This is a genomic window from uncultured Desulfovibrio sp. (assembly GCF_902477725.1).
GTDB lineage: Bacteria > Desulfobacterota > Desulfovibrionia > Desulfovibrionales > Desulfovibrionaceae > Desulfovibrio.
In genome coordinates, this window is sequence record NZ_CABSIF010000015.1 from 1 (window position 1) to 57,671 (window position 57,671).

Here is a 57,671-nt window from a genome sequence, read left to right on the forward strand (position 1 = left end):
TGTACAAAATATGGCGGGCGAACTGCGCCGTGAACTGTTTTCACTTGACCCGCTGTTAGCAGTTCCAACCACTGCAAATTCCATCATCAGCCTTGAATCAACATTGGCAAGCCTGCTTCAACCCGGTGACGATATTGTGCAGGGGATGCTACGGGCTGGCGCTGTGGGCGTGCTTTTCCACTACATTGCCTGTTATTATCTGGGACGCCGTCTTTTTGACACGCCGCTGATTGCCGCCCTGTTTGCCATGCTGACAGGTGTGACCGTATGGGTCAGTTTTGGTACGTACTGGGGCTTTGGCTCGGGCGACATTACGCCGCGTGTTTATTATGCGGCTCTGTTTCCCCTGCTATTGGCAGCGACACTCTCGGCCCTCGACAAACCCCAGCTACGCCCTCTTGTCCTCTTTGTTTCGGGCTGCGGCATGTACCTGCACAGCATCAGTTCGCTGGTGGCGAGTTGCATGCTGTTTACCGTATTTTTCTTTCACAGGGCCAAGGGCGACAGCCTGTTGCGGCACGGGGCATGGCTTCTGCTCAGCTTCGTTGCATGGTGCCTCCCCACACTGCTCTATCTTACAAGCTCAATCAAATCCGCCACGCTTTTTTCTCCGCAGGATCTAGCCATTCTCCAGCAGGTTTTTGACCGCCGCTTTCTTGAAGACGAAGGCGGACTCTGGCGTAGGCTGATCGGGCACCTGCACTATCGAAGCGACAGTTTTTTTCTCATCCTTGGGGGTATTGCCGGATTATTTGTTGTGCGCCGTTATGGCACACCACCCATGAAGCGCCTGGCATCCATCGTACCCACCCTGTTTTTGGGCTTGTGCATAGCCCTGCTCATTTCGGTAGCGGAAACTCACATCGCTCAGGCCCTCGGCAGAATGCCCATGGGAGCGGAGCTTCCCCGAGGGATCCGCTTTGTTATCTTTTTGTGCTGGCTCATGATCGTCTGCGGCTTTGCCTGCTTTTGGCAACGCGCCCCCAAGTGGGCGAGCCTTGTTGCCCTTGCTGCGGTTATCGTTGTTCTTATGTGCGATCAAGGCCGCTGGGCCTATGGGGTGCGGTTCGCTTTCAGGCATGTGCTGGAGTTGCCGCAGCCAGCACGGGTACAGAATCGCTTGAGCCGGGGGGCCGCCTATGCGGAGGCCCTGCAAGCCGTGCAACGGATCGTTCCGCAAGACGCCCCCATTTTTGCAGAACCCGACGCCATGGCCGTGCGCTATCGCCTGTATCGGCCCCTGGCCTACGCTTTTAAAGACGGATCTTCCTATCTGTACAGCCAGGACGCGCAAGGGGCTGCCCGCTGGCTTGACCTGACCGCCATTCGGGATAAACAAGGATTGACCGCAGCATGGATTGCCTCTGGCACTCAGTGGATTTTGTGCGGCACCATGTCCGAACGGCAGAACATCGAGCAGCTGGGAACTGTTCTCTGGAGCAATGACCGCTGGTTTATCGCCAAACGCGGCATTGCGGCTGAACACGTCACGCAATGAGGCTTTGCATGCGCCAAACCACTCTCTCGGTTGTTGCCCCCGTTTACTGCGAGGGCGGCCATCTGCACAAATTTGTGGCTTCACTCACCGGGGTGCTGACCGCGCTGAGAGCTGATACCGGCCTCGACTACGAAGTCGTGCTGGTTGACGATGGCTCCACAGATGACACGTGGGCCTCAATGCGCACGCTGACCGAGCAATACGCCAACCTGCGCTGCCTGCGCCTGAGCCGCAATTTCGGCAAGGATGCCGCCCTTTCCGCTGGTCTGGCGGCCGCGCACGGAGATGCCGTCGTCACGATGGACAGCGACATGCAGCACCCCGCCGCGCTTATACCAGAAATGGTGGCCTTATGGCGTACCGGTGCTGTAGATGTGGTTGATGTGCGCAAGCAGGAGCGCCAGGTAGAATCATTTTTGAGCAGAATCTGCGCCGTTTCATTTTACCGCATTTTTCAGATGCTGACCTCATATGACCTCAAAGGCTCGGGCGACTTCAAGCTGCTTGACCGTAAGGTGGTTGAGGCCTGGAAAAATCTTGGCGAACGCAAGCTCTTTTACCGGGGGCTGACCTCGTGGATGGGATTTCGACACGAGGAAATACTGTTTAGGCCATGCGCACGTTGCGGCGGCACCAGCAAATGGAGCTTGGCCCGCAGAGTCACCCTGGCCGTTGATTCCATGACGTCTTTCAGCGGTAAACCCTTGCTGATCATTGGCATTATTACCCTGCTGTTCTATGGTTTTTCGTTTATTGTGGGCTGCGAGGCGCTGTGGAGCTATGCCACAGGGCAAGCGGAATCGGGCTTTACCACGGTCATTCTGCTGATGCTGCTGACCGGCAGCGCCATCCTCACAGGCCTGTGCATTCTGTCGGCTTACCTGCACCATGCCTTTGTCGAGCTTAAGGGCAGGCCCCGCTATCTTCTGGCCGAAACGCTGGAAAGCGACAAGACGGACGCCTGATTCATGCGCCAGCAAAGCGATGTCGAAAAACAGCCTTCCATGCGTTTTATCGTCCATGCGGACGACTGCGGCCTGACCCGGCAGATCAGCGAAGATATCTTTGCCTGCCTTGCCCATGGGGCGCTCAACTCCGTTTCCGTCATTATGGGCGGCTCGCACACGACAGAAAGTCTGCAACAACTGGCCGTCATGCCCCATGTTCGCGTGTGCCTGCACCTGAATATTCTTGAAGGGCGCTGCACCGCGCCTGTGTCACAGGTTCGCCCGCTGGCTGATGCACAGGGCGTCTTTCGATACGGGCTGGGGCAGATGCTCTGCAACCTTGCCACGGCCGCAGGCGCCCGCAAAAAAGCCCTGCTTTCAGCCATTCGGAATGAATTTGAAGCGCAGATAGATGCCTTTGCCAGCGGTTTTTCACAGTTGAGGCAAAGGGGAGGACTGCATCTGGACGGGCATCTGCACGTGCACGCCATCCCCGCCCTGCGCGGAATCATGCGAGACCTCATGCGGGAGCACCCGCCTGCCTATGTGCGTCTACCCAAAGAACCCGCTCACCTGCCCCCGCTGCCATTGGCGCAGCTGCTTGTGGGATGCGCGCGGCGCACCCTGCTCGCGCACTGGTCGAAGGGGTTTGCTGCCGTGCTGGATCAGGCGGGCATTGCCCACAACAGCTTTTTGTGCGGGCTTGTAAGCGGCGGCAACCTTACTGCTGCGCGGGCCGAGGATTCCCTTGCGGCCATACAGCGCCAAAAGGAGCGCGCCCCGCTGGTTGAAATCATGAGTCACCCCGGCGGAGGACATGACGCCAGCGAGGCCTATGTGCGACATAGTGATTTTTACCAAAGCAGCGCACGCCTGACAGAAAAGACCATGCTGCTTGATGGCAGCCTGAACGCAGTGCTGGCGCGCTACGGATCCTTGCAGACCTTTGCGGAAACACAGTAATAGCGCCCCATCCAACAAACCCGGCAGGTACCGGATTGTTCCTGCATTTCACTCAAAAAATCCCGCACGGCAAACAACAAACGGCCCAAAAGCATAATGCCTTTGGGCCGTTTACATACTTTTGCGGCAGGCGCTCTCGCCTGCATAAGCGCTATTGACCGCGAATCCAGTAGGTTTCAAAGCCGTCTTCAAGCCAGCCGTCCTTCACCCGGGTGAAGCCAGCCTCCTTGAAAAGATCACGGTACTCATCCTGCGTGCGCCGCCAGCCCCAAAACTGTTGCCGACGAATACCCATATAGTGCAGGGCCGCGCGGATGCCGATCTTGATGGCGTTCACAAAACTGCCGATAAAGGAATCTTCTTCCAGCAATGACGCAGAAAGCAGCACCAGTTCCCCGCCGGGGGCAAGCTGCGCCCGCAGTTCCCAGAGCAGATGCTGGAACTCGCGCGTAGGAATGCCGTAGTCGACAGTAGACAGGTAGATCATGTCGTACTGCACATCAGAGGGCAGACACATGGGCGGCAGCCCGATATAGATGCGGTCGCTGGGTATGTATTCCCGCAGCCACTTCATACCTACGGTGCTGGGTTCGTTGACATGCAGCTCAAGCTCCGGCATTTCTTCCAGCAAAATTTTTTCCATATAGCCCACGCCGCTGCCAATGGACAGCACGCGCACCGGTTCCATGCGCCCTGCGGGGTCTTGCGCCAGCTTTGCACGCAACTGACCGATAAGCCACTTTGCGTCTGTGCGTTTGTTTTCGCGCCAGACAGATGGCAAATCTTCCCAGTTCTTGTAGCGGCGGAACAGCTCTTCATAAAAAACCGCATAAAACTTTGGTTCCGCCAGATGAAAGAATGAAATATGTGAAAAGGACGTGAAGGGTATGCCCTGCCAGCTTTCCTGATAAAAACGCCGCACGTTGAAGCCTCCGAGACATGGCCGCAAAAGCTCGCCTCGCGCAGGATTGCGCCCCAGGCAAACTTTCGATGCGCAAAATCATAACCCAACCGCCAGCAAGGCGCAATGCGCGTAAACCGGGCGGCGGCAACTTGCGCAAGAACGTGATCAGGCCGCAACGTTACTGCAATACTTAAAAAATATCTGGCAGGCACACGCAGCAACCTGCCAGATATCATGCAGCAGCAAGCGCAAACAAATCATAAAAATCCGCAAGGGGAGGATCTTTCCCGATCCTCCCCTTGCCCATAGCTGCTAACCAGGCTGAAACTCAGCAAAAAAGCATATTGCGACCACTGTCACCTAGAGACGCTTTTTGCTTTCTTCTTTTTTCTGCTCTCAAACCTGGATACGGCGTTCCGTTAGCCAGCCTTCATTTCCTGAATAAGCCGCCGCAGCACCTGGGCCTGCTGGGCCATTTCGCCCATAGCCTGATTGGCCCTTCCCATGGCTTGCGCGGTTTCCGCCGAAATAGTTGCGACCTGCTCCACAGAACGGCTGATTTCCTCACTGGATGCCGACTGCTGCTCGCTGGCTGCGGCGATGGAGCGCACCTGATCGCTTGCCTGTTCCACAAGGCTGACAATCTGTGTAAGCGCCTCGCCAGAAAGCGAAGCCCGGTGCGTGGCGCTTTCAATGGTGGCAACAGACTTGTCCACGCCGTCAATGCTTTTACGGGTTCCTTCCTGAATACCACGGATAACGCCGCCCACTTCCTGCGTGGCAGTCATGGTCTTTTCCGCCAGTTTGCGCACTTCATCGGCCACCACGGCAAAGCCGCGCCCGGCATCGCCAGCGCGGGCCGCCTCAATGGCGGCATTCAGGGCCAGAAGGTTGGTCTGATCTGCGATATCGGAAATAACGCTCATGATCTGCCCAATGCCATCGGCCTGTTTGCCGAGCGTGGCCATATCGGCCTTGACTTCAAGCGACTGCTTTTGCACCGCAGTGATATCGCTCACCACATTGCGAACCAGTTGCGCACCTTCCTGCGCCTTGCTGCGCGCGGTATCGGAAGTATCAGAGGCCTTGGCGGCGTTTTCCGCAACTTCGCCCACGGTGACGTTCATCTCATCCATGGCAGAAGACGTAACTGAAACACGCCGAGACTGTTCCTCTGCCCCACGGCTCGATTGCGTAATCAATGCAGAAAGCTGCTCTGTGGCAGTTGATACCACCTCAACCACGCTTTCAAGCTGGTGCGCGGCCTGCAGCATACCCTCGGCCTTGGCGCGTTCGGCCTGCACCTTGGCAGCCTGCGCCTCTTGGGTGGCTATTTCCGCATGGTGGGCCTGCTCAGAAGCTTCGGCGCTTTTCTGCTCCGCCTCGGCGATCTTGTCCTTCATGGTTCCCACCATGTTTTGCAAGACATGATAAACGCCGCCGGGCTTCTTTTGCTGACGGAAGGTCACGTCCAGATCGCCGTCAGCAATCTTGCCCGCAACTTCGGCAAGATAGCCAGGATCCTCGCCAAGCTGCCGCATAACCTCACGCGTGAGCAACATGCCTTGCCCCACAGACAAGATAAAACCAATGGCAATGGCCGCAAAAATCATTTTTTTGGAAAAATCAGCCAGGTCGTCATTGGACTGGGCCAGCAGATGGCCCTGCTCTTCCTTGGATTCCACAAGGCGGTTGATGGCATCCTGATACTGATTGGCCAGCTTGTTTCCCTCACCATCAAGATAGGCTTCCGCTCCGGCGGAGTCACCATCCTGCTTCAATTTGAGGACCTTGTCCGTCATGCCTCTAAATGCCGCGCGGTGTACCTTGTACTCTTCAATAATTTGCTTTGCCTTGGCAGAAATAAGAGTCTTCTCCACAGCTTTTGAGCTTTCGTCTATTTCTTTGCGCAGCGCTTCAATCTGGACAGTGCGCTTACTGACCTCCGCATCTGACGATGCGCCCACGATACCTTCCATGTTGACGCGAATGCGCTGAAAACCCACGGAAAGCTTCAGCAGATCCGCCATGGGAACCGTGGCGCGCTCATAAAGGATCGTGTCAGCATCATTGACCTTTTCCAGCTCAAAAACGGCAAAGACACCTACGGCCAAGGTCATCAGCGAAGACAAAACAAAACTCACAATCAACTTTGTTTGCAGTTGCGTATTTTTCAAAAGGCTCATGGTCGATTCTCCAGGGGAGGGGGATTTTATACTATTAGTATGCTACTTTCTTTATCGGCATAGTCTTTAAACATTTTAGGTTATCAGCAAAAGTAATTAAAAATATTTTCCATATAACATGTTACAATCCTTTGTTTAGCTACCCAACCAGATTCCTGTCATCGCGTCCAGCAGCGTCTGCACAGGCCACTCGGCAAATCAGAACTTATCCATCGGTCTGAGCGGAATGCAGATTTCCGTCAGCAGGTCTGCAGGAGGGGTTGTTTGCGGCGAATTCCAGTAGATTTCAAAGCCCGGATCATTATACGGCTCGCGTCCACTCTGCGGAAACCACATGCCAAACAGCGACCTGTAGGCCGGATGCAACAGGGAGTACGGCCCCTTGATGCGCAGTGCGGCATACTCCTGTTCCCCGCCAATATGGCGCAAAAAAATGCCCTCATTCTGTAGCAGAGGGCACAATTCGGCACTTGTTTCCAGTAATTCTGGCGACAGGCTGACGCAGGCATCCATGCGGCACTTTTGAGGCGCGGTGATGTCCGGATTGTCGTAGCTCACGCCGTAAGCCACCGAGGCATCAGAAAGCAGGCCGTTGGCCCCCAGCGCGCCGCACAGTTTTTCCCATGCAGGAAAACTCTCGTCATACGGCCCTGTATGCCGCACGGCAGCCACCAAGCGAGGCGCAAACTTTTCGACACGCACTTCCATGACCGGGAGGTCGGTCATTTCATGATAAAACAGGGGACGCGTCAGATCGCGTCTGCGGGCAACCTCCAGATGTCCCTTCCTGCGGCGGTATTCAGACGGCAGCATGCCCATATGCGCCCGAAAAGCGCGCGTAAAGGCGTCCACGCTATCGTAGCCAGCGCAAAGGGCTATCTGGGTGACAGATTCAGGGGAATGCCCAAGCTGCATGGCGGCGCGCTCCAGCAGCAGACGGCGCACGTATGCCGCAACGCTCTCACCCACCATGGATGAAAATACCCGGTGAAAGTGATAGGGCGAAAAACAGGCTATGCGCGCCAGTTCCTCCAGGTTTGGCCTGTCATCAAGGTGCTGCTCAATGTGGCGCAGCACAAGGCCTATACGCTGCTGGTAGGTAAGTGTTTCCATTTATTCTCCCATCTCGGTTCTGGCCGCAAGGGCCACGGTGGGCAGAAGCGCAAAAAAAGTCGAGCGAATTTTCGCCAGCAGGAACATGTTGACCCCACACAATATAGCCCCGCAAGGAGTACCTATGAACGGATTTGAAATAAAAGTCGTGGAATTTCCGACCAAGCAGCTTATGGGCATCAAGGTGCGTACCAACATGGCAAAAGCCAAGGAAGACTGCCAGGCCCTATGGCAGAACTTCTGCCCGCAAATGCCCAAAATTTATGGCAAGGAAAGCTACGGCGTTTCCATCATGCTCAATGCCCAGGATTTTGATTACTGGGCCGCCGTTGAGGCTGACGAACAGATTCCAGCAGGCATTGAAACCACCCGCATTCCGTCCGGCTCCTACGCCCGCTGCACTGTGCCGAATCTGGAAAGCATCGGTGCAGGATACATGTTCATGTACCAGACATGGCTTGGCGGGCAGCAGGAATGGAAACTGAACGAGCAGGCCCCCTGCTTTGAATTGTACCCTGCGGACTGGAGTCCGAGTATGCCGTTTGACCTGTTTATGCCGGTCAAGCGTTAGATTCCGCCGTCCGGCGGAGTTAGGACGCCTCCCCGGCGTGGTCGCGCCCGAGAGGCACTAAGTTTATCTTTTTTCTGCCCTTTGGGCACGGGATGCCGCCGTCCGGCGGAGTTGGGACGCCTGTGCGGCGCGCAGCAAGGCGGGGCCGGTTAGGGGCTATGCCCCCTTCTCGGCCCCCCTTGCATCCCCCCCCGAAGCACCCCCTGAGGCCTTCAGCTTCCCTCGCTCGCTACGCTCGCTCAGGTGATCTCCCTCCGCGCCGCGTTAATGCCAGAGTCCGCTTTCGCTTTGAATTTATGAGTCCGTTTCAGCCAACAATCTCAGTACCCGTCGAAGATTGAGCAACTACGGGTAAAAAAGAATTCCCCCCTCCATCAGGAGCTGGTCGTGAAGTTGCCTTCCTTAAACTCGCCGAAGCGGACGCGGAGGCGATGGCTGGTGTTGGACGAATTTGCAAAATACGCATTCAGGGCGCAAAAGTCAGGTTTGCGTAAATCAGCCTGACAGGCTCACCCACCCCGCCGCCAAGATATTCCTGCCTTTATCTACCCTGCGGCTTACGGCTCAGAATCAACGACATATAGGGCGGTGTTTCACCCGCAGCACAAGCCCCGCCAAGCCCCTGACAGACCTTCTCCGCGGGCTGCTCCACATGGCTCGCCAGGACGCACGACTCCAGTCTGTTGGTAGCGCCCAAGGCTTCCGCAATGGCAGGCAGGTTGCGATAGGCCTTGAGAATCACAGCAGTATCACTCTGTTGCAATGAATCTTCCAGACTCTCCCGGCTGTTGATGCCCGGTATAATGCGCAAGGTCTCGCCGTTTTCGCACAACACGGTGCGGGTGCGGGCGGCTGCTGCCTGAAAGGACGTAATGCCGGGGATGACCTCCACCGCCAGATGCGGCGCACATTCGCCAAGGGTGCGCATGAGGTAGCCAAACGTACTGTACACCAGCGGATCGCCAATGGTCAGAAAAGCGGCGCTCTGCCCGCTTTCCAGCACATCTCTGGTAGTCTGGGCCGCTACGCGCCACGCCTCACGCAGCACGGAACGGTCGCGCGTCATGGGAAATTCCAGCCGCAACACGCGCACATCGGCCCGCAGATGCGGGCGCGCCGTGTCCAGCGCCGCTGAAAAATCATTGCGGGGCGAGGCTGCCGCAAGGATAACATCCACCTCGCCCAACACCCTGACTGCCCGCAGGGTCAAAAGATCGGGCGCGCCGGGGCCGACGCCCACGCCGTAGAGAATTCCGTTCATTATCTGCTCTCTTTACAATGCTCTGAAATAGTTATGAGATCAGCGATGCAGCCAGCTGTCCAGCTCTTCCGCCGCATCCAGGGCGCGGGGGCCGGGGCGGGCAAACCGCTCTTCGTCAACTATAAGTACGCGCCCGGCGCGCTGGGCGCGCAAATCCCGGTAGTGATCGCGCCCGGCCAGGGGCGTTGGCTCAGGATTCATGGGGCCTTTCTGAATAATGTACGCATCCGGGTCTGCCGCAATCAGGGCTTCCTCGCTGTAGCGCACCAGCTTTTTGCTGTCGTTCACCACGTTTTCGCCCCCGGCAAGAGCCAGTATTTCGCTGCTGATGCCGCCGCGTCCGGCAGCCAGCAGATTGGGATAACGCACCTCGTAAAAAACACGCGCCACGGGCTTGCCCGCATTGCGGCTGTGCAATGCCTGCATTCGGATCTTCCAGTCGTTTACGAGAACCTGGGCTTTATCCTCGCGTCCGGCAAGCCGCCCCAGGGTTTCCGTAACTTCAAATAGCCGCTCAAAGGAATTTACTTCAAATGTCAGCACCTTGAGGCCCAAAGAACGCAAATTTTCGGTCTGGGTCTGGGCTTCGCTGCGGCCTTCAAGCTGCAAAACCACATCAGGCTGCTGCGCCAGCACAAGCTCGGCATTGGGGCGCATGTGCGTGCCAATGGCAGGCAGGGCCGCAAGCTCCGGCAGGTTGCCGTCCGCAGCGGTGCGCGCCACCAGCAGGTCGCCAGCGCCCATGGCCAGAAAAATCTCGTTAAACGCCCCGTACAGCGCGATCACCCTTTTGACGGGTTGGGCAAAGGTTACTATTGCGCCCGTGTCGTCCGTGATCACAATGGGGGCGGAATCACGACGCTCGCTGTTTTCAGAGTTAGCCGCCTGCGCTCCTGCCGGGAATAAAACCCGACTGAACATCAGGCACAGCAGCATCAACAGAGGCAGCCGAAGCAACAGCTTTCTCCCCGCTCCACGGGCCTGTTGCGCTGGCAAGCAGGGCCTGAGGCAGCCCCCACCGAGGGTGGGGCAACACGCAGATGGGTATGTTGTAAAGCGCACCGAGATTCTCCTCTGTAAAAACCTTTGCTACCGGCCCGTCAAAAACCAGATTTCCGTCCCGCAGCCCCATAAGGCGCGTGGCATAGAGGGCGGCCAGATTGCAGTCGTGCACGGCCATGAGCACGCAGGCTCCGGCGGCGCGACGGCGTTCAAGCAGGTCGAACAGATCAACCATGCGCGCCCAGTCCAGCCCTGCGGCCAGTTCGTCCAGCAGCAGGAGTGGGCTTTCCTGCGCAAGGGCGCGGGCAAGCAAGACCCTTTGCAGTTCGCCGCCCGAAAGTTCGGTGAGCCTGCGGTGCGCCAGCGGCGCTGCCCCGGTTTCTTCAAGCGCCCGGTCTGCCGCCGCATAGTCTTCCTGCCCATAAGCTCCAAGCCACGAAAGATGGGCAAAACGCCCGAGCAGCACCATCTGCCGTGCGGTAAGGCCCTGCGGCAACTGCCCCCGCTGCGGCACCACCGCCACCATGCGGGCGCGCTCTCGCGGCTTCAATGCCGCCAGCGGACGCCCCTGAATCTCAATGGTGCCAGCCTGCGGCATCAGCACCCCAGAAAGGGCGCGCAGCAGCGTTGTTTTGCCGCTGCCATTGGGGCCAAGCAGGGCAGCGCATTCCCCGGCGTGCAGGGTAAAGTCCGCATCGCGCAGCACGCTCTGCCCGCCGTATCCGGCGCGCACCCCGGCAATACGCAGCACAGGCGGTGCTGTGCGCCCCTCATGGCGAATATCTTGGTCAGGCCGCAGCATCAGCGCCTCCGCACCAGCAGGGCAAAAAACGGCCCGCCAAGCAAGGCCGTGACCACGCCCACGGGCAGTTCCTGTCCGCCGGAAAGAACGCAACGGGCCAGAACATCCGCCCAGACCAGCAGCACACCGCCGCCGAAAAAGGCCGCAGTCAGCAAGGGGCCGTGCCCCCAGCCCAACAGCAGACGCAGCACGTGCGGCACCACCAGCCCCACAAAGCCGATCACCCCGGCCACGGCCACGCAGCCAGCGGTCATACAGCTTGCTCCGGCCAGCAGCCACAGGCGGGCGCGGCCCACATCAAGGCCTGTCTGGGCGGCCTGTTCATCGCCAAGAGCAAGCACGTCCAGGGCGCGCCAGCCAAAGACTGTTGCCAACAATCCCGGTACAAGGGTTGCCAGCAAGAGGGGCAGACTGCTCCAGCCCCGGCCCTGAAAGGACCCCATGATCCAGAACACGATGCTGGTTACGGATTCCTCGTTGAGGGCCTTCACAAGGGCCACCAGCGCCCCCAAAAATGCGGCCACGGCAATGCCCGCAAGAATAACGCTCTCCCGGCTGAACGCGCCGTCGCCGCGCCCCAGCCACAATGCGCAGCCAAGGGCCGCCAGCGCGCCGACCAGAGCCGCAGGGGCCACCAGCCCGGCATGACTGAAGCCAGCCAGCCCCGGCACATTGCCCACCCACGGGATACTCCCCAGCATGACCACCAGCGGCCCGCCAAGGGCGATAGCCATGCTGGCCCCGCAGGCTGCTCCGGCGGAAATGCCCAGAGTGAAGGGATCAGCCAACGGATTGCGCAACACGCCCTGCAATGCCGCCCCGGCCATAGCCAGAGCGCCGCCGCACAGGGCGGCCAGACACACCCGGGCAAGCCGGATGCTCACCACAACCCCGGTCAGGGCCGGATCATCAGGCGCAGGCGCAAAGCCTGCCAATGCCGCCAAAGCGCGAAACACGCTCTGCGCGCTCAAGGGCACAGGCCCCGGCAAACAGGCCAGCGGCAGCGAAACAAGCCACACGACCACAAGACCGGTAAAAACCGGCCACAGCCTGCGGGATTGCGGGTAGGAGGAAGGAGAAGATTCGGTCGTTCTGGTCATGCCAGCCCTCTGGCCGTAGCCTGCGGGGGCGAACGCGGGCCAAAGCGTTGGCTGACCTCAGGGGTCAGACCCTTGCCCAGTGGCGGCCTGCGCCACGCGGGCATAAAAAAAGCCTCTTCCACTCGTGGTGGAAGAGGCCCGTATTTCCTCTGTCCTGCCGGCAAAAACCCGTTGCCGTGGGGCGGCCAATGCCGCACCGTGGTGCCGTCATTCCATGACTGCGCACCTTGGGGCATGGCAGGTCTTCCGGCTTGGTTCCCCTGCTCCGGCCTTCCCGTTTCCAGTGGCGCAAGATGGAGCAAGGTTAAGAACCTTACGGCGGCGGGTCCGCTCCCGTTTTTCACGGGATTCCCTTTTCAAGCCGGTCTACCCGGCTACCAATGCCGCCAACACTCTAGGCGCGGCCTTGCGGCCTGTCAATGGCTCAGGCTGCGATCCACACAAGGCTGGCCTGACGGCCCGAGCGTCTGGCGCAGCGGTAGGAAAAAAACTGTTCGTTGTTGCTGGCGGTGCAGATGTCCAGCCCATAGATGTTGCGTGACAAAAGGCCCGCGCGCTCAAGCTGGTGCCTCGTGAGACCCCACAAATCCATGGTTTTGCTGCTGGCGTCAAACCAGGGCAGGTAGGGATCGCCCCACTCCTTGTCAAAATTGACAAATTCCGCCTTGCCCGGCCCAAGGCTGGGGCCGCGCACAGCCAACAGATCGTGCGGTTCAAGGCCGTAACGCTCGCAGAAGCGGGCCACGCCCGTGATGGGGAAATCGCAGCGGTTGCCGCGCCAGCCCGCATGCATGGCGGCGATATATGCACCGCTTTTGTGGGCAATGAGGATGGGCTGGCAATCTGCCGTTTTGATGAGCAGACCAAGGCCGGGACGCGCTGTGGCCATACCATCGCCTTCCGCCGTAACGGCCGTTTCGCAGGGCACAGCCTCCGGCTCAAAAACAAAACCATCGCCGTGCACCTGCATCAGCTCGGCCCAGGCGGTCATGCCCTGCGGGCGCAGGTCTTCCAGCATGCTGCGGCGGTTGGCAATGACGTGCTCGGGGTTATCCTGCACGGTAAAAGCAATGTTGCCGCCGCCAAACTCGCCAAGGCTCACGCCTCCGGCGCGGGTCTGAAAGGCGCAACGCACCTGTGGAACACCGGGAAATACAAAGGGGATATAGCTTACAGACACAGCATACGCTCTTCAGTACATATATAGTTGACCCGCTGGTCCCAGGGGGCCAGGGGCAGGGATTCCACAAGCTGAAATTCAAAGCACAGGCCTACGCGGGGGCAGGCGAATCCTTTTTCCAGAAAGCGGTCGTAATAGCCGCCGCCATAGCCCAGGCGCCCGCCAGTGAGATCAAAGGCCACACCGGGCAGGAGCGCGAGGTCAGGGGCAAGGGGGGGGGAATCCACGGCGCTGCTGTCTCCAGCCGCTTCAGGCCCGAAACCGGGCAGGGAATCGTGCGGTTCAAGCAGACCAAGGGGGCCGGGGCGCAACTGCTCTGGGCCGCTGCACGCCACAAAATCCATAAATCCCGGCTTGCTGCGCCGCACACGTGGCAGCCATACGAGCATACCGGCCTGCCATGCCGCGCGCAGCAGGGCTTGCGTACCAAGCTCGCCCCTAACGCCCACATAGAGGGCCACGGAGCGTACATTCTTCCACAGGGCGGATTCCATGAGCCTGTTCTGCGCCCCCTCGCTGCGGATTTCGGCCAACCGGGGCGACTGCGCCGCCCGCAGACGGCGCATGGCTTTGCGCACATCATTTCTTGCTTGAGCCATAGAATCGGGCAGCTCGGCAGAAAGGACACCCGCCGGAATCTTCGGCGGATTATCTGACTGACTCACTGGCTGGCTGGGCGGCACAGGCGCGGGGGGCGTGGCATTGGAGGGCAAGCGGCTCTTTCCTTGTAGTGCAATGTGTGGCATTCTCAGCATCTGCGCCACTGTAACAAAGGAAGCAACACCATGCCAAGCGCCGACTCTCAGGATTTTCTCTGGATCGCCGTGGGCGACATCCACGACGAGCCTGAACGTTTTGCCCAGATACCGGAACTCTCGCAGGCTGACGGCATTATCGTTACCGGCGACCTGACCATCACCGGCGGCGTCAAGCAGGCAGAGCATGTCATGAACGCCCTGTGCGTCCACGACATCCCCGTGCTGGCCCAGATCGGCAACATGGACAGGCCTGAAGTTGACCAGTGGCTGAGCGAAAAAGGCTGGAACCTCCACACCGTCACCCGCGAACTTACGCCCGAAATCGCCATTTTTGGCGTTGGAGCCTCCACGTTTACGCCTTTTGGCACGCCGAGCGAATTTCCGGAATCCGCATTTTCCGCGTGGCTTGAAACCTGCTGGCAAAAGGCCCGCCACTATCCGCACAGCGTGCTTGTTTCGCACAATCCACCCAAGGATACCGCGTGCGACATGATCCCCGGCGGCATTCACGTGGGTTCCACAGCAGTGCGCGAATTTCTTGAAGAAGCCCAGCCAGACATCTGCCTGTGCGGGCATATCCACGAATCGCGCGCCATGGACCGCGTGGGCCGCACCCTTGTGGTCAACCCCGGCATGCTGGCGCAGGGCGGCTACGTGCTGCTGCGCTCCAATTCGGGCCAGCTCTCCGCCGAACTCAAGATGCTTGAAGACTAATTTTTGCCTGCCGCATCTGTCGGAACGCATTGCAATGATGTGATTCGGCAGATGTGGCCCTTGCCCCGGCCCCACACGCTCACCCGCAGTTTTTCTTCTGCCTCCGCAGCATGTTATCGTGACAGGATGCAGATCTCATCGCCCGCATTTTCCGGCCCGCCCCTTGCCCGCTTGCATATTTTCAAAAAAAACGTACTCTCCAAAAAGCGGATTAGCATGCTGCCGCCTTCGCGCGCCTTGTTGGCGCTGCGGCGGAGCAAGTACGGCACATTCCCGTAAATGCGTTGCATGCTGGCTGAAATTTTCGCGGAGGCTCAGCGCCCCGCAGCAAAAGGATTTTCATGATAGATCAAGACACCCCCGTGGCCGCTTCACAGCCAGCCACGGATGCATCGTCGCAGGAAGTTTCCAAACCCAAACGTTCAACCACAACACGCAGCAAAGCCAAGCCAGCCGCCAAGCCAACCTCTGGCAAAACAGCTCCCGGCAAAACCGCGTCCCAATCCTCCGAATCCACGCCCGCCAAGGATTCCTCTGATTCTAAAGGCGGTTCCGATTCCAAGGCCGCCCAGGCCGAATCAGCTTCATCCAAGACCACGGCATCAAAAACCGCCAAGGGCACAGGCCGTAGCGCGGGCAAAACAGCAAAGACGACTACCGCCAAAGCTAAAAAAACGGCTGACGCCTCCAAAGAAATTTCTGGCAGCACGGCAGATGCCGTAGCGCCCAAGTCAGCCGCTGCCACTGCTGCTGAGGCCCCCAAGACCGCTGGCAAAGCTGCGGGCAAATCTTCTGCCAAAACTCCGGGCAAGGCTCCTGCCAAAGCTGCGGGCAAAACCGCAACGCCCCGCAAGGGCAAGGCAACAGAAGCCAGCGCAACGGAAGCCACGGCGACGGTCAAAACGGCGGAAGCTTCTGATAGCTCCAGGCAGGAAGCCGCACAGCAAAAATCTGCCGCTCCCCAAAAGCCCGCCGCCGCAAGGGCTCCCAAAGGTCGGCCCGCAAAAGCCGCGGCAAAAAGCACTGCTCAGGTAACTGCTCCGACAATTGGCGCAGCGCCTACAAACACAGCCCCCAAGGCCGCAAGCCCCACAGCAGATAAACCTGCGGCTTCTGCGGCCCTCACAAGTCCGGCCCCTGTGGCTCAAGCCACTGCAAAAACAGCAGAATTGAGCGCAAAACAGCCGGCGGAACAAATTTCAGACAAGCCCGCAGACGCCGCGCCGCGCCAGAACGCCCCCGCAGCGGAGCGCGCTCAAAGCCCCAGACAGACTGCCGACCAAAACGCGAGCCAGACCACAGACAAGACCGCCGACCAGACGGAACAGGGTGCAGAACAGGCCGCTGAAAGCGGTTCCGCTCCGGCCTCCGGCGAGGCTGCTGCCGGGGATGGCCCACGCCGCAAGAATCGGCGAGGACGTCGTGGCGGGCGTGGCCGCAACCGCAAAAAAGAACTGAACGGGCAGGATGACGCGCAAGCCGCCGAGGATATGACCAGCACGGCCCCCCTCGACGATGATGACGAGGCTCTCGATCTGCCCGATGACGCGCCGGAACAGGCCAGCCGCGCGCAGGATACGCGCCCCCAGAACGCCCCCAGGCAGAACAAGCCCGCCAAACAGGCCAGGCCTCAGCAGCAGCAACAGCAGCAGAATAAGCCAGAAAACGGCAAACCTGCCGAAAACAGCAAATCCGCTGAGAGCAACAAGCCCGCCACTGCCGCCAATGCTGGCAAGGCTCCTGCCGAAGCCCCCAAGGGCAGGCGGCGCATGTTCATCAGCGTGCTGCCCGGCGAACAGGTAGAAGTGGCCCTGGCTGAAGACGGTCAGTTGCTGGAATACTATCTGGACATGCTGCACCAGCGCAAAATCAAGGGTAATATTTACAAGGGCGTCATCCACAATATCGACACCAACCTTCAGGCGGCCTTTGTCAGCTACGGTGCTGGCAAAAACGGATTCCTCCAGATTGACGAGGTGCATCCCGAATACTGGCTGGCCCACCACGAACCCTCCAAGGGCAAAAAATTTCCGCCCATTCAGAAGGTGCTGAAGGCTGGTCAGGAAGTGCTGGTGCAGGTGGTCAAAGAACCCACCGGCAGCAAGGGCGCATTTTTGACCACATGGCTTTCCCTTGCCGGGCGCTTCCTTGTGCTTACGCCGGGGCAGGATCAGATCGGCGTTTCCCGCAAGGTGGATGACGACGAGGAGCGTTCGCGCCTGCGCGAAATGATGAATGGCATTGACCCCGGTCAGGGACTTGGCGTCATTGTGCGTACTGTCAGCGCCGGAACCACCAAGACAACGCTCAAGAACGATTTGCAGTATCTCAAGCGTGTCTGGCGCGATATCCGCAAGAAGGCTACCGAGGTTTCCGCCCCGACCCTCATATATCAGGAGCCGGGCCTTTCAGAGCGCGCCGTGCGCGACTATCTGACTGAGGACGTGTGCGAAATCTGGGTTGATAATGATGAAGTGGCGCAGAGCGTACGCGACACGGTGAACCTGCTGTTCCCCCGCCGCAAAGATCTTGTGCGGGTGCACACCGACATGCGCACGCCCATGTGGGAGCGCTTTAATCTGCGCCGCCAGCTGGAGCAGATTTATTCGCGCGAGGTGCTGCTGCCCTCTGGTGGACGTCTGGTGTTTGACCAGACAGAAGCCCTCATGGCCATCGACATCAACTCGGGTAAAATTTCCGGCAAGGGCAACTTTGAAGCCATGGCGCACAAAACCAATATGGAAGCCGCTGAAGCCATTGCCCGCCATCTCAAGCTGCGCGACATCGGCGGACAGGTGGTTATCGACTTCATTGAAATGCGCGACAAAAAACACGTGCTTGAAGTGGAAAAAACCCTGCGCACTGCCATGAAGAATGACCGTGCCCGCCACGATGTTGCCCGCATGAGCTCCTTTGGCCTGTTGGAACTGGTGCGTCAGCGCACGGGCTCCTCGGCTTTGGCCATCTCCCTTGAGCCTTGCCCCGCCTGCGGCGGCACAGGCATGCGCCGCAATATCGAATGGCAGGCATTGCAGGCCCTGCGCGAACTGCGCCGCACGGTCAGCGCAGAGCCCAAGGAAAAATGCGTATATCCGGCAAGCCCGGAACTGGCCCTATATCTGCTGAACCACAAGCGCGACACCCTGCGCGAGATTGAGCAGGATTATGGTAAATGTCTGGAAATAATGGTTCGTCCTTAGAATACGGCACGGCAGCCGGGGTGGAAACCCCGGCTGCTTTTTCTGCACAGCACTCCCCCGCCGAATCTGCACCCGCCAACAGCATTTTGGCAGGCTCCATTGCCGCTGCGCCCGCATCCGCCTTGCCTGCCAACAGCCTGCTGCTGCATGTTTGCTGCGGGCCGTGCGCCGTCATGCCCGTCACGCGACTGCTGGACGAAGGCTTTGTCGTAACCGCATGGTTCATGAATCCCAACATTCAGCCGCTGGCAGAATATCTGCGCCGCCGCGAGGCCGCCGGGCAATGCGCCGAGCGTCTGGGTGTGCCGATTATTTACGCTGATGAAACATGGGACATCACCAACTGGTTACGCGCTGTGGCAGGGCGCGACACTCCGCCCGACCGCTGCGCCTATTGCTGCGAAAGCCGCATGCAGGCAGCGTTTGCCTTTGCGCGGCAGCAGGGATTTGCCTGGGTGAGCAGCAGCCTGCTCTATTCGCGCTATCAGCCCCATGAGGTCATCAAGGCCGCAGGCGAGCAACTGGCGGCCCAGGAGGGAGCACCGGGCTTTGCCTATCGCGATTTTCGGGCAGACTGGCAGGAAGGCATAGACCGCTCAAAGGCCATGGAACTCTACCGCCAGCCCTACTGCGGCTGCGTTTACAGCGAGGCGGAGCGCTACCAGAAAAAGCTTTTGCGGTGCATCAAGGGTTGATCCAAAAATTTTTGCAATTTTCGCTTGACCTTGCCCCTGATTTTCCGTAAACACTTCCTTGCCTGAACGTTCCCCGATAGCTCAATTGGCAGAGCGGGTGACTGTTAATCACTAGGTTGGCGGTTCAAGTCCGTCTCGGGGAGCCAAAAGAAAAGTAAGCCTTTGCGAGAAATCGCAAAGGCTTTTTCCGTTTGATCCCAGTGCGTTAGACTTCAGAACATCCACCAGCGGCGAAACTGCCTCCCATAAAGCATTTTCCAAACCTGCCCACAGCCCTCCCATGCATTTCACCGCAACACAAACTCTGCGGCACCCATACACGAAAAGCCGCCCCTGCTCTTTTTTACTGAAGATCAGGGGCGGCTACCTTCCCTTCAGGCTGTGTGCCAGAAGAGCTTTTACCTAGAATGTAAGCGCCAGCCCCACAACAGGGCCATACTGAACAGCGTTGACCTTGACGTTATCCCTGCCGCTGCCGGATTCATAGTTCAGCCCAACCGCACGACAACCAAAAAGGTCTCAATTTCCCATACTGTTACCGTAAAAATTACTGCTTCCCGCAAATACGGCTGTCGCAAAATCACAGCCCGCAGCCAGGCCATACCAGCACTCACTGAGTCTGCTGGACAGAACTTTTTGCGCACGCGCTCTCAATATCTGAATCGCCGCTGATCTGGCGGATGGCCTGAGCGTAACGTTGATTGCCGTGTTGCATTCCGACGGCCTGGCACAGATACCCCAGGGCTTTGGCGCGGTCAGTTCTGGCAGCAAGAAGACCAAGATTATAGGCGGCATCAGACATGGTCGGGGCAAGGCGTAAAGCCTTGAGCAGCATCTGCTCTGCCTCTGCCCTGAGGCCGCGCTCGGCCAGTATCAGGCCAAGATTATAGGCAATGGCGGCATTGTCGGGATCAATCTCGTGTGCCTTGCGCAAGGCAGCTTCCGCCCCGGCCATGCTGCCCAGACGGGCCAGAGCCATGGCGGAATTGACATGGGCGGCGCTGGCGTCCGGCCGCAGGCGCAAGGCGGCCTCATAGGCCGAAAGAGCCGCAGCGGGCTCGCCCGAGCGCAGCAGGTAGTTGCCGCGATTATAACTGCCCGTCCAGTCATCGGCTCTGGCAGAAAAGGATTGCTCCAGTTCTTCTCTGGCCTTGGCAACAGCCTGTTGCGAGGATTCCGGAATATCATGGCTCTGCACGCCAGCCAGAGCCTCGGCTGCCCGAACCCGCACGAGCCGTGATGGATCGGCGCAGGCCTTGGCAAGGGCGCTCACTGTGGCAGCCTCGCGATTTTCTGCCAGCGAGGCCGCAGCACTGGCGCGAACCAGCTCGGATTCATCGTTCAGGGTGGCGCGAACCACCGGCCACTTGGCGCTGTCCGGGCAGGCGCGGAGCAGGCGCAACATGGATGCCGTGTAGACAGCATCTCGCCCCGACTCCGTCAGGGAGGCAAGCATGGCTGGCAATTGGCTGAAGTTACGCTGCCGCGCATCCAGAATATGCCGCGCGCGGGCCAGCACCGGGGCCTGATAGTCTCTGGGCCGCCATTGGCGCACAAGGGCATCTGCCCATGCGGCATCCTTATTCGGGTGGCAACCAAGGCAGGCGTTTGGCGAACCAAAACTGGCTGTTGCGGCAGGCGTTGGCGGGCGCATGGAATGGTCGCTCCGGCTCATGCGTGCAAAGTCCGTCTTGGGCATGTGGCAGGCAATGCAACGGGAGCCGGGGCTTTCCGGTTTGTGCCGGGTGTGTTTGTCCAGCCCGGCTTCCTTGTCTTTATGGCAAGGCAGGCAGGCCTGATCCGGATCCTTGGCCTGACGGAAACGCCCGCTGGAGGTATGGCAAAAGATGCATTCCAGTTTGCCCGCGCGCACGCAGGGGGCAGACAGCCAGGAAGTGAAGGTGAAGTTTTCCCCCAGGTCGCGCCCGTCTGGATAGTAATCCTCATTTTCCAGCAGGATCAGATCAAAGTGGTCAAAAAACCGCTCGCCTGGGCGGAACGAATCCGTGATGGGCGACATTTTCGCATGGCACGAGGCGCAGGAATCGTCGCGCTGCTGGCGATCCAGATCTTTTTTTATACGAATGATTTTCAGATCCGCAGGCGGCTTTCCCGGTTGTGCGGCAAGGCAAACGTCATTGTGGGCCTGCGACGGCCCGTGGCATGTTTCGCAGTTGATGCCCGGTTCGCGCCATGTGGTGCGGTAGCTATCGCTTGCCGCATCATAATTGGTGGCCAGCTGACTGACATGGCAGGCGTGGCAGGAGGTATTGAAGGTGTAGGCGCGGTCGCGCCAGTTGAGGCCTTCGCGCCCGCCAGCCCGGAAGTGGGGGCTGCGCCGCGCCGTGCTGTCTGCAACCGCAAACCACTGGCGGTTACGCACGTCAAAAGCCAGAGGCAGGGTCTGCAAACGTCCGCGCTCAAGGGTTGTAAGAAAATAATAAACATTTTTGCCGCCGAGCACTTGCGCAATGGCATAGTCGTGTTCGCCGTCCGGGCCAGTCTCACGCACAAAGCCCTGCCCCGGCCCGCAATAGGCGCGATACACCCGCCCGCCGGATTCAATGCCTTTACCCTGCGGGGCCAGCTGCGCGCCAACCGTGGCATCTGCATACGGCTGCATGGCCAGCCCGTGACGGGATGTGGACCAGAGGGAATAAAATTTTTCGTGGCAGCTCTTGCAGCTTTGCGAACCGGCAAATCCATCAGAGGCATCTGCTGCAAGGGATGCGTCCGGCCCGCAGACAAGGGCAAGCCCCAGCAACAGGGCCTGCCCGCATCTGCATATATTCTCTGCTATTTTCAAGCCTAGTATCCTGGCAGACGGAAATTGGGCGGATACTTTTGCAACACGCCACGGTAGCGGCCAAATTCCGAATTAATGACATTCCCCACCGGTATGTGGCGAATACCAACGGAATCGTCTTCCTGCGGATTGGTATACAGGTTGAACATCACAAGGCCGCCGGTTTTTTCCACGATGCCCCCGGTAAATCCGCCATTGTAGCCCTTGCGGGTGATCATGTCGGTGATCTGCACCGCCTTGTGCAGCTTGAACTCGTCAATGCGCACAGCCGCAAAGGTGGTGCCCAGCCAGTACAGAATGCTGCGCCGGTTGGAGTTGCCCTTCTCCGCCAGCAGGAAGGAAAGCTGGTCGATGCCGTCCACATAACGGTCTGGGGGCAGCAGCTTGGCAAGCTCTGCTCCGGGCTTGCCAGCGAGGGAAAGCGCCGTGGGCAAGATGTCCGCCAGGTCAAAGAGACCTTCTGTCTTGCGGGGGGAGATCACGCCCTTGAAATAGGCAAACGTGGGCACGCGGGTGCCGCCTTCCCAGGTGGTGCCCTTGTACCCACGGAACGGCGAACGGCCATAGGGGGAGACTTCGCCTTCCGGTCCGTTATCCGAGGTGAAAATAACCAGCGTGTTGTCAATCTGGCCGGAATCCTCAAGGGCCTTCATCAGGCGGGCGAAGACATCGTCCATTTCCACCATGCAGTCGGAATACGGCGTGCAGGCGCGGGATCTGCCCAGATATTTGTCGCTGGGATAGTTATCAAAATGGCATCCGCGCGTGCCAAAATACAAAAAGAAAGGCTTGGGATTTTTTGCCTGGGCCTTGATGAAATTTTCGCCGTAGGTCGTCAGGTCGTCATCCAGATGCTTGATGCTGTCGAGATCAATAACCCGCAGATCCTTGCAGCCTTTTTCACCTTTTTTGCACTGCACTTCGCTGTGGCTGAAGGGGGCGTTTTCAAACGCGGCAAATCTGGGGGGATTGAGGGCAATCTCTGGGTTGGCATTGATGTCGCGCCATTCGGTGTACTCGTCAGAAACTGACAGAAATCCACGAAAATCGTCAAAGCCGACATTGTTGGGCAGGGAGCCTTCGTTTTCACCCATGTGCCACTTTCCTATGCCCTGGGTCACATAGCCCTGATCGGAAAGCAGTTTTGCAATGGTGATAGCCCCGTCCAGACCGCCCGCCTGCCCATACATGGGCGGATATTGCAGGCCGTGATGCACCGGCAGCTGCCCGGTCATTATGGTGGCGCGGGTTGGCGTGCAGCTTGGCTGCGAATACGCCGAGGTCATGATAAGCCCTTCGGAGGCGAATTTGTCCAGCGAGGGCGTATCGTTGCCCACGGCTATTCCGCCGCCGTTAAAGCCCACATCCATCCAGCCCACGTCATCAAGCACAAAAACCAGGATGTTGGGTTTTTTACCGAACTTTTTTTCCAGCGCAGCCAGTTTTTCCCGAACGGCCTTGTCCTGCTCCGGATGGGGGATGACAGGCTCCAGATTGTCGGCGATTTTAACGCCTGGGACGGTAAGGTACTGGTCGGGGTGAGGATACCCCTTGGCCTGAACAGGGCCGGATGACGTGCCTCTGTCGTTTTGCGCAAGGGAGGTTCCTGAAACAAGCGCCATTACCCCCAGCTGCATGAGGGTCAGGGCAGAACACAAACAGATAAAACGCAAAAATTTATCCATGCTTCCTCCGAACAACAGTGCTTAGCTGAAGATGTTCGAGAAATAGCATTGTAAATACGGCTTGACTAGATAAAAATATTGTTATTTCGCATCATTCGTAACCATAACAATTCTATAACCTTTATTTTGCCATTACGTTAATGCGGTGTCATTTCAATACAAAATTGTTATACCAACATGAAATTTAACACATTATTGCCAATGATATTTTCATCTTTTATATATCCTGTTCACAATATTGTTTTTATTATTTTTATAAATTACATTGATACATACCCCATTAGCAATAAACTAACGGCGCGAGATATTAATAAAAATAAATTTTCATCATATGTCACCTTTGCAAACTACAACTATAACCGTAAAAAAAAATAATATAGAGCCATTAATGCATTATTCCACACCATGTTTTCTATGCGCTGCAAAGAATGGCAAGCGTATGGAACGCCTTTATCCATTTCCGGTACAATACCCAGGGCAGCAGACATTTGATCAAGACCAAGCTGTACGCAGAGCAGCGACTGCCTTTGCGTGCCTTTACTGTCGGCGCATATTTTTACTCTGCGGCCTTAACCAATAAATAAACTCCACCATTCTAGATAGTTATGTTTTATACAACTATTTTTATTCAAAAAACGGACGGCTTCATGTAAACTTGACGAACAGCGTGTGCTTGGCGCGGCATCGGCACGGCGGGCGAGCAAATCGGCTTTCACAGCACCCGGCTGAATCCTTTCAAATAATGGTGAGATCATGCCCACAGCAGAGCAAAGCACCAGAGAGAAGAAAGGCGCGTTATGCAACTGCAACAGGCGCATGCTTGCCATCACGGCGGCGTCCCTTCTTTTTCTGCTGACGATCATCTGGTCGGCAACCCTGTGGGACATTGCGCGCTCAGAAAAAGAAGTTCAGTCTAACGTTGAAATTACCACGCGCACCCTGGCCCGCGCCCTGAGCGAGCACATGCTGTCCACAATCAAGCGCCTTGAGCTTGCCATCAAGGAACTGGATGCAGCATGGACTCCAGACCAAAAGGATATCCGCGCAGAAGCGGAGGGGCTGAAAAAAATCATCGGCGATCTGGCGCTGCAAATTTCCATAGTTGAACCTGACGGCCTTGTTGCCTATTCAACCCTGCCGCACATTGCGGGCATAAGCATAGCCGACAGAGAACACTTTAGTGTGCACCTCACCCCGCCCTGGCGGGAAATTCATGTTGGCAGGCCAGTTTTGGGCCGCGTTTCCGGCAAATGGACCATCCAGTTTTCCAGCCCCATTGTCCGGCAAGACAAACTTGTCGGCGTCATTGTTATTTCTGTTGAACCAGACTACTTTGCCTCATTTTTTCGCAGCCTTGGCCTTGATGCGCAAGATTCCATCGACGTCATCCGCTCGGACGGCACACTGCTTGTGCGCTCCACAGGAGCGGGCCTCATCTACGGGCATATCATCAGCGGCACAGCCTACCTGCAAGCAAACTCCCCCATCAGCGGCAACTTTCGCCGTCCTTCGCAGATTGACGGCATTGAACGGATATTCGGCTATTACAAGATTGGCCAGTATGGGCTGACCTTTGTGGTTGGCAGCGCGGTGGGCAACGCCTTTGCGCCCTTTGAGCAGATACGCTCCGCCACGCTATGCGCGGCGGCGCTGGTATCAGCCCTGCTGGTGGCTCTGGCCTTTCTTGCCTACGACAGCCTCCGCCGCCGCGATGAAGCCGAAAAACAGCTGGAGCTTACGGGACAGGTATTTGATTTCACTGGCGAGGCCATCTGCATAACAGACAGTGAAACAAGCATTCTGGCCGTCAACGAATCGTTTTGCCGCCTCACGGGATTTTCGCAACCGGAGATAATCGGCAAGACCCCGCGCGTGCTGGCCTCAGGCCGTCACGGGCCGGAATTTTACAGGCACATGTGGGATCAGCTGTTTTCCAACGGCTGGTGGGAAGGCGAAATCTGGAACAAGAAAAAGGACGGCACCTTTTACCTTGAATGGCTGAACATCAAGGTAGTGCGCAACCTGCGCGGGGTCATAACCAACTATATCGGCGTGTTTGCCGACATCAAAAAAATCGCCGTAACCCAAAGGCGCATTGAGTTTCTGGCCACGCACGATGAACTGACGCAGTTGCCCAACCGCGCCGTGTTTTGCGACCGCTTGCAAAAAGCGCTGGATTGCTACCCGCCCACCAGTTGCCAGTTTGCTGTTGCCTTTATCGACATTGATGATTTTAAAATAGTCAATGATTCCATCGGGCATGCGGCGGGCGACAGCCTGCTTAAAGAAATGGCCCTCCGCCTCACCACCGCAGCGGGCGCGGATGCCGTTGTTTCACGCTTTGGCGGCGATGAGTTTACTCTGCTGCTGGAAAATGTGGACGATGCCAAGGCTGCGGCCACTGCGCAACGCATCATTGAATCATTACGCCAGCCCATTTCTGTATGCGGCTTTGAAATCTACGCCGGGGTCAGCATTGGCATAGCCGTGTATCCGCAGCATGGCAGCGACATAAGCACTCTTTTGCAAAATGCCGATATTGCCATGTACCATGCCAAAGGGCAGGGTAAAAACACTTTCAGCTTCTTTAATGACGAGTTGCAGATCAAGGCGGCCATCCAGCTACAGATAGAGAGCGGCTTGCCGCGCGCCATTACAGAAAACGAGCTGGTTTTGCACTACCAGCCGCAGGTGGAACTGGATTCCGGTCGCATAATCGGGCTTGAAGCCCTTGTGCGCTGGCAGCATCCCAATGACGGGCTGCTGTTCCCCGGCAAGTTCATTCCCCAGGCGGAAAAAACACGCCTTATCGACAAACTGGGCGAATGGGTTGCCGACAGTGCCGCCGCGCAGATCGAGCAGTGGCGCGCCGCAGGGCTCAACCCGCCCAAGGTTTCCATTAATATTTCACCATCGCAGTTTTTGCGTGGCGCGGCCTTGCCCATGATTGAGCGTATTCTCAACAAATATTCCATTCCGCCGTATCTGCTCGCCATTGAGCTGACAGAAAGCGCCCTTATGACCGACCCCAAGGAGGCCCGCCGCGCTCTGGGCAGGTTCCGCGATATGGGGCTGGAAATTTCCATTGACGATTTTGGCACCGGCTTTTCTTCGCTGTCGTCCCTGCGCCACTACCCCATCAACCGGCTCAAGATAGATCAGTCTTTTGTGCGGGATCTGGACGAGGCCCCGGATGCCTGCGCCATCACGCAGACGGTCATTGATCTGGCAAAATATCTGGGCATAGCCTCCATTGCGGAAGGCATTGAAAACGAAGGGCAATTCACCAAGATCAAAATGATGGGCTGCAATATCGGGCAGGGATTCTTTTTCGCAAAAGCGCTTTCAGTGGAAGATCTGGAAAAAAGAGGATTCGTCAGCACCGGGCCTGCAATTATCACGCGCGACCAGTAGCCCCCTCCGCTCCGGCGGAGTGCACCACGGTATTCTTGCCCCTGGCCTTTGCGGCGTACAGGGCGGCATCTGCCGCGCGCAGCAGTTCACGCCTGTTTTTCTTTCCCGTGGGTTCCAGCACGGCAACTCCGGCGCTCACGGTAACAACATTGTCATGCCTGCCCGTGACATGCTCAATGCGCATCTGTGCAAAAGCCCGCACCACATCCTCCGCCAGCGCAAGCGCCTCTGTAGCTCCCATGCCAGGCAGAATCAGGGCAAACTCCTCCCCGCCATAACGGGCGGCGACATCCGTAGCGCGTCGGGCATGCGCTTGCAGAACCTGCGCCAGCTTGCGCAGGCATTCGTCGCCTTCCTGATGGCCGTACTGGTCATTGTAGTTCTTGAAGTCGTCAACATCCAGAATCACAATCGCCATGCCAAGCCGCCCACGCACGGCCCGCTTCCATTCGCTCTCATACGCGGCATCAAACTTGCGCCTGTTGGCAAGGCTGGTGAGGGCGTCAGTCTCCGACATATCCTGAAGTTCTTCGTTGGCGACCCGCAGTTCCGCCTCCATTCTGGCAAATGTCATGGCGATGATGCTGAAAGTCAAAATTGAGGCAATGAACATTGCCATGAGCAACATGGCCTTGGCCATGTCATCCGGCCCGGAGGGAAGGCACTGCACAGAGTTGAAGGCATTGTACGCGCGCAGCACAAACACTGCCCCAAGAACAGCAAACATCGCCGACAGCAGGGATTGCGTCGCATGCCGTTTCCAGCCCTTGACCACATACGGTTCAAAACCGATGCGGAGAAACATGAAAGCCATGCCAAGTGAAAAGACGGCAACTCTTGTGCACGTGTTGAAATCAACAAACATATAATAGGCGATTACGGCTGAAACCACCGCAAAAACACCGTAGTTTACTGCCATGCGACGCTTCGGCCTGACACCGCCATACAGCAACAGGCCACGGAACAGAAAAACCCCGGAGAGCAGCATCAGCACGCCGCCAGAATAGAGGGAAAGCAAAAAATCAAAGGGACGGAAATAGTTGAGAAACAGCCCTACAGACCAGGAAACCAGCCCGAGCGTCATACTCCCGAACCCAGGATAGGTTCGGCGGTACAGGTACGTATACACAAGCACGGAAGACAGCGAAAAATAGAGAGCCGCCACGAGAACTGCCATGGTGAAGGCATCAAAGTTGCTCAAAAGATCAATCATTGGCAACTATCCGTAACGGTTGGGAATAAACCAAAAATTTCAGAATGCCCCAGAAACATTGAGCAAGATTAGCATGTTGATGCATACCTGAAAAGGCGCAAATACTCCCCCGACCTGCCAGGGCAAGAGCACGCCTTTTGCGCCACCGCCCATTTCCGCCAGGTTGACCTGCGCAGTGCTTCACGCGTAAGGCCACGAGGTGGCTGCAACCTGCCGTGTTGCCAGTTGAATACGTTCCATCCCGGCCCTGATGCCGGATCAGCGAAGGCCTTATGGATATTCCTGTTCTTGTAGTTGTGATCGCATGGTTTGTGGGCGGTTTTGTTTCAGGTGCAAGCGGCATCGGCGGCGCCATGATCGCCCTGCCCCTTGCGGCCCTGTTTATTCCCATTCAGGTTGTCATCGCCCTGAGCTGCATACTTAATCTTGTTATGGACGGCATGATAGCCGCCATGCATTTTCGGTACTGCAAGGTTCGCGCGCTGTACCCCCTGTTTGCCGGGGCCATCCCCGGCTCCATCATCGGCCTTTTCATTCTCCAGATGGTTCCTGGCAGCATGCTCCAGGGCATGACCGGCGTACTCCTGCTGGCATTTGTGCTGTGGCAGAGCCGCTCGCGCCTCAGCCAGACCGGGCAGGAATCCTGGTTCAAGGGCGGGCTTGCGGGCTTTGCCTCGGGCGTGCTTGGGTCGGCCATCTCTTTTGACGGCCCCCCTGTGGGAGCCTACGGCCTTTATGCCGGGTGGGCTCCACGGATATTTCTCGGCACGCTGGGGATATTTTTTATCATCAGGGCTTCGCTGACCTGCGTACTCCAGGCCGGAGCGGGACTGTACACGCCCGAAGTGCTGCGCTACGCCGCATATGGCTTGCCTGCCACGGTGCTGGGCACGCTGTGCGCCTTCCCTGTAGCGAAAAAAATCAACCCTGAACGTTTCCGCACCGTACTGCGCGGCATCATTGCCGCTGCGGCTCTGGTCTGCATCTGGCGGGCATGGCTGTAGCGCTCAACCACTTGCAACCTTCCATCAGTAGTGGCCTCCTCGCGGAGGCCTTTTCTTTGCGGCAAAAGCAAAGCCCGCACCAAACAGGCGCTTGCCCCGGCCGTGATACAAATTTGTAATCCATTGTGTCTTTATGAGGACAATAAAACAATATTGTTTTAGTAATCCCCTGTTTTTTCAATTAAAAATATTTAATATGCTGAAATAGAACAACTTTAAACTTTGGCAGTCATGTTGCAATACCCTCTGCAAAATCTGGAGGGTTTTCGTATGAATATGTTGCTGAAAAAAGTTGTGGTTGGTGCAGCGCTGGCAAGTTCGCTCCTCATGGGCGCCAATACCGCTCGTGCCGACCTGCTTGCGGATATCAAGGCCAAGGGCGAAATCGTCATTGGCACCGAAGCCCGTTTTACGCCGTTTGAATTTATGGAAAACGGCAAAATCGTGGGCTACAGCACCGACCTGCTTGAAGTCATCATGAAGGACATGCCCAGCGTTAAGGTCAAGCGCATGGATATTCCCTTTCAGGGCATCCTGCCCGGCCTGAGCGCTAAAAAATTTGACTATATCGTCACGTCTGTCACCGCCACCAAGGAACGCAACGAGCACTACGCCCTGAGCGTGCCCGTGGCTGACGCCACTGTGGCCATGCTGGTGCGCGCAGACAGCCCCTTTGCAAAGCCCGAAGACATGAGCGGCAAAACCGTGGGCTGCCAGACCGGCTCCGCCCAGATCAAGGCCATCGACCTGCTTGCCGAAAAACTTGGCGGCAAGGACAAAATCAAGGTCAAGGAATACGTGGCCTTTGACGAAGCCTACGCCGACCTTGCCGCAGGACGCCTTGACGGCGTGGCGCAGTCCTACCCCAACCTTGCGGATGTTATCAAACGCCGCCCCGGCGTGTTCAAGATCCTCACCCCGCCCTTTGGCCCCAAAGTCTACTTTACCTGGGTTGGCCGCAACGATGCGGACAGCGCAAGCCTTGCGGCTTTCTTTGATGACGGGCTGCGCAAGCTCATCACCAGCGGCAAAATGGCGGAGCTTCAGCAGAAGTGGTTTGGCTTCACCATGGATATTCCCACAGAGCTGCCCGCGCCCGTTCAATAGCCTTTCCTTCCTTCACACATGGCCCCGGTCTTATGAGGCCGGGGCCTTACTTTGCCAGTTTGCACATTATTTCAGGAGAATAGGTATGAGTCCGGTCAATTCCTTACAATCCCCCCGGTTTTGCGGCATCCGCACCTTCATGCGGCAACCGGCGGCAACGGGCGAAACCCCGCAATCCGATGTTTCCGTTATCGGTGTTCCCTTTGACAGCGGCGTCTCATACCGCCCCGGCACCAGATTCGGCCCTGCGGCCATTCGCGAGGCCTCAACCCTGCTCAAGCCATATTCGTCAGAACTTGATGTGGACGTGAACGAGAGCTTCACCATTGCCGACCATGGCGACATAGACACCATACCCGGCTATATGGAAGACAGCTTTGCCGCCATCACCAGCGGCCTGAAGCCCTTTTTCGCCTCCAAAACCCTGCCCGTCATTCTTGGCGGCGACCACAGCATCAGCCTGGCAAACCTGCGCGCCGTGCATGCGGCGCATGGGCCAGTGGCCCTGCTCCATTTTGACGCGCACAGCGACACCATACCCAGCTATTACGGCAAGCCCTACAATCACGGCACCCCCTTTTACTGGGCGCTGAAAGAAGGCCTCATCCTGCCCCAGCATTCCACGCAGATCGGCATTCGCGGGCCGCTCTACAGCCGCAACGCCCTTGACTGGCCCCGCCAGCAGGGCCTGCGCATCATCATGGGGCACGAGGCCCACGCGATGGGGCCGGAGGCTGTGATACGCGAGGCTCTTGCGCGCATTGGCGATGCCCCTGTGTTTCTGAGCTTTGACATTGATTTTCTTGATGCGGCCTATGCCCCCGGCACCGGCACGCCAGAAGTGGAAGGGTTCACCACCTACGAGGCCATGACCCTTGTGCGCGGCATCTGCAGCAAGTGCCGCGCTGTTGGCATGGATCTGGTGGAAGTGCTGCCCGACAAGGACGTGGCGGGCATTACCGCTCTGGCAGGAGCCTCTGTGGTCTTTGCCTTTCTTGCGGCGCAGGCGGCCTTTCGAGGCGTGCAGCCCCGGACCGCAGATTGATCGTATAATGAAACAAAAATGTTTTGCATAAATCCAACATCCCGAAATCAAAACTTTTTTGTTTTCATGGTCCTCTGAGAAATATCAATCAAAAATGAGCAACTTACTGTAAATAAATAATAAATGCCGCAATGGCATCCAGTTTGCTCAAAACACCATACTGACAGGCGGGGAGCCGTGCCGCAGGGGAGTCCCTCCCACTGTTCCCCGCCGGAAACGCCCAACCGAGTGGATGCATCCACAGCAGGCTATCATGAACGAATGCAGCTTCATCCTTTCCATCATGCCGGAGCTGCTCCAGGGCGCAATAACTTCGGTTTTTGTGGCTATGGCGGCAATCTCGCTGGGTGTTGTGCTCGGCATTTCGGTGTGCCAGATGCGGCGGTCGCAGTTTTGGGGCTTCAAGCGGGCGGCGGGGCTGTACATCAGCTTTATGCGGGGCATTCCCGTGCTGGTGATTTTGTTTCTGCTGTTCTACCTGCCCTCGGCAGTCAATATTGAAGTGCCCTCACTGCTGGTTGCCGTGCTGGCCCTTGGCCTCAACACCAGCGCCTTTCAGGCCGAAATTTATCGCGGCGGCTTCAACTCCATACCCGTGGGGCAGATCGAAGCGGCCAAGGCTCTAGGCCTCAGCCGCATGCGTATTCTCACGCGCATCCAGTTGCCGCAGGTGCTGTCGCTCACAGGACCGGAGCTGGTCAATGAGTTCATCATCCTGTTCAAGAACTCGTCACTTATTTCTGTTATCGGCGTCACCGAACTCATGCGCCGCAGCGAGCAACTTGTGTCCACAACCTACAAGCCTGTGGAAGTATATCTGGCCGCAGCCATTATTTATCTGACCCTGTGCCTGATTATTTCTCGCCTGGGCGAACGCCTCAAGGGGAAGCACTGATGGACGCCCTCACGACCTTTCTGGCCCGCTGGCAGAGTTTTTTGATTGAGAACGGCCCGGATTTTGGCGCAGCGCTCTGGGTGACCATCCGCATCAGTCTGGTCGCCATAGCATGCGGTCTGGCGCTGGGTTTTGCCGCAGAACTTGGCCGCCGCATCTGCCCCTGGCTGCGCAAGCCCGTTGCCTGCTATGTGGAGTTTTTTCGCGGCACGCCTCTGCTTATCCAGCTCTATCTGCTCTATTACGGCGGCCCCAGAATCGGCATCGTGCTGGATGCGGAACCCGCAGGAATGCTGGGCATGTCGCTCTATGCCGCCGCCTATTTTTGCGAAATCTTCCGCGCCGGATTCGAGTCCATACCCGAGGGTCAGCGCGAGGCGGCGCACTGCCTGGGCATTCGCCCCTGGCGCAGACTGTGGCGCATAGAATTGCCGCAGATGGCCCAGATAGTTCTGCCGCCAGCAGTCAACCAGATCATCACGCTCATCAAGGATTCAGCGGTGCTTTCCATCATCACCGTGGCGGAACTGACCAAGACCGCGACCCGCATCATGAACATCAGCTTTGAAATCGTCATGCCCCTGTGCCTGCTGGCGCTGCTCTACTGGGCCATTTCCGAGGCAGTGGCAGTTGTGTGCGGCAAGGCGGAAGCCCGCCTGACCAGACATTTGACGCGTTAGCGCAGCATCAGACCCGCGCGAATTTGTACAGGAATCCGCGCCGCCAAGGCTCCAAAGGAGAACAGGTCATGGAAGAAACAATCACCCCTGCCATCAGAATATGCGATGTGCGCAAGCGCTATGGGCAGCACGAAGTGCTTCAGGGCATTGATATGGAAGTCATGCCCAAGGAAGTGGTCTGCCTTATAGGCCCTTCCGGTTCCGGTAAAAGCACCCTCTTGCGCTGCGTCAACTTTCTTGAAGTGTACGACGAAGGCGAAATCATGGTTGAAGGCGCGCTCATGGGCTACGAGATGCAGTACAACGGCACCCGCCGCCGCGCCAGCGAAACACGCATTCGCGAAAGCAGGCGCGACCTCGGCATGGTGTTTCAACATTTCAACCTGTGGCCCCACATGACGGTGATGGAAAACGTCACCGAAGCGCTCATTTCCGTTGCTGGCAAAAGCCGCGCCGCCGCCGAAAAAAAAGGGATGGAATGCCTTGAACGCGTCGGCCTTGCCGAAAAGCGCAACAGCTACCCGGCCCAACTTTCCGGCGGGCAGCAACAGCGCGTTGCCATTGCGCGCGCCCTGGCAACGGAGCCGCGCATCATGCTGTTTGACGAGCCAACCTCAGCCCTCGACCCCGAGCTTGTGGGCGATGTGCTGCAAGTCATGCGCAGCCTGGCCAACGATGGCATGACCATGCTCATAGTGACCCACGAAATGGGCTTTGCCGCCGAGGTGGCGGATCGGGTGGTCTTTATGGAAGGCGGGCACGTGGTGGAGCAAGGGCCGCCGGACAAACTTTTTCATACGCCGGAAAGCCCCCGCCTTGCGGCCTTTCTGAAAAGCTGGACGCACCGCAACGGACAGGTTGCCTAGCGCCTGTAGCACTGCCGCCAACATCAGTTACGAGCGGCAGACAGAATATCTGGCACAAGCCTTTGGCAGGAGAACATGACCATGAGCGAATACATCACCATTCCCGGCCGCTGCGGCGATGCCGCCATTGTGCGGGCCGGTGAACGCATCAAGATCGTCAACATCACGGGGGAGCAGGTGGTGGACACCTGGGCCTTCAACCTGCGCAACCCACAGGAATATATGTCCATGCAGCATGTGCGGCCCGATCTCAACAAGGGCATTCCCGGCCCGGGCGACAAGCTGGTGACCAACTGCCGCCGCCCGGTGCTCACCATGCTGGAAGACACCAGCAACGGCGCGCACGACACCTTTATGGCCGCCTGCGACATCTACCGCTACATGGCCCTTGGCGTGCAGGGCTACCACGCCAACTGCACGGACAACATGTATGCGGCCCTGCGCAAGCTGGGCATGCAAGTGGATTTTTGCCCCTGCCCGCTGAACCTGTGGATGAACACCCCCATTGTGGACAACAAGGCCCACTGGCTGCCGCCCTTGAGCAAGGCGGGCGACTACGTGGTGCTTGAAGCCCATTTTGACTGCGTGGTGGTCATGTCTGCCTGCCCGCAGGATATTCTGCCCATCAACGGTAAAAACTGCGTGCCTTCTGACATCAAATACAAGGTCTACGCGGCCTGACCGCGTAAAAAACGGATACCGCCCTTACTAGGCGGGGGTCACACTATAACCAGACCGAACTTTTTCCGGCCCAAACATCGAGGTTTTTATGGCTTCCATGCAACCACCCAGCGCGTCTTCGTCCCCCCGATTCTGCAACACCGGCAGCTTCATGCGCATGCCGCGTATGGACGACCCCACGGGTATGGATTTTGCAGTTTTTGGCATTCCCTTTGATACGGGCAGTTCCTACCGCACGGGTTCGCGCTTCGGGCCTTCGGCCATCCGGCACATTTCGAGCATGATCAAGCCCAACAACGTGATCTTTGAGGTCAATATTCTCAACGAGCTGACTGGCGGCGACTTTGGCGACGTCAATATTGTTCCCGGTTACATCGAACCTTCCTACGCCGCCATCACCGAGTTCATGCAGCCTCTGCTTGAAGCTGGCGCAGTGCCGCTGGGCCTTGGCGGCGACCACGCCATCACCCTCGCCGAGCTGCGCGCTGTTGCCGCCCAGCACGGCAAGGTAAGCCTGCTGCATTTTGATTCGCACCTGGATCTGAACGAATCCGTATTCGGGCAGCCGTACAACCACGGCACACCCTTTAGGCGGGCGCTGGAAGAAGGCCTCATTGACCCGTCCACCTCCATCCAGCTGGGCATGCGCGGCTCGCTCTACGACCCGGACGACTTCAAGATCGCCGCCGATCTTGGCTTCAAGGTGCTGCCCGCGCACATCATGCGCGAGATGGGCTTGCCCGCGGTTATAGAGGCCATTAAGCAACGCGTGGGTGACACAAAGGTCTTCCTCACCTTTGATATCGACTTTGTGGATCCGGCCTACGCCCCCGGAACCGGTACGCCGGAGGTCGGCGGCTTCACCTCATGGGAGGTGCTGAGCCTGGTACGCGCGCTCAAAAATCTGCACTACGTGGGCTTTGACATAGTGGAGGTCATGCCCGGCATAGATCAGGCCGAGCTGACAGCCTATCTGGCCGCCAACATCGGCTTTGAATTCCTGTCCATCCTCGCATTTCAAAAAAAGAACGGCCTGCGTTAGGGCAGGTTACGCATGAAATGGGTTAACGGCTCTAAAGAACGCAATTGAATTTAAGCAACTTGCCATCACACGCACGGCGCAGCCCTGTTACCCTCACAGAGCTGCGCCGTCATATTTTCAGCCAGACAACACGTCTGGCAAGGGCTGGAGCCGACTAAACTTCGGCAGTGTACGGCGGGGCCGGATCGTACTGCAAAATTTTGCGCACAAGGCGGGCGTGATCAGGGTCATGAATCTGGCCCACAAGCCACAGGGCCATGTCCATACCTGCAGAGACACCCTGCGAGGTGACAATCTTGCCATCGCGCACATAGCGCGCATCCGGCAGAGCCGTTATTTCCGGGTCGCTTTCAAGGGCGTCCATGAGCTGCCAGTGCGTTGTGGCCCGGCGGCCCTTGAGCAGCCCGGCCTTTTGCAGGATCAACCCGCCGGTGCACACTGCGGCAAGGTATTCCACCTTCTTATATTGCTGGCGCACCCAATCCAGAATGCCGGAATCGCTCCAGGCGTATTCGGAAACTTCCGCCGTGCCCGGCAACAGCAGCACATCCAGCGGCGGGGCGTTTTGCAGACTGTAATCCGGCGTAATGCGCAAGCCGCTTAATCCGCAGAGCGTCTGGCCCGTGCAGCTCAGCGTCACCACCCTGCCACCCCCGGCAAACTGGTTGGATGCCGCAAATACCTGCATGGGCGCTACAAAATCCAGCTCCGCCACCTGTTCATAAATATATATTCCGTATGTGAGGCCTGTTTTCATCGTTGTTCTCCTTTAAAAAAATGTCGGCTGTACTGGTGGGGACTCAGGCCAAGGCGGCGGATGAAGGCCTTGCGTAGGCGATCTTCGCTGCCAAAACCCGCCGACTGCGCCACCGCGGCAAAGGAATCAGCCCCGGATTCAATGAGCTCCCGCGCCCGGATGATGCGCAAGCCTTCCACAAAGCGGGCGGGGCTGCTGCCGGTTTCTGCGGGGAATACCCGCGCGAACGACCGGGGGCTCATGTTCGCCACCTCGGCCAGGCGCTCAACAGTCAGATTTTTGCCAAGATTCGACTCCAGCCAGCGCACCAGAGGGGCAAATCTGCCCGCATTGACCTGAGCGGCCAGCGCTGAGCTGTACTGGCTCTGGTTGCCGGGGCGGCGGCGGTACAATAGCAATACGCGGGCTACTTCCATGGCCAGTTTGTCGCCGTAGTCTTCCTCAACCATATCCAGAGCCAGATCTATGCCCGCCGTAACGCCGCCGCTTGTGGACGTCTTGCCGTCGCGCACAAAAATGGCGTCAGGCTCCACGATAATCTGTGGGTACAGCTCGGCCAGGCGGTCAGCCACCAGCCAGTGGGTTGCCGCCCTTTTGCCGTGCAGCAGACCGCAGGCCGCCAGAATGAACGCCCCGCTACACACGCTTGCTATGCGCGCAGACCGGGCCGCAGCCGCACTTACCTGCTGTATGATCTGCGGATTCCCCGATATGGCTTCCGCATCCACTGCGCCGGGAACAACAAGAATATCCGGCGAAAGATTTTCAAGTGTTGTTTCCGCCGCCAGCACAAGACCGGATGAGGTTCGCACAGGGCCGGGGGTACAGGCGGCGAACACGGGCACATAGCCTTGATCCTTTTTGTTGCTGTGCGCCAGAATATCCGTAGCCGCCGCAAAAACCTCCAGCGGGCCGGAGACATCCAGCGAGACAATGCCGGGATAAAGAAAGAAAACAACGCGCTGTTTCATGTGTGCAGAATAGAAAACGACCGCACTGGCAGCAATGACAAAAAATAGTCTTTTTCTGCCACAATTGCGGCAACAGGGCCGCCGCCGGAACAGGCGGTGCAGATTGGCAGAAACAGGCAAAGGCCGTCCGGCATACTCACGGGTATGCCGGACGGCCTTTATATTTTTGAATGTCGGGCCTTCTGGCCCGCCGGGTTGTTTACTGTTTCTTTTTATCGCGGGTCTGTTTGGTGGGGCTGCTGGGAGCCGCGGCCTTGGCAGGAGCCTTGGTGGACATGCTGCGCAGGGCGGCCTTGGCATCAGGATCTCCGTTCTTGGCGGCAAGCTGATACCAGCGGCTGGCTTCGGTCAGGTTGCGGGGAACGCCCGTCCCCTGTTCATACATGAGGCCAAGGCTGTACTGGGCGGCAGCTTCGTTCTGCTCCGCAGCCTTGCGGTACCAGTCCACAGCCTGGGTATAATCCTGCGCCGCGCCGCGCCCCTGTTCATACATATAGCCGAGGTTGTACTGCGCTTCAGCATAGCCCTGCTCCGCCGCGCGTGTATACCATTGCACGGCCTTGGCGGGATCCTGCGCATAGCCGCGCCCTTCGGCGTACATGTAGGCCAGATTGTTCTGGGCTTTGGCGTGATCCTGCTCCGCGGCCTTTTCAAACCAGTGGGCCGCCTTGGTATCGCTCTGGTTTTCGCCCTTGCCGTTCATGTAGGTCCAGCCCAGCGAATACTGGGCCGAAGCCAGCCCCTGATTGGCGGCACGGGTGTACCAGTCGATGGCGGCGGCTTCATCCTTGGGCAGGCCCTTGCCATAGGCATAGAGGTAGCCAAGATTGTACTGGGCCATGGCAAGGCCCTGATCGGCGGCCTTGCGGAACCAGCGGGCGGCCTCGTGGTAATTGCGGGGAACGCCATCCCCGGTAACCAGCGACGTGGCCCACGAATTCATGGCGCTGACATCGCCCTTTTCCGCCGCCAGACGGAAAAATTCCGCAGCGCGCGTATTGTTTTTCTTCACGCCCTTGCCTTCAAGGATCAGGCGACCCATGACATACAGGGCTTCGGCATTGCCGCTGTCCACCAGCGGCTTGAGCACGCGCACGGCCTGATCGTAATCGGCCTTGTCCAGCGCGGCCTGCGCCTCGCGCAGGGTCGAGGCGTCATCAGCCAGAACAGTGCCGCCCATGAGCAGAACAGAACAGAATACCGCGGCCACCAACAGCGACAACGAAAAAACACGAACTTGCATGTGTTACAGACTCTTCAGCATTTTCAGCCAGTAAGGGTTAGGACCGCCCGGAACGGTCAGGGCCTGCTGCGCGCAGTACGCCTTGCGCGCCTGCTGCACCTTATCGCTCATCCACCATGCCAGCGGATCACTCCAGACCTCGGCGGCCTTGGCGGCGGCCTTCTGGGGTGTTTCGTGCCATATACCGGCTTCGGCCAGCATGTCCAGCAGGGCCGTGGCATCGCTTGTCAGCGCCCAGGCCTCACGCCGCCAGAACAGCACCATGGGCATATTGGCAACCAACGATTCCAGCAGTGTTGTACCGTTGTGATCCAGCACCAGCAAACGGCAGGCATAGAGATGGTTTGACAACATGCCCGTGGCCATTCGCACTGCGGGGAAACGCTCCAGCACCCAATCCGCATCGCGCAGAGAGCCGGGAACCGGGAAATAGGGACGGTACAGCGAACAGGCCTGCACATCGCGCCCCAGAGCTTCAAAAAATCGACTTTTGTCCTTGCGGTATTCCACTATCTGCAAGGGCGAGGGATGCGCGTCAAGCCGATAGGGAAAGGCGGGCATTTCGGTGCCGACATACAGCAGGTTTTCGCCCTTCTGCCCCTGCCAGCGCCCTTCAAGGCCATCAAGCTGCGGATACGGCAGGGGAATAAAATTGCCCGCGCTGCCCTGATGCTGCTTCCAGCCCCAGGTGCCAAAGGCATGCTGGCTGTATTCCACCATCTCCACATCCGACACGCAGCGCACCTGCCCGTAGTCGCTGCCATGCTGCACATACATGAGGCGGTTGCCGCGCCCCCGCCAAATGGCCAGCGACTGGCGGTAATCCGCATCTTCATAGGCCAGCACGCTGGCAACACGCAGACGCGGCCCCAGCGGATCAGGCGCAAGACGGGCCGGATGCTTGTGACTTGCCAACAGCTGCGGCAAGGATGCCATGAAAAGCGTCACCAGCGTACTGGCGAAATTTTCTGGCAGATCCACCGCAATACCGGTGGCGGCGCTGCTGTACTCCGCCTGCGGGCGCGACCTGTCCGGCCCATGGCTGCGGTGCAGCAAGGCCAGCGAAAAACGCAAAGTCTGGGCAATGCTCATGCCCTTGAGCCGGGGGCAAGGCAGGCGCAGCATCAGCTTGCGCAGCACCTCACGCACCTGCTCCTTGCCGGAGAGCTTTTCCTGCTCGCCATACTTTTTTTGCACCGCAGGCAGATATTCCATGCTCCAGGCAGCGGGAAAAACCTCTTCCAGCAGGCGCGAGAACAGCCAGTGGTTGTAGGTATGCCCCAGCGCCCCGTGCATCACAAAATCCGGCCCGGTGGCAAAACTGAACGAGCAGTCACGCGGCAGCAGCGGCACATGCAGCGGCTCCTGCCCCCAGGCCTGCACCATGGCCTTGACCCGCCACCAGCGCTCCACAACCTGCTTGGAAACATTCATTGCCCATGGCGTGAGCAGGGTCTCCCAATAGGCAGGCGGCAAATTGCGGGCATGCGGGCATATACGCTCGGCAACATGAGGCAGCATGTCGGCGCAGAGAGCCTTTACCTCCTGACAGGCCCGCTCCTGCAAGGGAATCTCGACCAGCGGCTCAGGAGCAAAGGTGAATTTTTTATCCCAGTCGGGGAAAAATTCTTCCTGCTCGGCAAAACACCAAGGCCCGGCCGCGCGAAAAACCGCAGGGTCGGCCTTGTGGGGCATGCGCCCAAGAACAAGGGTTACGCGCCCGTTGCTCATAATCAGGCCCTGTCAAGATCGGCCCAGGAAAGCACGGTATCTTCTGGCAGATCACGGCGGGCGCGCATACCGAGCACCTCGTCGTAATTACGAGGGGAGATGCCGTGCGCGGGGCGCTTCCAGGTAAGATCGGCAGCGGTCAGCGGCTGACCGGCAGGCACGGCCCGCGCCGTCACCAGAGAGCGGCGGGCATGCTGACGTGCGGGTTCTTCTTCCGGCAGAGCACGCAGTTCCATACCGCCCACGCTGGTCAGCGTGGCGTTGAGGCGCTTGTAGAAATGCTTGAGGTCTTCCTTGTCCATGGCATGATAGTGGTCATTGCCGGGCAAAGTTTTGTCGTGCGAAAAATGTTTTTCAAGAATACGCGCGCCCAGCAGGGTGGCGGTTTCAAGAATATGCATGTCGTTGGGCAGGGTGTGGTCGGAATAGCCGATGACATGCTGGGGGAAATGCCGCTTGAGCGCGGGGATCATGCCCAGGGCCGCGTTTTCGTCCGCAGTGGGATAGTTGAGCACGCAGTGCAGCAGGGCCAGCTTGTTGCCCTTTTCTTCAATCCATTCCACGGCTTCTGCAATTTCGTGCAGATGCGCCGCGCCTGTGGAGAGAATAATGGGCTTTTTGAAATCGCAAAGAATGCGGATAAATGGCTTGTTGGTGATGTCGGACGAGGAAATCTTGAACACGTCCATGAGGTCGTTGAGAAAGTGCGCCGACTCCACGTCAAAAGGCGTGGACATGAAGGCAATGCCCGCAGCGTCGCAATATTTCTTGAGGGCTTCAAATTCGTTCTTCCAGAAAGAATCGTGCTTCTTGAAGAGCTCGTACTGGCTGGAAGTAGGTTCCTTGGAGGTGTCCCAGTAGGCAGGAGAATCCTTGGAGGCCAGGGTTCCTGCCTTGTAGGTCTGGAACTTGATGGCATTGGCCCCGCCCTCGGCGGCCTCGTCAACCAGACGGCGGGCAATTTCCATGCTGCCCTCGTGGTTCACGCCAGCCTCGGCAATGACATAGGGAACGGGAATGTGGGTTTCCTGAGTGGGGACGTCGAATATTTCCATGAGTTTCATGCTCATTTCCTCTCTGATGAATGATTGGTGAAAACTATACTCCCGCAAGATGTAAAAGAAAAGCACACGCTGCGGCCCATTCATATAACATTTTATAATAACTACATATTTAAACTATCCAGGAGTTTTACCCAACGCTCTTTACCTGCGGCCCGCCTGCGGATATGTTCTTTGCCCAAACTCATAAAGGATGCAGACATGGCGCACAGCAAGACACTTCGTATCGTTCTGGCCACGCAAAATGCGGGCAAGGTTCGCGAACTGGCCGACCCGCTGACCGAATTCGGCGTGGAAGTTCTGGGGCTTTCGTCCTTTCCTGAAATTGGCGACATTGAAGAAACCGGTACCACATTTGAAGAAAACGCTCTCATTAAAGCCCGGGCCGTGGCGGCCCTGACCGGCCTTGTGAGCGTTGCCGATGACTCCGGCCTGGAAGTGGACGCCCTGGACGGCGCACCGGGCGTGTACTCTGCCCGCTATTCCGATGACTGGGAGAGCCTGCCCGGCGAAAGCCGAGATACCCGCAACATCCGCAAGCTGCTGCACGCAATGGCCGCAGTACCCGCTGAAAAACGCGGCTGCCGCTTTGTCAGCTGCATGGCCGCCGCCAAGCCCAATGGCGATGAAATGGTGGTGCGCGGCACATGGGAAGGCACCCTGCTGGAAAGCCCACACGGGGACAACGGCTTTGGCTACGACCCTATTTTTTTTGATCCATCGGCGCGCAAATCCGCCGCAGAACTGACGCGGGACGAAAAAAACGCCCGCAGCCACCGGGGCAATGCCCTGCGCGCCCTGCTGGCCCGCTGGGCCGAATTTATGCACTAAGACGCGACACACTCCAATGATGCGGACAGAACGAACCGCACGAAAATACCACATGGCTACAAAGCTAAAAAATCAGGAGCAGGCGGGGCAACCCGCCGCTTCTCTTTTACCCCGGCTCTGCAAGGCAGCGTGCTGCGCCCTCCCGCCTATCCGCAGAACTCCCTATGAATACCGGGGAAACAGACCGTCATTTTTATGCCAGCCAGGGCAACCGCCAACCGGATCTGCTCATTTCTCACGCACCGCCAGTCTCTAAACTTTTTCACCTTTGCTCCGTTAAAATAACTGAGGGGCAAGATCCTCGGCAATTTTGCGTGGAGGCAAAAACTGCCTTTTCGGGAGTCCGGAGCGAACAGAGCGCTCCGTGCGCGCAAGCGAGAAAATACGGGCATGTCGGGCACTCGCGCTATCCGCTGATTTTTTTCAGCATTTCTGGTATTGCCCCCCCCCACTCCACCGTATCCACCAATTTGCACGTATCTTGCAAAATTTTGAGTGTCCGTCATGTCTCCGGCATGTATTGCCGCCATTTGCATACATGACGGCTGGCGGTTCCCCGAGGTTTGCGCATGCCCGCACCGGGAACGGCACATCTTTCTTGTGAGGCACCCATGGCCAGCACCATTTCCGGCTCCAACGCCATATCCAACCTCAGTGGTTCGGATACTGACTTTGATACGGTTCTCGCGAACCTTAAAAAGGTTGAGTCCACACAACTCAACCGCCTTACCGCGTGGAAAAGCGACTGGAAGCTGCGCTATGATGCTTTTGACAAAGTTATCGGGCAGGTCAGCACCGCCAGCAATGTGCTTGCAACCCTTGCCAACAAGAACAGCTTCGTTACCAAAAACGTAACCAGCAGCAACAGCAATATCATTTCTGCTGTTGCCAGCGCCTCCGCGGACGACGTTCAGCATACCATCAATGTCAGCCAGGTGGCGAGCAACGCAATCTGGGCGAACACCGGACACGTCTTTAGCAGCAAGACAGACATCATCAACACATCCGGCACATCGCAGACATTTTCATACAGCTATGCCGGCAAGGAATACAGCATGGCCGTTCCGGCCAATACCACGCTCGATTCCTTTGTGAGTATGGTCAACAATTCTTCCGACAACCCCGGCATCAAAGTCAGCATTGTTCAGGCCAGTTCCGGCTATGTTTTTCAGGTTGCCGGCAAGAGCACCGGCGTGGCCAACGATCTGGTCATTCACAGTTCCGGCCTTGTGGGCATGAGCGCATCTGGGGCATCCTCCACATGGTCGACCAACAGTGTGCTGGATGTGAACAGCACGCTTACCAATCCCACAAAATTTGCCTACGACCTCATCATGGAGGACGGCAACACATTTTCCGTCAAAATCAATGGCGACAAGACCAACCAGGATCTTGCAACCGCCATCAATGCGCAGGTGGGGCGCAGCATTGCCAGCATCGACGGCTCCGGTAATCTGCAACTTGCTGACGTCAAGGCCATGTACCGGCGCGACACCAGCACACAGACATCGTTCAGCACCCCGGTCACAAAATTTTCCATGGGCTCAACGCCCACGACAACCAAGCTTACGGGTGCCCTTACGGTTGATCTGAACATCAACGATGGTGTTACCACTGGCACCCGCTCCCTGACCATTGCTGCCGGCACCACCATGAAGGATGCCGCACTGCAGATCGCCCAGGCTTCCGGCGCAAGCACGGCTGAAATGACCTATAACAGCACCACTGGCGGCTGGGAGCTGAACCTCTCCAACGTGAACGGTGCAACCCTCAGCTTTGCGGACAGCGCCAGCGATTCTGGCAAAATGACCTCAACCGTCATTGCAGACCAAACCCAACTTGGCACCAAGGTGGTTGGCAGTTCCGGCGCACAGAGCTTCACCGCCAGCACAGCCATTACCTTTGACAGTACCAAGCTCTCGCAAAAGCTTGGCGGCACTAGCGCTGACGGCACAAAAAACTTTACCTATACCTTTGTTGACAACACTGGCAGCACGCAAACGCTGACCATTGCGCAGGACAAGACCTATCAGGATCTGCTGACCCAACTTCAATCTTCTGGCGGTACATTAAGTGGAGATGGCAAAACTGTAACTTTTGCGAATACGGAAAAATTCTATTTGAGCGCGGGCGGCACCGGCGGCGGCATGGACGGAATCACCGTCAAGACAGACGCCACGGCCACCGTTACCAACATGGCCGCAGGCACCACGCTGGAGACGCCCCCGGCCCTAACCTATACTTACACCACCAATAACAGCTCCACGCCGCAAACATTTACGGTTCCTGGCGGCTCCAAGATGGCTGACGTGCTCGCCGCCATCAAAGCCAAAGGGCTGACTGGCTCGCTCGTAAGCGCGGACGGAGCCACGACAATTGACCTGCAAACAGGCACCCTGCCTACAACCGGCAGCTATTTTCTCAAGCTCAACAATATTGATTCCCTCAGCGGGCCGGGCATTACCGGTCAGGTGACATCGTCCTCCAACTGGAATATCCGCGGTGCGGCCAACGCCAAATTTACGGTGGACAACTGGCCCTTGACCATGGAATCCGACACCAACAGCGTGAGCAACGTGATCGAGGGCGTGGTCTTTACCATTCAGGACAAAGGCAGCGCGTCCATTACGGTCAATACAGACATCACCTCGGTGGAAAAATCCATTCAGACGTTTCTTGATTCCGTCAACTCTGTCTTGATGACCATCAATGATTACACAAAATTTGATCCGAACAAGGACGTCACCACCAACGATCCCAAAAATACGAGCAGCAGCAACTATAGCACCTCGCAACTGACCGCAGAAAAAGGCGGCCTGTTGCAGGGCAACTATGGCGTGCAACTGTTCAAATCGCGTTTCACTTCATTGGTCAACAGCGCCCCTCCTGGTTTTTCCAGCCGGACGTCTGCCTCTGATGTGCTGTCGGGTGACGTGCTTGCCAACCTTGCCAACATGGGCATCAAGGTTGAAACCGACCAGTCGAGTTCCAACTATGGGCTTTTGGTAATTGCGCCTTCGTCCGGCATTGCTGAATTGCAGCAGATGGACAAGAGCAATTATGAAAAAATGATCAACAGCAACCTTTCGGATGTTGTGGATTTTTTCTGTTCCAGCGGCACCGGCACGACTACCAGTTCTGATTTTCGCTATGGCAGCCACATTGCGGGCATTACCAAGGGTGGTTCGTATGATGTGAACTACTCGGTTGACGCTGGCGGCAATATTACCAATGTCACGGTTGGCGGCGTGACCGCAACGCGCGACACGAGCCAGCCGGGCTATTACTACAGCGTTGCTTCCGGTGATGCGCGAGGCCTTTCGCTCCAGATCGACAACCTCACCCCCGGCAACCACACGGGGCAGATACGCATCAAGGAAGGGCTGATTCAGACGGTCAGCACCTTCCTCAAGGGTGAATTGACCTATACGGACGTCAACGTCTCGGGCACCGGTACCGCAGAGCAGACGTCCGCAGCCATTGCGCTCAAATCGAAGAATGGCGCTTTGATGGTTCTAAAAAACAACTATCAGAGCATCATGGAAAATATCGACAAAAAAATCACCCAAGAACAGACGCGCCTTGAGACGTGGGAAGCCCGGCAAAAAACATATTTTGCCAACCTTGAAACCCTGCTCAAAAAATACAATACCCAGAAAGATCAGCTCACGTCACAGCTCAAGCAGCTTTCCAGTTCGTCAAGCAGTTCCTCCTAACCTGCATGAAACAACAATAAGGCCAGCCAAAGAACACCGCCATAAGGACACACTATGAACAAAGCGGCGCAAGCATATTTTCAGACCAAGGTCGGCACCACGGATCAGGGGCAACTTTTGCTCATGCTCTATGACGGCGCACTCACATTCATACAGCAGGCGCGCACAAAAATGATTGCCAATGACTATGCGGGAAAGGGCATCCTTATCTCCAAGGTCATCGATATCATCAACGAGCTTTCCGCTTCTTTGAACATGGACAAGGGCGGCAGCCTGGCTGTGAACCTCAACAACCTGTACCTGCTCTGCACGGCCCGTTTGCTGCGCGCCAACCTGAAAATGGATATGGATTCACTCAACAGTGTGGAATCCATCCTTTCAGGCCTGCGCGGCGCCTATGCCCAGATTATTGAAACCCCCGAGGCCCGTCAGGCGAGCAACGATATTGCCACCCGCCTGCAACCCATGGGGACAATGACCAGGTCACCGCAGCCCATCATACCGTCAACAGTTACCGCCGTGCCGCGCTCCCATGCTCAGGCGGCCTATGGCCGTAGCGCCATGCGCCCTGCAGCCCCTGTGACGGAGGCACCCAGCCAGACGGCCGATGCCCAGCGCGCGCATGTGCAGTCCTTTGATCAGGCCGCGCCACAGGCGGCAGCGCCACAGCCGCGCCTGCCCGGCGCTTACGGCAAACCCTAGATAACGCAGCCTTGCCCTGAACAGGGAGGCGGATAGCAGCATTACGCAAAAGCGGCGGCATCTTGGTGTCGCCGCTTTTTGCGCTGACATGCGGTCTGCCGAAAAATACCACCGATGTGTATGGCAAAAGACGGCAATGCAGCTTCCGTAAATCGATTATTATCCTCTTTGACAGGCTTATCCAGAGAAGCTAGTCTTCACAAAATTTTTAAAGAGCATCCGCTCAAAGTTTATCCATATTTTACTGCACTGCGAAACAAGCGCCATGGTGAAATCCAAAGAGTCTTCTGTTCTCTGCAAAAACACATATCTTAAACTATTTGATATGTTTGATAACGCAGGCGTTCCGCCAGAAACGCGCTGGCGTTCCCTGCTGCTTTTTTTCAGGGAAATGAAGGACTATCATTTTCTTGATGAAGAACAAAAAATCGCCATTCTCGCACAGATGGAAGAGCTGTTGAAAAACAGGCACTACTCTGATGAACAGCTTGTTTCCACAATCCGCAAATGCAGCGAAATATTCAGCAGGCCAATTGTGACCCAGCTCGACAGCATGGTTCACGAAACGTCTTCCATCATAGACCAGTTTTTCAGCAAGCTGTCTTCGCGCTACGGTGATATTGCCCACCTTGAAAAAGAAAGTCTTTCCATTGTGGCGGAGAACGGCGATGGCACCGTTATGCTTGAAAAACTGCAATCAGCCTTTCACCGGGTCAAGGTGCTTTTTGAGGAAGACATCTGCAACCTCGAAAATCTCGCCTTTATTGACCCTCTGACCCAGGTTGCCAATCGCCTGAGCCTTGATCTTTTTATAAAAAACTCCACAGCCCGGTGGCACGAAGAGGGACAACCCTTTGCCCTGGCCCTCTTTGATATCGACCACTTCAAAACCTTTAACGACACCTACGGCCACCTTATCGGCGATCAGGTGCTTAAGGTTGTTGGCTCGCACCTCCGCAGGGCGCGCGAGGAATTTGATACAGAGACAGATGCCCTGGCAGCGCGTTTTGGCGGCGATGAGTTTGCCCTTGTGGCCTCCGGGGCCAACGCGCATCTGTTGCCCGAAATTATCAGCCGTTTTTGCAGGGCCATCAAAAATTTCAACCTGCTCATCCGGGATACGGAAGGCAATGTTGAAAAAAACAACCTGCATATTACCGTCAGCGCAGGCATAGCTTTGCTGGATGCCCAAGCACCCCGAATTCAAACGGCAGAACAGCTTTTTGACCGGGCGGACAAAGCCCTGTACCACGCCAAGCACAATGCCCGTTCGCGCGCGGTGGTGTTAAAAGCCAACGATCAATACCTGATTCTGGACGAAGAAAATCACAAGGCTGTCTAGTGCCGGGGCAACAGCCCGCAGCTTGCGCACCATAAAAAAGGGCGGGGAAACCCGCCTTTTTTTATGGTGCTAACAAAATCAGCCGCATGCTCGCCAGTTAAGGTCCTAGCCCCGTGCGCCGCTGACTTTTACAGCCCAGACCTGGCTTGGTGAAAGCAGAGTTTTACCGCCACTGCGGCAAGGCAAGCTGTCAAAAATGCTCCCGCCATGTCCAGTGGGTAGTGCACACCCACAAAAATTCTGGCCCAGGCAGTAGCGAACCCCAGCAGCATGACAAACAGTGCAATGCCACGCGAGCCCTTGTGCAGAAGCAGGGCAAACGCCATCGAAAACAAAAAGGTGGCGTGTAGACTGGGAAATGACGATGTGGGTTCGTGGGCAATCAGCATTCGCCCAATCCCCAGCACAAAGGGCCGGGGATTATAATGAAACATTCGGATCAGGCAGGCTGAACCCATGGACACCGCCACGGTCAAAACCACACGTAAAGCCAAAACAACGGCAAAGCCGCGTGGCTTTTGCCGCACAATAGCCAGCAGGGTCAACAAAACCGCGATACCTATGGGCCACTCTGCCAGTGCGCCCCCTGCCCACACTGCAAAAGGGGATGCCGCATCGCTGGCGTTAATGGCAAGAAAAATCTGGTGATTAAGTGAAGTCATGATCTATGCCGGGATGTGATGCATCAGAAAAAATCCGCATTATGCGCGCTGAAGCGCGTTGTCAAAAAATCCTTGAACACGTCTACGGCAGAGGCCGCAGTATTGCTCCAGGCAAAATCCTGAAAAACAAAATGCCCACAATACGGCAGCATCAACAGGGAGGCGCCCGGAATCAGTTTTTTCATGTCCAGAAGCTGCACTGGCAAAACGATATCCCGGTCGCCGCCCACAACGAGCGTTGGCGTTTGCAGGGTTTGCAGACGCTCAGGCTTTATAATGTCCATGCTCTCCCACAGCTCTTTTGTCTTGCTGATGAAACTCTCGAACTTGGGGGCCGGATTTAGTTCCTCATACTGTTGCGCAACTTCCGGCATATGCTCCCGAACAAAATCCGCAGACAGATTACCAACTGTTTCCAGCCAACCATCCGACATACCTTCAATAAGATAATTGCCGGATATGGCTATGAGACTCTTTACCTTGCCCGGCAGGCGGCTTGCCATATGCAAGCCGAGGTTTGCCCCGTCGCTGTAACCAACGATGTGAAAAGGCGGCAGGTCAAGCGCCTGCGTGAAAGAAATCAGCTCCTCCGCCATCAGGGCATACTCAAAAGGCGCGTCTGTATCCGCTGTTCTGCCGTGTCCGCGCCGGTCAACAGCAATAACGCGGAAATCCTTTGCCAGCTCTGCCAGCAGGGTTTCGTAATTCTCGCAGGTATCCAGCCCGCCGTGCAAAAAGAGAAGAGGCTCCCCCTGCCCTTTTGTTGTATAAAACCAGTTGATTCCGTCAGTTGATATCTGCATTGCTTGTACTCCGAAGTCTGATTTCTTTGTTACATTACCTTTTTACGCTGACTTATCAACTTTAGCGCGTCGCCGTTACTGCCCAGAACTGAAAAATATTTTCGCGAACCATCACACAACGCGCCCCGAACTTGCAAACAAAAAGAGCCGGGGCAGACCATACTCCGGCTCTTTTTGCACATATCAGAGTTTGCTTTTCAGGCTACTGTCACTGCACGCCCTTGCCATTAAGAAATGGGCCATAGCGTTTATCCGTACCCATAATATGGCCCACGAGCCACTCTTTCAAAAAACGCATGATTTCCATGGTGACCTTGGCGCGACCACTTTTAAGCTCCTGCTCAAAGGCCAAAACTTTTTCTACCAGATCACGGTGCGCTTTTTTGTGCGCAGGCGCTTCTGCGTAGCCATAGCGGTCAAAAAATTCTTCTTCCGTGGCAAAATGCTTTACCGTGTATTGCTTCAGCCTGTCCAGCACGCCTGCAAGCACCTCTTCTGACCGGCGTTGCCGCATGGCGGAATTCAGCTCATTGATAAGGGCCACAAGAGCCTTGTGCTGCTCATCTATCTTTGCAACCCCTACAGAAAGATCGTTTGTCCAGCATATAAGCTGGTCAGAATCTACAACGCCGCCAAGATTTCCCTGCCCCATGGCGCTGACGATGGCGTCCAGTTCTTCTGCCTGACCAGATATTTCCACAAGCACGCGAATGGAATTATTGACGTGCTCCGCCGTTTCCTTTGCGATGGTGTTGACTTCAGCCGCACCTCTGCGAACATCTTCACTCGCCGCGGTCTGCGCCTGACTGGACGCCGCGATGGCAGAAACTTCGTTGGCGGCCTGCTGCACAAATCCCGCAATCCTGTCCACATCTTCAGCGGCCTGTTCGGCGGCGCTTGCGCTTGTGACAATATCTTGCGCGGCGGCATCCACAGCCTGAACATTTTCGCGCGCCTTGGCCTGAATATTTCTCAATGATTCGCCGACCTCGCTGGTGGCCTTCATTGTCTTTTCCGCGAGCTTCCGCACTTCGTCGGCGACCACGGCGAATCCGCGGCCAGCTTCGCCTGCCCTGGCGGCCTCAATGGCGGCGTTCAGGGCCAACAGGTTTGTTTGATCCGCGATGTCGGAAATAACTCCCAGCACAGTTCCAATGCCCTCGGCCTGTTGTCCAAGATTGGTCATGGTTTCCTTGAGCAGCAGAATACGCTCTTTAACCTGATCAATAGAAAGAACTGCCGAGCGCACCCCCTGCGCGCCCGACACAGCCCCCTGCTGCGCCAACGCAGCGTCATCCGCAGCTTTAACGGTATTGAGCGCTATACTCTGGATGGCGGAATTAATCTGCTCTATGGCTTGCGAGGCTTCCTGCATTCTTTCCCGCTGATGCACCACATCGCGATCCACATTCTCCATGTTTTGACCAAGTTCGCGGATACCGGAAAAAATACTCGAGGATGCAGTGGCCGCTTTTTGCGAAGCGGTACGCATGTCATTGAGCAGTTGCCGCACCTGCGCTTCCGCAGCGCGGCTTTCCTGCAATGCAAGTTCGCTGTCTGCCGCGAGCCGGTGCGCTTCGTCGCCTTTACGCCGGGCATCTTTAAGGGCCTGATCCAGCGAGGCGACCATAGTGCAAATACTTTCGCGCAGGTCTGAGTATTCTTTGGGCATGGTGTACGCTGGGCATGCTGTGGGGCGGCCACTGGCGATCTCTTGTGCGTAATCACGTATGCTGCGTAAAGGAAGTATCAGCTGCCTATAGACCGTCCATATTAAAAAAAGACCAGCCGTGGCCGCCAATAAAAATAACACACCGTGTATTATAAACGATGCATTAGAAATAACGCCATATGTGAATGATGCTGCGCCACCGCACATCAGCACGACAGCAGAAGAAAATAACCGGAATGAGAGGCTTGTTCCTGATGCAATAGCCATGACATATCCCCTAATGTAGTCGATTATCGATTTTCAGGAAGCAAAAACTGTCTCGATAAAAATGCAGGCTAAACAACTCAACGGGAACATTAATAACTTTTGTATATAATTATAAAAATGTTAATGCAACTGTCATAAAACGAATATGGTAGTTGCCTATCATTTGAGTTCAGAGCAAACAAGATGCCCTTCTAACTTATTTTGATTCGTGAAACAAAAAAATATAGCTATAGACTTGCCGACACATACATTGACATCAGCATCAGCATCAACCTTATCTGAGACATAACGGATGTATTATTTTTTTTATTAGTAAAAAAAATGATTTTTTTGAAATAAACAAAATGGCCACTCTTATATTGTACAAACTAGTGAGCGTGAATACTGTCCATTACCGCGATAACGGACAGTATTCACGCTTCAAGGCAAAACGCACCCCGTAACAAGTTTGTGTGACATAAAATCGAACATAACCGGGGAACATGCTTTCACATAGCGAACCCATAATTGCGGAAGCTGCACCCCGGTAAGCGTGCAGAATGGTGCGGGGGAGGGGGAAGGCTGCTTAACTCGAAAAAAAGACTGGAGCCGCATGTACGGCATTGCACCATACATACGGCTGACGCTGGCGGGAGTACACCCTACCCGGCCAGTTCTCCCAGCTCTTGCAGACGCTGCTCCGCAAATTCCCAGCGCAGCAGCAGCTCGGTTTGCTCTGTTTCCAGCGCCACCAGCCGATCTGTGATTTTGGCAAAAGCATCTGGATCGCGGGCGAACAGTTCCGGATCGGCAAGTGTTGCTTCCAGAGTTTTCTGCTCCTGCTCCAGAGCATCCATACGCTCTGGCAGGGCTTCCAGCTCTTGGCCCAGCTGTTCAAATTCCCGCTGTTCCTTAAAACTGCGCCTGCGGGGCTTATCCGAGGCGGGGCGCTGGTTTGTGCGGACGAATTTTTCTTCCGGCTTGCGCTCCTGCGCAGGGGTCGAGCGCTGGCGCAGCCAGTCGGTATACGCACCAACATACTCGTGCGCCATGCCGTCGCCCTCCAGCGCGATGACGCTGGTGACAAGATTATCCAGAAAACTACGGTCATGGCTGACCACAAGCACGGTGCCGGAATAATCCGCAATCAGCTCTTCGAGGAGATCAAGGGTTTCCGCATCCAGATCGTTGGTGGGTTCGTCCAGCACCAGCACGTTGGATGGCCGGGTAAATAGCTTTGCCAACAGCAGGCGATTGCGCTCGCCGCCGGAGAGCACCTTGACCGGCAGGCGCAGGCGGTCGGGAGTGAAGAGAAAATCCTGTAAATATCCTGCAACATGGCGCGTGCTGCCGCCTACCGTGACCACGTCGTTGCCCTCGGCAACGCTGTGCATGACGCTGGCTTCCGGGTCGAGCGTTTCGCGTAACTGATCGAAATAGCTGATTTCAAGATTGGTACCGAGGCGCACCTCGCCTTCAGTGGGCTGCTGCTCGCCCAGTAGAACGCGGATAAGCGATGTTTTACCCGTACCGTTTTCGCCGATCAGGCCCACGCGGTCGCCCCGCTGAATGATTGCGGAAAAATTGCGGATAAGCGGCGGCTGGCCAGGGTAGCCGACTGAAATATTGTCGGCCTCAATAACCAGCTTGCCCGAGCGACCAGCCTCCTGCGCGGCCATACATACGTTGCCCTGTCTGTCGCGCCGCTCGGCACGCTCGGCCCGCAGAGCCACAAGCGCGCGCACCCGGCCCATGTTGCGCGTGCGGCGGGCCTTGATGCCCTGCCGAATCCACACTTCCTCCTGCGCAAGTTTTTTGTCTTGCAGTGCAAAGGCGCGCTCCTCGGCGGCAAGGCGTTCTTCGCGCCGCTCGGGGTAACGGTCGAATCCACAGGAATAGTTGTGCAGCTTGCCCCGGTCGATCTCCACAACACGCGTAGCAAGGCGCTTGGCAAAGGCCCGGTCATGGCTGACAAAAATCAGGGTGCGGGCCTTGCGCAGCAAAAAATCTTCCAACCAGGTGATGGTGGCGATATCCAGATGGTTGGTAGGTTCGTCCAGAATGAGGTCTTCTGAGCAGATCAGCGCCCGCGCCAGAGCCACGCGGCGCTTGGTGCCGCCGGAGAGGGAGGTAAAATCCGCATCGGGATCCAGCCCCAGATGATTGATGACGGCAAGCACATCCCCGTAGCGCTCCCAGCCGCTGGTCAGCTCAAGGCTGTGCTCGGCCCCGGCATGTGCGGCGGCAAGGGCCGTGCCCTCCTCGCCCAGGACCTCCGCCACCAGAGAAAAAACCGTGCCGCGCCAGCGTTCCGGCACATCCTGCGGCATCTGGCCTATGAGCGTGCCGGGGCGGATAATCATGCCGGAATTGGGCTGCATCTGCCCGCCGAGCAGCGCCAGCAGCGATGACTTGCCCGCGCCGTTGCGACCCACGAGGCAAAGCCTGTCGCCCACTTCAACCGAAAAATCCGCCGAGTCCAGTAGCGGCTTGCCGCCGAGGTTCAGGGTAACACCCTGCATGCTCAAAAATGCCAAAATATTCTCCAACGCTGTGATATGATTCTGCCCGGGGCTGCCGCTGCTCTGGGTTGCGGCTGCCCTTCGGATGTGTGCTTTGCGTGCCCTGCATACCGGGCGGCCAACAATGTGCGCAAAAACGCGCTGCACCTGCGCCCCGCAGAGGCGTATCATTACCCCAGCGGCGAAACTGACGCAACGGGCCGCTGACAAGCCTGTGCGCGGCACATTTCGCACAACACAGATGCTCAGGCGATCTTGTATTGCCCGCACAAAGCGAGTACCCGAAGACATTGCCGGAATTTCACTCACTACCACGGACGGGAATATGCGGAGCGCAAAAATCTTTTGCTGGTGTTTTCTGTTTGTATTTTTTGGTGGATTGGGCCACGCCCTTGCGGGCGATATTCAGGTTCACGAAGCCACGCAAACGACATCCCAGGGGCCGGTTGCAGTTAAGGCCTTTCTCGCCGCCGGGCAAGGGCCGCACCCGGCTATCATCGTCCTGCACGGCAGCCAGGGGCTGGATAAATTTCGGGCATTTTATGAGCGCAACGCCACACAGCTCGCCCGCGCGGGTTTTGATACCTATGTGCTGGATTATTATAATGAGCAGGATGTCGCATGCTCCAAAACTGTGGAAACACGGCGTGCAAATTTTTCAAAGCGCATAGGCGCATGGTCGCAGATGGTCAGCGATGTTGTGACAGACGTGCTTGCGCAGGGGCAGAAGGCGCGCCCTGTCGGCATTGTGGGCTTCTCTCAGGGGGGATATCTGGGCACATCCGTAGCCAGCAAGGATACAAGAATCGCGGCGCTGGTTGTGTATTACGGCGGCATCCCCGCTCAACGCAGGGCTGACGGCAAGCTCCCCATTACCCACATGCCGCCCCTGCTGGAACTGCACGGCGATGCGGATACCGTTGTGCCCATGGAAAGAGGCAAGGAACTGGTGGAACTGACCCGTAGCCTTGGGCAAACCGCGGAGATGGTCATCTACCCCGGCGCGGGGCACGGCTTTAACCGCTCTGCCGCCACAGACGCGGAGCAGCGGACGCTGGAGTTTTTTCAGCGGGTGCTGATGGGCAAACGGTAAAGGGAGTCCGATAGTTAGTGCCGTGGGACGCCACAGATAACTACCAGAAGAAATTTTCACCTAAAGAGCCTGCCGCCAGATGTTAACCACTTGGCGGTGATTATTGAATCTGCGGTTCTGTCGGAATCTGTTCGGAGGCATGAGGCCAAGGCCAGTAGGCAACTCTGGACATTTTAGCACATGAGGGGGGGGTGATACCGCAGCCTGCCCTTATGTTTTTATGCAACAGGGCACAACGAACATGATGGGGAACTGGCAAACATGATTCGTATTTGCGGGTTAGGGCTTTTTTGCCGTGCCGTAGCGAAAAACGCCGCGCTCCATAATAATGAGATCAGAAAAGCTGCTTTCTTTCAAAATTTCCTCTGTGCGACGGTTGAGGTTGCATCCGTCGGCAATTCGTGTCCATGAGCCATTAGCAAAGTCAAAAATTTTACCGGCCCGCGCTCCTTTGGGCCGCACATGCTCAATGAAAATGAACAGGCCGCCCGGCTTGAGTACCCGCTGTATTTCGCACATGCTTTTTTCAATATCCGCAGTGCAAAAAAGCAGCGTGGCGACCACGGTGTCAAACTGCCCTTCTGCAAAAGGCATTTTTTCAACATTGCCCTGATAAAACGTAAAATTCTTCCCAGCCCGCCGTTCAAGCTCCGGTGAGCACTGGCGATCCAACCCTGTCAGGCTACGTATCTTTGCAGGATTATAATATTGAAGGTTGACTCCGGTCCCTATCCCTGCTTCAAGCACATCGCCATAGGCACTGAGCATTATTGCTGAACGCATTTTCTTCAATACCCACGCCTCTAAGGGCATCATGGCAATATCGTATATGTTCATGCCCGATTCCATTTGTATAACATGGTGAGGGTGGGATTCGAAAAACATCATAATAGCCTGGAATAAAACAGATATATTTTAATATATAAATTAATGTCCGGTTTTGTATCCGACTAGCATGCATTAAAAAAATTTCATTGAATAAATTTTCCGTTATTTTTGAGACTTCCAGAACATGCAGAATAAATTGACGAAATTTTATTAATGTTAACATCAAAACTTCTTCGCAATTTGCTACACACTTCAGACGTTGGAAATCCACTAAGACTGATATTCACGACCAGTCAACATTCAACGGTAAATATCAACTCTTCAGTCCTATGCTTGCTATAGGAGTCTTCTGATAAAAGCACTATAGCTTTGCATACATACAAACAATTTTCTTCCTTACTGACATCCTTAAAACAGTTTGTGCTATTCTTTTTATTTAAAACTGTAAATGTTCCGCATAACGACCTGATACTGTTGAAATGAACAGGCTTCCATCCATTATACCAAAACGACGAAAACCCGATGTCAGCATCCTCGATTGAATAACAAAACACCCCGTTCTTAGATTGGCCAACAACTTTCTTATCACCAATGTTACAATTAGGGATGTAAAGCCCTCTTGCTTCAAGATCAGAATACCAATGACCATATCTCAGAAGTGGGAATGGAACAACGGCCAAAGGAACTCCTCCCTGCTTGTCATCTTCATTCAACTCATAAGATAGTTTATTTTCAAGAAACAATCCTACGCTGATACTTTCTGAACGTTCATAAATTCTTATTTCTGAAGCGAGTTTTGAAGCAGTCACCATTTTTACAACAGTCAAATCTATTGCTTGATTCTCATCTAGCTCTATTGGAAATGATAGAGCTAACAAGTCTAGCGAACCATTATCTTTAGAAAAGTTAAACAACAATTTCTTAATGTATTCAGATATATTTGCCTGACTTGGCAATACTCCTTTCTCCCATTGGAGCAGCCAACCTGGTTTTTGGGGGCGTATCCCAATATATGCGGGCTCGATCGGCAACGCCGCAATTGAAAGATGAGAAGCATAAGCATCGGGCATCTTGTAATAGATTTTAGCCAGATCCAATGTGCGCAAATACGCGGAACGCCCCCTATGGCTTGCCTGTGTATAGAACTGTCCGGTGGATCTAGCCCTATCGCGCCCAACAAAATAGTCAACTTGGGTCTCAGATGTCGGTTGATACTTAAATGTATTGTTCCATTCGCTTATGTAATGCAACGTAAATGGGAAACCAGTTCTTTGCTCCTCTCTCTTAAGGTTTGATTGATACAAAAGAGGCACATGTGACCCCTGAAAATAGTTATAACGATTGTTGTCGCCGCCGAAATCAATATCCGACCCCAATGGATATGCATAGGCCCCCAAATTTACAGGGTTTGCTATTAAATTTGATAAGAGCAAGTCCGACAACAACGACCTTGCTTTAATACTTTTTCCTAGATCTTTCGGTGGGACATATCCATTGTGCTTAGCAAAGAGGAATACGCATAACACTTCTACGCACTCCGATTCTTGGCACCTATGAGCAAGGTCTTCTATCAAAAAAGCTTCAATCGTTGGGTGGTGATCAACCAGTAGCTGAGATATCTGCTCCATCACTAAGAGCTTGATTGTGGGTATCGGTAGCTTTAACCTCGAAACTAAACACTTCGCTAAAGCATCTTCGTTGGAATCATCGTTATGCCAGTCCCAGCGTGGGGTAGGAAGTTGAAGGTTACGTACACTTTCTTCTAGACTATCAACCATCGCTGATGCCAATTGAAAAGCCTCTTCTATCCTACCACAATGCGCGAATAAATAAACAAATTTATCATTTGGTACAATATAACGGCTGAACTTATCACGCCAATCATTTGAGCGAATAGTCGTTAATCTAATAAAATCATCAATTTTATTGCCGTATTGCTCTATAACAATGTTAATCCGCTTGATACTGTTTTCAGAACTTTCGCACCACTCAGACCAACCCTCCATAGCATTATGAGCGGCGACCAGTAGATCAAAAGCTTTAGTTTTACCTATAAGCTTACGGTGACTTGCATAAAGCAAATCTAACAAGCATTTTTTATCGTCAAAGTTTTTAACCAATGTCTGGGTCAGTGGCACCAGCTGTTTTAGCAAATTTAA

Annotated in this window: 45 protein-coding genes, 1 tRNA gene and 1 riboswitch (1 of these 47 running past the window's edge); of the genes, 22 read left to right on the forward strand and 24 right to left on the reverse strand. The window is 56.4% G+C overall.

Annotated elements, in window-relative coordinates; genetic code table 11:
• The 3 genes from RDK48_RS12700 to RDK48_RS12710 form a co-directional block, all read left to right on the forward strand.
• Nucleotides 1-1,498 (forward strand): translation initiation factor 2 (locus tag RDK48_RS12700; protein WP_308587995.1); only part of this gene is annotated, 1,498 nt, incomplete at its 5' end.
• An 8-nt stretch (nt 1,499-1,506) separates the two neighbouring features.
• Nucleotides 1,507-2,463, forward strand: a complete 957-nt coding sequence (locus RDK48_RS12705) for a glycosyltransferase family 2 protein (protein ID WP_298993607.1) — start codon at nt 1,507-1,509, stop codon at nt 2,461-2,463.
• A gap of 3 nt (nt 2,464-2,466) precedes the next feature.
• Nucleotides 2,467-3,408, forward strand: a complete 942-nt coding sequence (locus RDK48_RS12710) for a carbohydrate deacetylase (RefSeq protein ID WP_298993604.1) — start codon at nt 2,467-2,469, stop codon at nt 3,406-3,408.
• Between the two features lie 151 nt (nt 3,409-3,559).
• Here RDK48_RS12710 and RDK48_RS12715 read toward each other — a convergent pair whose 3' ends face one another.
• The 3 genes from RDK48_RS12715 to RDK48_RS12725 form a co-directional block, all read right to left on the reverse strand.
• Nucleotides 3,560-4,330 carry a hypothetical protein gene (locus tag RDK48_RS12715; RefSeq protein WP_298993602.1) on the reverse strand — a complete coding sequence of 257 codons (771 nt, stop codon included), beginning with the start codon at nt 4,328-4,330 and terminating at the stop codon, nt 3,560-3,562.
• 401 nt (nt 4,331-4,731) lie between these two features.
• On the reverse strand, nt 4,732-6,498 hold the full coding sequence (locus tag RDK48_RS12720) for a methyl-accepting chemotaxis protein (RefSeq protein WP_298993600.1): 1,767 nt from the start codon (nt 6,496-6,498) through the stop codon (nt 4,732-4,734).
• Nucleotides 6,499-6,696: 198 nt separating this feature from the next.
• Nucleotides 6,697-7,611: a GyrI-like domain-containing protein gene (locus RDK48_RS12725; RefSeq protein WP_298993597.1), complete on the reverse strand. Its 915-nt coding sequence runs from the start codon at nt 7,609-7,611 to the stop codon at nt 6,697-6,699.
• Between the two features lie 124 nt (nt 7,612-7,735).
• Between RDK48_RS12725 and RDK48_RS12730 the strand changes: the two genes are divergently transcribed.
• Nucleotides 7,736-8,182: a GyrI-like domain-containing protein gene (locus RDK48_RS12730; RefSeq protein ID WP_298993595.1), complete on the forward strand. Its 447-nt coding sequence runs from the start codon at nt 7,736-7,738 to the stop codon at nt 8,180-8,182.
• 541 nt (nt 8,183-8,723) lie between these two features.
• Here RDK48_RS12730 and cobI read toward each other — a convergent pair.
• The 6 genes from cobI to RDK48_RS12760 all read right to left on the reverse strand — a co-directional run bounded on the left by cobI (nt 8,724) and on the right by RDK48_RS12760 (nt 14,126).
• Complete coding sequence (cobI, locus tag RDK48_RS12735; protein WP_298993593.1) at nt 8,724-9,443, reverse strand: precorrin-2 C(20)-methyltransferase; 720 nt, start codon at nt 9,441-9,443, stop codon at nt 8,724-8,726.
• Nucleotides 9,444-9,482: 39 nt separating this feature from the next.
• Nucleotides 9,483-10,364, reverse strand: a complete 882-nt coding sequence (locus RDK48_RS12740) for an ABC transporter substrate-binding protein (RefSeq protein WP_298993591.1) — start codon at nt 10,362-10,364, stop codon at nt 9,483-9,485.
• Nucleotides 10,321-11,247 carry an ABC transporter ATP-binding protein gene (locus RDK48_RS12745; RefSeq protein ID WP_298993589.1) on the reverse strand — a complete coding sequence of 309 codons (927 nt, stop codon included), beginning with the start codon at nt 11,245-11,247 and terminating at the stop codon, nt 10,321-10,323. Before RDK48_RS12745 ends, RDK48_RS12740 begins: the two co-directional genes overlap by 44 nt.
• Complete coding sequence (locus tag RDK48_RS12750) at nt 11,247-12,347, reverse strand: iron ABC transporter permease (protein ID WP_298993587.1); 1,101 nt, start codon at nt 12,345-12,347, stop codon at nt 11,247-11,249. The genes RDK48_RS12745 and RDK48_RS12750 overlap by 1 nt, the downstream gene beginning before the upstream one ends.
• 218 nt (nt 12,348-12,565) lie before the next feature.
• Nucleotides 12,566-12,744, reverse strand: a riboswitch (cobalamin riboswitch).
• 27 nt (nt 12,745-12,771) lie between these two features.
• Nucleotides 12,772-13,527 carry a polyphenol oxidase family protein gene (locus RDK48_RS12755; protein WP_298993583.1) on the reverse strand — a complete coding sequence of 252 codons (756 nt, stop codon included), beginning with the start codon at nt 13,525-13,527 and terminating at the stop codon, nt 12,772-12,774.
• Nucleotides 13,518-14,126 (reverse strand): 5-formyltetrahydrofolate cyclo-ligase, encoded by a 609-nt coding sequence (locus RDK48_RS12760; RefSeq protein ID WP_308587998.1) that lies wholly within the window; start codon nt 14,124-14,126, stop codon nt 13,518-13,520. The genes RDK48_RS12755 and RDK48_RS12760 overlap by 10 nt, the downstream gene beginning before the upstream one ends.
• Before the next feature lie 186 nt (nt 14,127-14,312).
• Between RDK48_RS12760 and RDK48_RS12765 the strand changes: the two genes are divergently transcribed.
• From RDK48_RS12765 to RDK48_RS12780, 4 genes are all read left to right on the forward strand, one after another.
• A complete protein-coding gene (locus RDK48_RS12765) occupies nt 14,313-14,999 on the forward strand; it encodes a metallophosphoesterase (RefSeq protein WP_298993577.1) in 687 nt (228 codons plus the stop codon).
• 341 nt (nt 15,000-15,340) lie between these two features.
• A complete protein-coding gene (locus RDK48_RS12770) occupies nt 15,341-18,199 on the forward strand; it encodes an Rne/Rng family ribonuclease (protein ID WP_298993574.1) in 2,859 nt (952 codons plus the stop codon).
• Nucleotides 18,172-18,894 (forward strand): epoxyqueuosine reductase QueH, encoded by a 723-nt coding sequence (locus tag RDK48_RS12775; protein WP_298993571.1) that lies wholly within the window; start codon nt 18,172-18,174, stop codon nt 18,892-18,894. Before RDK48_RS12770 ends, RDK48_RS12775 begins: the two co-directional genes overlap by 28 nt.
• Before the next feature lie 70 nt (nt 18,895-18,964).
• Nucleotides 18,965-19,040: transfer RNA gene (locus tag RDK48_RS12780), tRNA-Asn, on the forward strand.
• Nucleotides 19,041-19,504: 464 nt separating this feature from the next.
• Here the strand turns inward: RDK48_RS12780 and RDK48_RS12785 are convergent.
• The 3 genes from RDK48_RS12785 to RDK48_RS12795 all read right to left on the reverse strand — a co-directional run bounded on the left by RDK48_RS12785 (nt 19,505) and on the right by RDK48_RS12795 (nt 24,215).
• Nucleotides 19,505-21,700, reverse strand: a complete 2,196-nt coding sequence (locus RDK48_RS12785) for a tetratricopeptide repeat protein (RefSeq protein ID WP_298993569.1) — start codon at nt 21,698-21,700, stop codon at nt 19,505-19,507.
• 2 nt (nt 21,701-21,702) lie between these two features.
• Nucleotides 21,703-23,385, reverse strand: a complete 1,683-nt coding sequence (locus tag RDK48_RS12790) for a sulfatase-like hydrolase/transferase (protein ID WP_298993566.1) — start codon at nt 23,383-23,385, stop codon at nt 21,703-21,705.
• Between the two features lie 569 nt (nt 23,386-23,954).
• Nucleotides 23,955-24,215 carry a hypothetical protein gene (locus tag RDK48_RS12795; protein ID WP_308588000.1) on the reverse strand — a complete coding sequence of 87 codons (261 nt, stop codon included), beginning with the start codon at nt 24,213-24,215 and terminating at the stop codon, nt 23,955-23,957.
• Between RDK48_RS12795 and RDK48_RS12800 the strand changes: the two genes are divergently transcribed.
• Complete coding sequence (locus RDK48_RS12800; protein ID WP_298993561.1) at nt 24,202-26,799, forward strand: EAL domain-containing protein; 2,598 nt, start codon at nt 24,202-24,204, stop codon at nt 26,797-26,799. The genes RDK48_RS12795 and RDK48_RS12800 overlap by 14 nt on opposite strands.
• On the opposite strand, the gene RDK48_RS12805 is transcribed toward RDK48_RS12800, so the two are convergent.
• Nucleotides 26,783-28,012 (reverse strand): diguanylate cyclase, encoded by a 1,230-nt coding sequence (locus tag RDK48_RS12805; protein ID WP_298993559.1) that lies wholly within the window; start codon nt 28,010-28,012, stop codon nt 26,783-26,785. The genes RDK48_RS12800 and RDK48_RS12805 overlap by 17 nt on opposite strands.
• A 272-nt stretch (nt 28,013-28,284) precedes the next feature.
• On the opposite strand from RDK48_RS12805, the gene RDK48_RS12810 reads away from it, so the two are divergent.
• The 8 genes from RDK48_RS12810 (at nt 28,285) to speB (RDK48_RS12845) (ending at nt 35,332) form a co-directional block, all read left to right on the forward strand.
• Nucleotides 28,285-29,016 (forward strand): sulfite exporter TauE/SafE family protein, encoded by a 732-nt coding sequence (locus RDK48_RS12810; RefSeq protein ID WP_298993556.1) that lies wholly within the window; start codon nt 28,285-28,287, stop codon nt 29,014-29,016.
• 270 nt (nt 29,017-29,286) lie between these two features.
• Nucleotides 29,287-30,123, forward strand: a complete 837-nt coding sequence (locus RDK48_RS12815; RefSeq protein WP_298993553.1) for a transporter substrate-binding domain-containing protein — start codon at nt 29,287-29,289, stop codon at nt 30,121-30,123.
• An 85-nt stretch (nt 30,124-30,208) separates the two neighbouring features.
• On the forward strand, nt 30,209-31,168 hold the full coding sequence (speB, locus tag RDK48_RS12820) for an agmatinase (protein WP_298993551.1): 960 nt from the start codon (nt 30,209-30,211) through the stop codon (nt 31,166-31,168).
• Nucleotides 31,169-31,421: 253 nt separating this feature from the next.
• The gene (locus RDK48_RS12825; protein ID WP_022657474.1) at nt 31,422-32,063 is read left to right on the forward strand and encodes an amino acid ABC transporter permease; all 642 of its coding nucleotides are present in this window, start codon (nt 31,422-31,424) and stop codon (nt 32,061-32,063) included.
• Nucleotides 32,063-32,743 carry an amino acid ABC transporter permease gene (locus tag RDK48_RS12830; RefSeq protein ID WP_298993546.1) on the forward strand — a complete coding sequence of 227 codons (681 nt, stop codon included), beginning with the start codon at nt 32,063-32,065 and terminating at the stop codon, nt 32,741-32,743. The genes RDK48_RS12825 and RDK48_RS12830 overlap by 1 nt, the downstream gene beginning before the upstream one ends.
• Nucleotides 32,744-32,811: 68 nt before the next feature.
• Entirely contained in the window at nt 32,812-33,609 is a 798-nt protein-coding gene (locus RDK48_RS12835) for an amino acid ABC transporter ATP-binding protein (protein ID WP_298993544.1), read from the forward strand.
• A gap of 81 nt (nt 33,610-33,690) precedes the next feature.
• Entirely contained in the window at nt 33,691-34,290 is a 600-nt protein-coding gene (locus tag RDK48_RS12840; RefSeq protein WP_298993541.1) for an urea carboxylase-associated family protein, read from the forward strand.
• An 88-nt stretch (nt 34,291-34,378) separates the two neighbouring features.
• The gene (gene speB / locus RDK48_RS12845; protein ID WP_298993538.1) at nt 34,379-35,332 is read left to right on the forward strand and encodes an agmatinase; all 954 of its coding nucleotides are present in this window, start codon (nt 34,379-34,381) and stop codon (nt 35,330-35,332) included.
• Between the two features lie 154 nt (nt 35,333-35,486).
• Here the strand turns inward: speB (RDK48_RS12845) and RDK48_RS12850 are convergent, their stop codons facing one another.
• The 5 genes from RDK48_RS12850 to RDK48_RS12870 form a co-directional block, all read right to left on the reverse strand.
• Complete coding sequence (locus tag RDK48_RS12850; protein WP_298993536.1) at nt 35,487-36,089, reverse strand: DJ-1/PfpI family protein; 603 nt, start codon at nt 36,087-36,089, stop codon at nt 35,487-35,489.
• Nucleotides 36,086-37,060: a GlxA family transcriptional regulator gene (locus RDK48_RS12855; protein WP_298993533.1), complete on the reverse strand. Its 975-nt coding sequence runs from the start codon at nt 37,058-37,060 to the stop codon at nt 36,086-36,088. The genes RDK48_RS12850 and RDK48_RS12855 overlap by 4 nt, the downstream gene beginning before the upstream one ends.
• 199 nt (nt 37,061-37,259) lie before the next feature.
• Nucleotides 37,260-38,303, reverse strand: coding sequence for a tetratricopeptide repeat protein (locus RDK48_RS12860; RefSeq protein ID WP_298993531.1), 1,044 nt, complete (start codon nt 38,301-38,303; stop codon nt 37,260-37,262).
• 3 nt (nt 38,304-38,306) lie between these two features.
• The gene (locus tag RDK48_RS12865; RefSeq protein ID WP_298993529.1) at nt 38,307-40,034 is read right to left on the reverse strand and encodes an LIC12162 family protein; all 1,728 of its coding nucleotides are present in this window, start codon (nt 40,032-40,034) and stop codon (nt 38,307-38,309) included.
• A gap of 2 nt (nt 40,035-40,036) precedes the next feature.
• On the reverse strand, nt 40,037-41,098 hold the full coding sequence (locus RDK48_RS12870) for an N-acetylneuraminate synthase family protein (RefSeq protein ID WP_298993527.1): 1,062 nt from the start codon (nt 41,096-41,098) through the stop codon (nt 40,037-40,039).
• Nucleotides 41,099-41,296: 198 nt separating this feature from the next.
• Here RDK48_RS12870 and rdgB point away from each other — a divergent pair, with 198 nt between their 5' ends.
• The 4 genes from rdgB (at nt 41,297) to RDK48_RS12890 (ending at nt 47,686) form a co-directional block, all read left to right on the forward strand.
• On the forward strand, nt 41,297-41,926 hold the full coding sequence (gene rdgB, locus RDK48_RS12875; protein WP_298993525.1) for an RdgB/HAM1 family non-canonical purine NTP pyrophosphatase: 630 nt from the start codon (nt 41,297-41,299) through the stop codon (nt 41,924-41,926).
• A gap of 611 nt (nt 41,927-42,537) precedes the next feature.
• The gene (fliD, locus tag RDK48_RS12880; protein WP_298993523.1) at nt 42,538-45,642 is read left to right on the forward strand and encodes a flagellar filament capping protein FliD; all 3,105 of its coding nucleotides are present in this window, start codon (nt 42,538-42,540) and stop codon (nt 45,640-45,642) included.
• A 54-nt stretch (nt 45,643-45,696) separates the two neighbouring features.
• The gene (fliS, locus tag RDK48_RS12885) at nt 45,697-46,344 is read left to right on the forward strand and encodes a flagellar export chaperone FliS (protein WP_298993521.1); all 648 of its coding nucleotides are present in this window, start codon (nt 45,697-45,699) and stop codon (nt 46,342-46,344) included.
• Between the two features lie 325 nt (nt 46,345-46,669).
• Complete coding sequence (locus RDK48_RS12890) at nt 46,670-47,686, forward strand: GGDEF domain-containing protein (RefSeq protein WP_298993519.1); 1,017 nt, start codon at nt 46,670-46,672, stop codon at nt 47,684-47,686.
• Nucleotides 47,687-47,814: 128 nt separating this feature from the next.
• On the opposite strand, the gene RDK48_RS12895 is transcribed toward RDK48_RS12890, so the two are convergent.
• The 4 genes from RDK48_RS12895 to RDK48_RS12910 all read right to left on the reverse strand — a co-directional run bounded on the left by RDK48_RS12895 (nt 47,815) and on the right by RDK48_RS12910 (nt 53,606).
• Nucleotides 47,815-48,348: a phosphatase PAP2 family protein gene (locus RDK48_RS12895; RefSeq protein WP_298993517.1), complete on the reverse strand. Its 534-nt coding sequence runs from the start codon at nt 48,346-48,348 to the stop codon at nt 47,815-47,817.
• Between the two features lie 23 nt (nt 48,349-48,371).
• Nucleotides 48,372-49,151 (reverse strand): alpha/beta fold hydrolase, encoded by a 780-nt coding sequence (locus tag RDK48_RS12900; RefSeq protein WP_298993515.1) that lies wholly within the window; start codon nt 49,149-49,151, stop codon nt 48,372-48,374.
• A gap of 208 nt (nt 49,152-49,359) precedes the next feature.
• The gene (locus tag RDK48_RS12905) at nt 49,360-50,823 is read right to left on the reverse strand and encodes a bacteriohemerythrin (protein ID WP_298993513.1); all 1,464 of its coding nucleotides are present in this window, start codon (nt 50,821-50,823) and stop codon (nt 49,360-49,362) included.
• Between the two features lie 908 nt (nt 50,824-51,731).
• Nucleotides 51,732-53,606, reverse strand: coding sequence for an ATP-binding cassette domain-containing protein (locus tag RDK48_RS12910; RefSeq protein ID WP_298993511.1), 1,875 nt, complete (start codon nt 53,604-53,606; stop codon nt 51,732-51,734).
• A gap of 310 nt (nt 53,607-53,916) precedes the next feature.
• On the opposite strand from RDK48_RS12910, the gene RDK48_RS12915 reads away from it, so the two are divergent.
• On the forward strand, nt 53,917-54,684 hold the full coding sequence (locus RDK48_RS12915) for a dienelactone hydrolase family protein (RefSeq protein ID WP_298993509.1): 768 nt from the start codon (nt 53,917-53,919) through the stop codon (nt 54,682-54,684).
• A 279-nt stretch (nt 54,685-54,963) separates the two neighbouring features.
• Here the strand turns inward: RDK48_RS12915 and RDK48_RS12920 are convergent, their stop codons facing one another.
• The gene (locus RDK48_RS12920) at nt 54,964-55,521 is read right to left on the reverse strand and encodes a class I SAM-dependent methyltransferase (protein ID WP_298993507.1); all 558 of its coding nucleotides are present in this window, start codon (nt 55,519-55,521) and stop codon (nt 54,964-54,966) included.
• 284 nt (nt 55,522-55,805) lie between these two features.
• Nucleotides 55,806-57,671, reverse strand: partial view of an ATP-binding protein gene (locus RDK48_RS12925; RefSeq protein ID WP_298993505.1) — the 3' portion only. Its footprint extends 3,912 nt past the window's final position; only the last 1,866 of its 5,778 coding nucleotides appear in the window; its start codon lies off the right edge, out of view — the gene reads right to left on this strand; its stop codon occupies nt 55,806-55,808.

What these genes read in the sequence shown, in the direction of transcription:
- RDK48_RS12705 (WP_298993607.1), top strand. Translation starts at nt 1,507, where the DNA reads ATGCGCCAAACCACTCTCTCGGTTGTTGCCCCCGTTTACTGCGAGGGC.
- RDK48_RS12710 (WP_298993604.1), top strand. Translation starts at nt 2,467, where the DNA reads ATGCGCCAGCAAAGCGATGTCGAAAAACAGCCTTCCATGCGTTTTATC.
- RDK48_RS12720 (WP_298993600.1), bottom strand. Translation starts at nt 6,498, where the DNA reads ATGAGCCTTTTGAAAAATACGCAACTGCAAACAAAGTTGATTGTGAGT.
- RDK48_RS12725 (WP_298993597.1), bottom strand. Translation starts at nt 7,611, where the DNA reads ATGGAAACACTTACCTACCAGCAGCGTATAGGCCTTGTGCTGCGCCAC.
- RDK48_RS12730 (WP_298993595.1), top strand. Translation starts at nt 7,736, where the DNA reads ATGAACGGATTTGAAATAAAAGTCGTGGAATTTCCGACCAAGCAGCTT.
- cobI (WP_298993593.1), bottom strand. Translation starts at nt 9,443, where the DNA reads ATGAACGGAATTCTCTACGGCGTGGGCGTCGGCCCCGGCGCGCCCGAT.
- RDK48_RS12740 (WP_298993591.1), bottom strand. Translation starts at nt 10,364, where the DNA reads ATGTTCAGTCGGGTTTTATTCCCGGCAGGAGCGCAGGCGGCTAACTCT.
- RDK48_RS12745 (WP_298993589.1), bottom strand. Translation starts at nt 11,247, where the DNA reads ATGCTGCGGCCTGACCAAGATATTCGCCATGAGGGGCGCACAGCACCG.
- RDK48_RS12750 (WP_298993587.1), bottom strand. Translation starts at nt 12,347, where the DNA reads ATGACCAGAACGACCGAATCTTCTCCTTCCTCCTACCCGCAATCCCGC.
- RDK48_RS12760 (WP_308587998.1), bottom strand. Translation starts at nt 14,126, where the DNA reads ATGGCTCAAGCAAGAAATGATGTGCGCAAAGCCATGCGCCGTCTGCGG.
- RDK48_RS12765 (WP_298993577.1), top strand. Translation starts at nt 14,313, where the DNA reads ATGCCAAGCGCCGACTCTCAGGATTTTCTCTGGATCGCCGTGGGCGAC.
- RDK48_RS12770 (WP_298993574.1), top strand. Translation starts at nt 15,341, where the DNA reads ATGATAGATCAAGACACCCCCGTGGCCGCTTCACAGCCAGCCACGGAT.
- RDK48_RS12775 (WP_298993571.1), top strand. Translation starts at nt 18,172, where the DNA reads ATGTCTGGAAATAATGGTTCGTCCTTAGAATACGGCACGGCAGCCGGG.
- RDK48_RS12790 (WP_298993566.1), bottom strand. Translation starts at nt 23,385, where the DNA reads ATGGATAAATTTTTGCGTTTTATCTGTTTGTGTTCTGCCCTGACCCTC.
- RDK48_RS12800 (WP_298993561.1), top strand. Translation starts at nt 24,202, where the DNA reads ATGCTTGCCATCACGGCGGCGTCCCTTCTTTTTCTGCTGACGATCATC.
- RDK48_RS12805 (WP_298993559.1), bottom strand. Translation starts at nt 28,012, where the DNA reads ATGATTGATCTTTTGAGCAACTTTGATGCCTTCACCATGGCAGTTCTC.
- RDK48_RS12810 (WP_298993556.1), top strand. Translation starts at nt 28,285, where the DNA reads ATGGATATTCCTGTTCTTGTAGTTGTGATCGCATGGTTTGTGGGCGGT.
- RDK48_RS12815 (WP_298993553.1), top strand. Translation starts at nt 29,287, where the DNA reads ATGAATATGTTGCTGAAAAAAGTTGTGGTTGGTGCAGCGCTGGCAAGT.
- speB (WP_298993551.1), top strand. Translation starts at nt 30,209, where the DNA reads ATGAGTCCGGTCAATTCCTTACAATCCCCCCGGTTTTGCGGCATCCGC.
- RDK48_RS12825 (WP_022657474.1), top strand. Translation starts at nt 31,422, where the DNA reads ATGAACGAATGCAGCTTCATCCTTTCCATCATGCCGGAGCTGCTCCAG.
- RDK48_RS12830 (WP_298993546.1), top strand. Translation starts at nt 32,063, where the DNA reads ATGGACGCCCTCACGACCTTTCTGGCCCGCTGGCAGAGTTTTTTGATT.
- RDK48_RS12835 (WP_298993544.1), top strand. Translation starts at nt 32,812, where the DNA reads ATGGAAGAAACAATCACCCCTGCCATCAGAATATGCGATGTGCGCAAG.
- RDK48_RS12840 (WP_298993541.1), top strand. Translation starts at nt 33,691, where the DNA reads ATGAGCGAATACATCACCATTCCCGGCCGCTGCGGCGATGCCGCCATT.
- speB (WP_298993538.1), top strand. Translation starts at nt 34,379, where the DNA reads ATGGCTTCCATGCAACCACCCAGCGCGTCTTCGTCCCCCCGATTCTGC.
- RDK48_RS12850 (WP_298993536.1), bottom strand. Translation starts at nt 36,089, where the DNA reads ATGAAAACAGGCCTCACATACGGAATATATATTTATGAACAGGTGGCG.
- RDK48_RS12855 (WP_298993533.1), bottom strand. Translation starts at nt 37,060, where the DNA reads ATGAAACAGCGCGTTGTTTTCTTTCTTTATCCCGGCATTGTCTCGCTG.
- RDK48_RS12860 (WP_298993531.1), bottom strand. Translation starts at nt 38,303, where the DNA reads ATGCAAGTTCGTGTTTTTTCGTTGTCGCTGTTGGTGGCCGCGGTATTC.
- RDK48_RS12865 (WP_298993529.1), bottom strand. Translation starts at nt 40,034, where the DNA reads ATGAGCAACGGGCGCGTAACCCTTGTTCTTGGGCGCATGCCCCACAAG.
- RDK48_RS12870 (WP_298993527.1), bottom strand. Translation starts at nt 41,098, where the DNA reads ATGAAACTCATGGAAATATTCGACGTCCCCACTCAGGAAACCCACATT.
- rdgB (WP_298993525.1), top strand. Translation starts at nt 41,297, where the DNA reads ATGGCGCACAGCAAGACACTTCGTATCGTTCTGGCCACGCAAAATGCG.
- fliD (WP_298993523.1), top strand. Translation starts at nt 42,538, where the DNA reads ATGGCCAGCACCATTTCCGGCTCCAACGCCATATCCAACCTCAGTGGT.
- fliS (WP_298993521.1), top strand. Translation starts at nt 45,697, where the DNA reads ATGAACAAAGCGGCGCAAGCATATTTTCAGACCAAGGTCGGCACCACG.
- RDK48_RS12890 (WP_298993519.1), top strand. Translation starts at nt 46,670, where the DNA reads ATGTTTGATAACGCAGGCGTTCCGCCAGAAACGCGCTGGCGTTCCCTG.
- RDK48_RS12895 (WP_298993517.1), bottom strand. Translation starts at nt 48,348, where the DNA reads ATGACTTCACTTAATCACCAGATTTTTCTTGCCATTAACGCCAGCGAT.
- RDK48_RS12900 (WP_298993515.1), bottom strand. Translation starts at nt 49,151, where the DNA reads ATGCAGATATCAACTGACGGAATCAACTGGTTTTATACAACAAAAGGG.
- RDK48_RS12905 (WP_298993513.1), bottom strand. Translation starts at nt 50,823, where the DNA reads ATGCCCAAAGAATACTCAGACCTGCGCGAAAGTATTTGCACTATGGTC.
- RDK48_RS12915 (WP_298993509.1), top strand. Translation starts at nt 53,917, where the DNA reads ATGCGGAGCGCAAAAATCTTTTGCTGGTGTTTTCTGTTTGTATTTTTT.
- RDK48_RS12920 (WP_298993507.1), bottom strand. Translation starts at nt 55,521, where the DNA reads ATGAACATATACGATATTGCCATGATGCCCTTAGAGGCGTGGGTATTG.